47 protein-coding genes, 1 tRNA gene and 1 pseudogene (1 of these 49 cut by a window edge) are annotated in these 56098 nt (G+C 69.6%); 32 read left to right on the forward strand and 17 right to left on the reverse strand.

Going from position 1 to position 56098, the window contains the following annotated elements; all coding sequences use genetic code 11:
- Window positions 1-96: 96 nt before the first annotated feature.
- From AC1U7O_RS03525 to AC1U7O_RS03540, 4 genes are all read right to left on the reverse strand, one after another.
- Window positions 97-555 carry a response regulator gene (locus AC1U7O_RS03525; protein ID WP_479893191.1) on the reverse strand — a complete coding sequence of 153 codons (459 nt, stop codon included), beginning with the start codon at window positions 553-555 and terminating at the stop codon, window positions 97-99.
- Between the two features lie 191 nt (window positions 556-746).
- Entirely contained in the window at window positions 747-1184 is a 438-nt protein-coding gene (locus tag AC1U7O_RS03530; RefSeq protein ID WP_479893192.1) for a hypothetical protein, read from the reverse strand.
- A gap of 31 nt (window positions 1185-1215) precedes the next feature.
- Window positions 1216-3018 carry a sensor histidine kinase gene (locus AC1U7O_RS03535; RefSeq protein WP_479893193.1) on the reverse strand — a complete coding sequence of 601 codons (1803 nt, stop codon included), beginning with the start codon at window positions 3016-3018 and terminating at the stop codon, window positions 1216-1218.
- Window positions 3002-4372, reverse strand: coding sequence for a sigma-54-dependent transcriptional regulator (locus tag AC1U7O_RS03540; RefSeq protein ID WP_479893194.1), 1371 nt, complete (start codon window positions 4370-4372; stop codon window positions 3002-3004). Before AC1U7O_RS03540 ends, AC1U7O_RS03535 begins: the two co-directional genes overlap by 17 nt.
- Before the next feature lie 152 nt (window positions 4373-4524).
- Here AC1U7O_RS03540 and AC1U7O_RS03545 point away from each other — a divergent pair, with 152 nt between their 5' ends.
- From AC1U7O_RS03545 to AC1U7O_RS03555, 3 genes are all read left to right on the forward strand, one after another.
- On the forward strand, window positions 4525-4935 hold the full coding sequence (locus tag AC1U7O_RS03545; RefSeq protein ID WP_479893195.1) for a hypothetical protein: 411 nt from the start codon (window positions 4525-4527) through the stop codon (window positions 4933-4935).
- Window positions 4925-5584 (forward strand): septal ring lytic transglycosylase RlpA family protein, encoded by a 660-nt coding sequence (locus tag AC1U7O_RS03550; RefSeq protein WP_479893196.1) that lies wholly within the window; start codon window positions 4925-4927, stop codon window positions 5582-5584. Before AC1U7O_RS03545 ends, AC1U7O_RS03550 begins: the two co-directional genes overlap by 11 nt.
- 235 nt (window positions 5585-5819) lie before the next feature.
- Window positions 5820-7085 (forward strand): hemolysin family protein, encoded by a 1266-nt coding sequence (locus AC1U7O_RS03555; RefSeq protein ID WP_479893197.1) that lies wholly within the window; start codon window positions 5820-5822, stop codon window positions 7083-7085.
- Between the two features lie 22 nt (window positions 7086-7107).
- Here the strand turns inward: AC1U7O_RS03555 and ligA are convergent, their stop codons facing one another.
- From ligA to AC1U7O_RS03570, 3 genes are all read right to left on the reverse strand, one after another.
- Window positions 7108-9135 (reverse strand): NAD-dependent DNA ligase LigA, encoded by a 2028-nt coding sequence (gene ligA / locus AC1U7O_RS03560; protein ID WP_479893198.1) that lies wholly within the window; start codon window positions 9133-9135, stop codon window positions 7108-7110.
- Window positions 9136-9231: 96 nt separating this feature from the next.
- The gene (locus AC1U7O_RS03565; RefSeq protein WP_479893199.1) at window positions 9232-11142 is read right to left on the reverse strand and encodes a hypothetical protein; all 1911 of its coding nucleotides are present in this window, start codon (window positions 11140-11142) and stop codon (window positions 9232-9234) included.
- Window positions 11143-11223: 81 nt separating this feature from the next.
- The gene (locus AC1U7O_RS03570; RefSeq protein WP_479893200.1) at window positions 11224-12177 is read right to left on the reverse strand and encodes an AAA family ATPase; all 954 of its coding nucleotides are present in this window, start codon (window positions 12175-12177) and stop codon (window positions 11224-11226) included.
- Window positions 12178-12430: 253 nt separating this feature from the next.
- Between AC1U7O_RS03570 and AC1U7O_RS03575 the strand changes: the two genes are divergently transcribed.
- The 11 genes from AC1U7O_RS03575 (at window position 12431) to AC1U7O_RS03625 (ending at window position 24234) form a co-directional block, all read left to right on the forward strand.
- The gene (locus AC1U7O_RS03575; RefSeq protein ID WP_479893201.1) at window positions 12431-13054 is read left to right on the forward strand and encodes a LysM peptidoglycan-binding domain-containing protein; all 624 of its coding nucleotides are present in this window, start codon (window positions 12431-12433) and stop codon (window positions 13052-13054) included.
- Window positions 13055-13085: 31 nt separating this feature from the next.
- Window positions 13086-14594 carry an anthranilate synthase component I gene (trpE, locus tag AC1U7O_RS03580; RefSeq protein WP_479893202.1) on the forward strand — a complete coding sequence of 503 codons (1509 nt, stop codon included), beginning with the start codon at window positions 13086-13088 and terminating at the stop codon, window positions 14592-14594.
- Window positions 14595-14692: 98 nt separating this feature from the next.
- On the forward strand, window positions 14693-15256 hold the full coding sequence (gene pabA, locus AC1U7O_RS03585) for an aminodeoxychorismate/anthranilate synthase component II (protein ID WP_479893203.1): 564 nt from the start codon (window positions 14693-14695) through the stop codon (window positions 15254-15256).
- An 82-nt stretch (window positions 15257-15338) separates the two neighbouring features.
- Window positions 15339-16349 carry an anthranilate phosphoribosyltransferase gene (gene trpD / locus AC1U7O_RS03590; protein WP_479893204.1) on the forward strand — a complete coding sequence of 337 codons (1011 nt, stop codon included), beginning with the start codon at window positions 15339-15341 and terminating at the stop codon, window positions 16347-16349.
- Window positions 16350-16412: 63 nt separating this feature from the next.
- Window positions 16413-17237 carry an indole-3-glycerol phosphate synthase TrpC gene (trpC, locus tag AC1U7O_RS03595; protein WP_479893205.1) on the forward strand — a complete coding sequence of 275 codons (825 nt, stop codon included), beginning with the start codon at window positions 16413-16415 and terminating at the stop codon, window positions 17235-17237.
- On the forward strand, window positions 17234-18025 hold the full coding sequence (locus AC1U7O_RS03600) for a VOC family protein (protein ID WP_479893206.1): 792 nt from the start codon (window positions 17234-17236) through the stop codon (window positions 18023-18025). The genes trpC and AC1U7O_RS03600 overlap by 4 nt, the downstream gene beginning before the upstream one ends.
- A gap of 14 nt (window positions 18026-18039) precedes the next feature.
- Window positions 18040-18831, forward strand: coding sequence for a class I SAM-dependent methyltransferase (locus tag AC1U7O_RS03605; protein WP_479893207.1), 792 nt, complete (start codon window positions 18040-18042; stop codon window positions 18829-18831).
- Window positions 18828-19469: a phosphoribosylanthranilate isomerase gene (locus tag AC1U7O_RS03610; protein WP_479893208.1), complete on the forward strand. Its 642-nt coding sequence runs from the start codon at window positions 18828-18830 to the stop codon at window positions 19467-19469. Before AC1U7O_RS03605 ends, AC1U7O_RS03610 begins: the two co-directional genes overlap by 4 nt.
- A gap of 43 nt (window positions 19470-19512) precedes the next feature.
- A complete protein-coding gene (gene trpB / locus AC1U7O_RS03615) occupies window positions 19513-20706 on the forward strand; it encodes a tryptophan synthase subunit beta (RefSeq protein WP_479893209.1) in 1194 nt (397 codons plus the stop codon).
- Window positions 20707-20752: 46 nt separating this feature from the next.
- A complete protein-coding gene (gene trpA / locus AC1U7O_RS03620; RefSeq protein ID WP_479893210.1) occupies window positions 20753-21643 on the forward strand; it encodes a tryptophan synthase subunit alpha in 891 nt (296 codons plus the stop codon).
- A gap of 29 nt (window positions 21644-21672) precedes the next feature.
- Window positions 21673-24234: a GAF domain-containing protein gene (locus AC1U7O_RS03625; protein WP_479893211.1), complete on the forward strand. Its 2562-nt coding sequence runs from the start codon at window positions 21673-21675 to the stop codon at window positions 24232-24234.
- Between the two features lie 15 nt (window positions 24235-24249).
- On the opposite strand, the gene AC1U7O_RS03630 is transcribed toward AC1U7O_RS03625, so the two are convergent.
- The 5 genes from AC1U7O_RS03630 to lnt form a co-directional block, all read right to left on the reverse strand.
- Window positions 24250-24933: an ABC transporter ATP-binding protein gene (locus AC1U7O_RS03630; RefSeq protein WP_479893212.1), complete on the reverse strand. Its 684-nt coding sequence runs from the start codon at window positions 24931-24933 to the stop codon at window positions 24250-24252.
- A 15-nt stretch (window positions 24934-24948) separates the two neighbouring features.
- Window positions 24949-26232: a lipoprotein-releasing ABC transporter permease subunit gene (locus AC1U7O_RS03635; RefSeq protein WP_479893213.1), complete on the reverse strand. Its 1284-nt coding sequence runs from the start codon at window positions 26230-26232 to the stop codon at window positions 24949-24951.
- A gap of 1 nt (window position 26233) precedes the next feature.
- The gene (gene lysS, locus AC1U7O_RS03640; protein WP_479893214.1) at window positions 26234-27715 is read right to left on the reverse strand and encodes a lysine--tRNA ligase; all 1482 of its coding nucleotides are present in this window, start codon (window positions 27713-27715) and stop codon (window positions 26234-26236) included.
- A 49-nt stretch (window positions 27716-27764) separates the two neighbouring features.
- Window positions 27765-28902, reverse strand: a protein-coding gene (gene prfB / locus AC1U7O_RS03645; RefSeq protein WP_479893215.1) for a peptide chain release factor 2 whose coding sequence is annotated in 2 segments (ribosomal slippage) — window positions 27765-28835 and window positions 28837-28902 — 1137 coding nt in all. Because the reading frame shifts where the segments join, the coding sequence is not laid out codon by codon here.
- An 18-nt stretch (window positions 28903-28920) separates the two neighbouring features.
- Window positions 28921-30498 (reverse strand): apolipoprotein N-acyltransferase, encoded by a 1578-nt coding sequence (gene lnt, locus AC1U7O_RS03650; RefSeq protein ID WP_479893216.1) that lies wholly within the window; start codon window positions 30496-30498, stop codon window positions 28921-28923.
- 108 nt (window positions 30499-30606) lie between these two features.
- Between lnt and AC1U7O_RS03655 the strand changes: the two genes are divergently transcribed.
- The 6 genes and pseudogenes from AC1U7O_RS03655 (at window position 30607) to AC1U7O_RS03680 (ending at window position 40433) form a co-directional block, all read left to right on the forward strand.
- Window positions 30607-31026: an exosortase system-associated protein, TIGR04073 family gene (locus AC1U7O_RS03655; RefSeq protein ID WP_479893217.1), complete on the forward strand. Its 420-nt coding sequence runs from the start codon at window positions 30607-30609 to the stop codon at window positions 31024-31026.
- A gap of 485 nt (window positions 31027-31511) precedes the next feature.
- Window positions 31512-32351: an ATP-binding protein gene (locus tag AC1U7O_RS03660; protein WP_479893218.1), complete on the forward strand. Its 840-nt coding sequence runs from the start codon at window positions 31512-31514 to the stop codon at window positions 32349-32351.
- Window positions 32352-32356: 5 nt separating this feature from the next.
- Window positions 32357-35665 carry a site-specific DNA-methyltransferase gene (locus AC1U7O_RS03665; protein WP_479893219.1) on the forward strand — a complete coding sequence of 1103 codons (3309 nt, stop codon included), beginning with the start codon at window positions 32357-32359 and terminating at the stop codon, window positions 35663-35665.
- Window positions 35665-36819 (forward strand): annotated as a pseudogene (locus tag AC1U7O_RS03670) (PDDEXK nuclease domain-containing protein). Before AC1U7O_RS03665 ends, AC1U7O_RS03670 begins: the two are co-directional and overlap by 1 nt.
- A complete protein-coding gene (locus tag AC1U7O_RS03675) occupies window positions 36819-40112 on the forward strand; it encodes a DEAD/DEAH box helicase family protein (protein ID WP_479893220.1) in 3294 nt (1097 codons plus the stop codon). Before AC1U7O_RS03670 ends, AC1U7O_RS03675 begins: the two are co-directional and overlap by 1 nt.
- 138 nt (window positions 40113-40250) lie before the next feature.
- Window positions 40251-40433, forward strand: a complete 183-nt coding sequence (locus tag AC1U7O_RS03680; RefSeq protein ID WP_479893221.1) for a GIY-YIG nuclease family protein — start codon at window positions 40251-40253, stop codon at window positions 40431-40433.
- 263 nt (window positions 40434-40696) lie between these two features.
- On the opposite strand, the gene def is transcribed toward AC1U7O_RS03680, so the two are convergent.
- The 3 genes from def to AC1U7O_RS03695 are packed head-to-tail and all read right to left on the reverse strand — an operon-like array spanning window position 40697 to window position 42930.
- Window positions 40697-41200, reverse strand: coding sequence for a peptide deformylase (def, locus tag AC1U7O_RS03685; protein ID WP_479893222.1), 504 nt, complete (start codon window positions 41198-41200; stop codon window positions 40697-40699).
- Between the two features lie 12 nt (window positions 41201-41212).
- Window positions 41213-41794, reverse strand: a complete 582-nt coding sequence (locus tag AC1U7O_RS03690; protein ID WP_479893223.1) for a glycine cleavage system transcriptional repressor — start codon at window positions 41792-41794, stop codon at window positions 41213-41215.
- Window positions 41791-42930 carry a DGQHR domain-containing protein gene (locus AC1U7O_RS03695; protein WP_479893224.1) on the reverse strand — a complete coding sequence of 380 codons (1140 nt, stop codon included), beginning with the start codon at window positions 42928-42930 and terminating at the stop codon, window positions 41791-41793. Before AC1U7O_RS03695 ends, AC1U7O_RS03690 begins: the two co-directional genes overlap by 4 nt.
- A gap of 164 nt (window positions 42931-43094) precedes the next feature.
- Here AC1U7O_RS03695 and AC1U7O_RS03700 point away from each other — a divergent pair, with 164 nt between their 5' ends.
- Genes AC1U7O_RS03700 through AC1U7O_RS03725 form a run of 6 tightly spaced genes read left to right on the forward strand, consistent with a single transcriptional unit; the run spans window position 43095 to window position 51010 of the window.
- A complete protein-coding gene (locus AC1U7O_RS03700) occupies window positions 43095-43361 on the forward strand; it encodes a glutaredoxin family protein (protein ID WP_479893225.1) in 267 nt (88 codons plus the stop codon).
- 29 nt (window positions 43362-43390) lie between these two features.
- Window positions 43391-43558, forward strand: a complete 168-nt coding sequence (locus tag AC1U7O_RS03705; RefSeq protein WP_479893226.1) for a hypothetical protein — start codon at window positions 43391-43393, stop codon at window positions 43556-43558.
- A 13-nt stretch (window positions 43559-43571) separates the two neighbouring features.
- Window positions 43572-46766, forward strand: a complete 3195-nt coding sequence (locus AC1U7O_RS03710; RefSeq protein WP_479893227.1) for a PD-(D/E)XK nuclease family protein — start codon at window positions 43572-43574, stop codon at window positions 46764-46766.
- Window positions 46759-50163, forward strand: a complete 3405-nt coding sequence (locus AC1U7O_RS03715; RefSeq protein WP_479893228.1) for a UvrD-helicase domain-containing protein — start codon at window positions 46759-46761, stop codon at window positions 50161-50163. The genes AC1U7O_RS03710 and AC1U7O_RS03715 overlap by 8 nt, the downstream gene beginning before the upstream one ends.
- Window positions 50160-50579 carry a tetratricopeptide repeat protein gene (locus AC1U7O_RS03720; protein ID WP_479893229.1) on the forward strand — a complete coding sequence of 140 codons (420 nt, stop codon included), beginning with the start codon at window positions 50160-50162 and terminating at the stop codon, window positions 50577-50579. The genes AC1U7O_RS03715 and AC1U7O_RS03720 overlap by 4 nt, the downstream gene beginning before the upstream one ends.
- 38 nt (window positions 50580-50617) lie before the next feature.
- Window positions 50618-51010, forward strand: coding sequence for a metallopeptidase family protein (locus AC1U7O_RS03725; RefSeq protein WP_479893230.1), 393 nt, complete (start codon window positions 50618-50620; stop codon window positions 51008-51010).
- Between the two features lie 102 nt (window positions 51011-51112).
- Here AC1U7O_RS03725 and lgt read toward each other — a convergent pair whose 3' ends face one another.
- Entirely contained in the window at window positions 51113-51886 is a 774-nt protein-coding gene (lgt, locus tag AC1U7O_RS03730; RefSeq protein WP_479893277.1) for a prolipoprotein diacylglyceryl transferase, read from the reverse strand.
- Between the two features lie 125 nt (window positions 51887-52011).
- Here lgt and AC1U7O_RS03735 point away from each other — a divergent pair, with 125 nt between their 5' ends.
- From AC1U7O_RS03735 to AC1U7O_RS03760, 6 genes are all read left to right on the forward strand, one after another.
- Window positions 52012-53049, forward strand: coding sequence for a tetratricopeptide repeat protein (locus AC1U7O_RS03735; RefSeq protein ID WP_479893231.1), 1038 nt, complete (start codon window positions 52012-52014; stop codon window positions 53047-53049).
- Between the two features lie 235 nt (window positions 53050-53284).
- On the forward strand, window positions 53285-53545 hold the full coding sequence (locus AC1U7O_RS03740) for a YtxH domain-containing protein (RefSeq protein ID WP_479893232.1): 261 nt from the start codon (window positions 53285-53287) through the stop codon (window positions 53543-53545).
- A 111-nt stretch (window positions 53546-53656) separates the two neighbouring features.
- A complete protein-coding gene (locus AC1U7O_RS03745; protein WP_479893233.1) occupies window positions 53657-53839 on the forward strand; it encodes a hypothetical protein in 183 nt (60 codons plus the stop codon).
- Window positions 53840-53888: 49 nt separating this feature from the next.
- Window positions 53889-53977, forward strand: a tRNA-Leu gene (locus AC1U7O_RS03750).
- A 212-nt stretch (window positions 53978-54189) separates the two neighbouring features.
- Complete coding sequence (locus tag AC1U7O_RS03755; RefSeq protein WP_479893234.1) at window positions 54190-54879, forward strand: hypothetical protein; 690 nt, start codon at window positions 54190-54192, stop codon at window positions 54877-54879.
- 39 nt (window positions 54880-54918) lie between these two features.
- Window positions 54919-55305, forward strand: a complete 387-nt coding sequence (locus AC1U7O_RS03760) for a DUF423 domain-containing protein (protein WP_479893235.1) — start codon at window positions 54919-54921, stop codon at window positions 55303-55305.
- Here AC1U7O_RS03760 and AC1U7O_RS03765 read toward each other — a convergent pair.
- A protein-coding gene (locus AC1U7O_RS03765; RefSeq protein WP_479893236.1) for a hypothetical protein crosses the window boundary here: on the reverse strand, window positions 55302-56098 show its 3' portion. It continues 190 nt past the right edge of the window; 797 of the gene's 987 nt are visible here — the last part of the coding sequence; its start codon lies beyond the right edge, outside the window; it ends in the stop codon at window positions 55302-55304. The two genes, AC1U7O_RS03760 and AC1U7O_RS03765, sit on opposite strands and share 4 nt — an antisense overlap.

Raw genomic sequence — 56098 nt, forward strand, 5'->3', positions numbered from 1 at the left:
GGCCCCAAGCATAGCGCAAGAGGGATCAGTTACCCACACAAATTCCTGAAGAGCCAATTTTACAGAGCGGTTGGGAAGGGCGTGGAGGCCGGATGGTCAGGCGATCAGGGCATGGACGATGCGTTTCAGGTGGGAGAGGCTGATGGGCTTCTCAAGCAGCTCGACGACGCGCAGACGGCTGGCCTCGGCCCGCAGGGCGGCGTCGTTGTCGGAGCTGACGAGGATGATGGACACGGAGGGGCTGTAGGCCCGCAGGATGCGGACGAGGTCCCAGCCGGTCACCTCCAGCCCGTGCACGGGGGGAAGGTTCAGGTCGAGGATCGCCACGTCGAACCGCCGATCCTTGACCTTGCGCAACGCCTCCCAGGCATCGGCCGCCGCCTCGACGTCCGACCCCGCCGCGAGCAGCGCCGACCGGACCCCCTCGCGGCTGTGCAGGTCGTCGTCGACGACGAGGATCCGCTTCCGCACGACAGGGGTGTCCCCGCCGGCTTGAAGCGTCGGGCTACGGATTTCTTTCAAGGAGCGGGCGAGCCGCTGCAGTGTCTCTTTCATGGCTCAGGAGAGACAAGCAGGGTCCGTGCCACTGAAGCGGGTTCGAGCCGGCGCGCGGATGTGTCGGCGCTGCCTTGGGTTTTGACGGGGTGTTCTCCGGTGCCTACAGAGGCCGAGGTTCAACCGGGGCTGGCGTTCCTCCAACGTTTACAGGGTCGGCGAGCAGGCAGCGGCTCTGGCCCGTGCCTCCTTCAAGGGGCGCCGCCGGGCAGCTCGCCGGCCAGGACGCCCGCCTTCTCGGCCAGATTGAGCGCACGGGGAAAGTCCTTCTCGGAGAGGGCCACCCTGGCTCGGGAGAGGAAGGTGCGGATCGTCCCCAGCAGCTCGCGGTCCGACGGGGCCAGGCTCGCCGCGTCGAGGCCGGCGATGCGCTCTTCCACCCGGGCGATGCGCGTGTGCGCCTCCCGCATCAGCCGCTGCGCTTCGTCCCCCCTGACCTGGGGGGTGAGCGCTGGCGGGGGGATGCGCTTCTTCGCCGGCCGGTCCTTCGCCGCCGGCGCCTGCGGCGCGGATGCCGGAGCGGGCTGGGCCGCGGGTCCGGCAGCAGGCGGTCGCGGGGCGACGGGCTTGTCCTCGGCGCAACCGCCGGCCAACAGGGTGAGGGCGAGGAGCCGGGCAAGGGGGCGCATCGGGACCTTTCTTCCTCGCGTCGCGGCGGGGCTATCGGAGGGGGAGCCGGATGGTCATCGTGGTCCCCCGTCCGACCTCGGAACGGACGTCGATCGTACCATCGTGCAACTGGATGATGCGATAGACCATGGACAGGCCGATCCCGCTTCCCCCCGGCTTCGTCGAATAGTAGAGGGTGAAGATCTTTTCCAGGTCCGCCTCGGGAATGCCGACGCCCTGGTCGGTGACGGTGATCCTCACGGCGTCCGCCCCGTCCCGGTCGGCCTCGATCGTGACCGTGCCCCCCTCGGGCATGGCCTGACAGGCGTTCTGGAGGATGTTCAGCAGGGCCTGCTGCAGCAGCTCCTCGTCCCCGGGCACGGGCGGCAGATCCGGGGCCACGCGCACGGAGAACGTGATGCCTGCCTTCTCCCATTCGGCGTGCAGCAGCGCGACCAGGCGGCGGAGCAGGGGGTCCGCCGCCAGCGGCTTGATCGTCAATTCCTGCGGGCGAACGAACTTGAGGAACCCCTGGACGACCCGGTCCAGCCGGCGGATCTCGCTCGCCAGGACGTCCAGGCTCTGGCGGACCGGGTCCGGCGCGGCTTGGAGCTGCTCGCGGAGGAGCTCAAGGTGGATCATCATCGCGTTCAGCGGGTTCTTGACCTCGTGGGCGACGCCGGAGGTGAGGCGGCCCAGGGCCGTCAGCTTGGCGGAATAGCTGATCAACGACTGGACGGTCTTGATGGATTCGAGGTCCTTGAAGAGCGCCATCACGCCCATCCCGCGCTGGGCGTCGGCGATGACGAAGACCGAGACGAGGAACTCCTTGGGGCCGTCCGCCGCCGTCACCGAGAGCGTGGCGTTGCGCATGCCGGTCTTGAGCGCGAAGGCCCGGTCCAGCATCGGCAGAAGCTGGTGGTCTTCCGGGAGCACGGCCGCCAGCGGCTGGCCGAGCGCCCGCTCCAACGGCCGTCCCAGGATCGGCTCCGCGGCCCTGTTATAGAAGAGGATGAGGCGCTGCTGGTTGCACAGGAGCAGCCCGTCCTCCAACTGGTCCACCACCTGCTGCAGGGGGGCCTGTGCGCCCATCTGCGTCAGTCGGTCGGAGTGCAGCTCCTGGCCGAGGAGCTGGAGCTGCGCGGCCAACTCGCCGACCTCGTCGCCCCGCACCAGGTCTTCGCTGAGCGCGAACTCGCCGCGGCGCAAGCGGCCCATCTCCTGCGTCAACCGGCGGATCGGCTTCAAGGCGAGGTGCGCCAGCCCCATGGCGACGAGCCAGGCCAGCGGCAGGGTCAGGCCGGCGATCGCCAGGCTGCGCGTCAGCGACGCGTTCAGCTCGCGCCGCAGGAGGCCCGTGGCGAGCCCCAGGCGGACGGAGCCGAAGGGCGCCCCGTTCAGGCTCAGGGGCAGGGCGGTCTCGTAGAGCCGGCCGGGCTCGTAGAGGGCGCGCACGCGCTGCCAGGGGGTGAGGTCGAGGAGACCGTCGAGCCTCGGCCGCTCCGGCGCGACCGAGCCCTCCTTCTCGCGCTCGCTGTGGAGCAGCACCGTGCCCGCGCGGTCCGCGACCAGCGCATAGACGAGGTGGGGAGAGTAACCGATGCTGGCCTCGAGAAGGTTCCGGAGCTCCGCGTCCTTGCGCAGGGCGTGGCCGGGGTCGGCTGACCCGCCGCGGGCGAGGACGTGGCCGGTCTGGGCGTAGAGCTGCTTGGCGACCAGCTCCGCCTGCTGGAGCGCGTCCTGCACGACGACGCGGGTGAGGTGGAAGACGTGCAGGATCGAGGTCGCGGCCACCAGCATCACGGTCAGGAGCGTGATGGCCAGGGTTTCTCTGGCTCTAAGACCGAGGCGCATCCCCGCCGCCGTAGCGATGGAGTTTGTTGTGGAGGGTCTTGAGGCTGATGCCGAGGATCTCGGCGGCTCTGGTCTTGTTGTGGCGGGTGGAGGCGAGCGTCCGGAGGATGAGTTGCTTCTCCGCCTCCTCGACCGTCGTGCCCACCGGCAGGGCGAGGACGTCGCCGGAGGGCCGCTCGGGCTCCCGCGCCGCCGGCAGCGTCAGGTGCCGCGCGGCGAGCGCCCCGTCCTCGCAGGCGATGGCGCCCCGCTCGATGACGTTGCGCAGCTCGCGGACGTTGCCCGGCCAGCCGTGGTCCCTGAGCAGGGCGAGCGCCTCCTCCTCGGCCCCCGCGATCCGCTTGCCGTACTTCACGTTGAGCTCCTCCAGAAAGGCCCGGACGAGGAGCGGGATGTCCTCCTTCCGCTCGCGCAGGGGCGGCAGGGTCAGGGTGAAGACGTTGAGCCGGTAGAACAGGTCCTCCCGGAAGGCGCCCTCGCGCAGCGCCTTCTCCGGGTCCTTGTTCGTGGCCGCGACCACCCGCGCGTCCACCTTGAACTCCGTCTTCCCGCCCAGGCGGCGAACCGTGCCGTCCTGGATGATCCGCAGGAACTTGGCCTGGGTGCCCGGGCTCATCTCGGCGATCTCGTCCAGGAAGATCGTGCCGGTGTGGGCCAGCTCGAAGCAGCCGGCGCGCCGGTCCAGCGCGCCGGTGAAGGCGCCCCGTTCGTGGCCGAAGATCTCGCTCTCCAGGAGCGTCTCGGGGATCGCCGAGCAGTTGATCGCGACGAAGGGCCCCTGGGCCCGGGGAGACAGGTCATGCAGCGTCCGGGCGACGAGCTCCTTGCCGGTGCCGCTCTCGCCGAGGATCAGGACGGGGGCCGGCGTCGGGGCGGCCAGCTCGATGAGCCGGTAGAGCTCCTTCATGGGCCGGCTCGTGCCGACCAGCCGGCCCAGGCCCCACAGCTCCTTCACCCGCCGGCGCAGGAGGGCGACCTCGCGGAGCGCCTCGCCCTTCTCCACCGCCTTCTCGACGAGCACCTTGAGGCGGGCCGTGTCGAGCGGCTTCGTCAGGTAGTCGTAGGCGCCCTGCTTCATGGCCGCGACGGCCGTATCGATCGTGCCCTGGCCGGTGAGGATGATGACGCTGGAGAAGGCGAGCTCCTCCTGCAGGGCGGCGAGCAGGCCCAGCCCGTCCAGCCGGGGCATCACCAAGTCGGTGATCACGACCGACGGACGGACCGCGAGCGCCCGCTCCAGCGCCTCCTGCCCGTCCGCCGCCTCCTCGACCTCGTAGCCCCAGCCGGCCAGGAGGGTCGCTAGCCCCTTGCGCGAGGCGGCCTGGTCCTCCGCCACCAGGATGCGATGTGCCATAGATGAGCCTGCGCTCCGCGGGGAATCGTAAGGCCGAAGCCTACTCCTCCCGCCTCGCAAAAGGCAATCCGCGGCGCGCGCGCGTCTTGACGGGATCGGGCGAGTATGCTCTCCTGTGCCACGTGGAGGGGGAACAGGGAGGCAGCCGAACGATGCCGACGACGACGCAACTGGTGATCAGGGAAGTCAGCAAGCCCGGCGTGCTCGCGCAGGTCGCCGCGATCCTGGCCGAGGCCGGGGTCAACATCAAGGCCTTTTCGGCGCCGGAGGTGTCCGGGCACGGCAACCTCCGGATCATCGTGGCCGACCTGGAGCGGGCCAGGACCGCGCTCAAGTCCGCCAGGGTGCGATTTCGGGAGGAGCCGGCGCTGATCCTGAGCCTGCACAACCGGCCCGGGGCCCTGAGTGAGGTCGTGGACCACCTCAAGCGGGCCAGGATCAACATCAAGTGCGGCTACTGCACACCCTCCCGGGAGGGGAAGCGGGCCATCGTCGTGCTGACCGTCTCGAACACCCAACGGGCGTTGGATCTGCTGCGGGGCGAATCCCTGGATGAATTTTGAGCGCCGCCTCGGGCTCTGCGCGGCCCTCGCCCTCTGGGCCGCCGCCGCCCTGCTGACCGCCTGCTCCGGCTCGCCCCGGCGCGGCGAGTATCCCCTCGGCTACATGGAGCGGGGCACGGCTTCCTGGTACGGCCCCGGGTTTCACGGCAAGCGGACCGCCAACGGCGAGCGCTTCGACATGCATGGGCTCACCGCCGCCCATCGCACCCTCCCCATGGGGTCCGTCGTCCAGGTGCGATCCTTGAGCACGGGCCGGGCGGTGACCGTCCGGATCAACGACCGGGGCCCCTTCGCCCGGGGACGGATCCTTGACCTTTCTCACGAGGCGGCGAAGAGCCTCGGCATGACCGGGCCGGGGACCGACCAGGTCGAGTTGCGGGTGGTGGGCTATGAAGGCCGACCCGGGGCGCTGGGCTACCTGCGGGTCCAGGTCGCCTCCTTCGCGGACGAGGAAAACGCCAGGACGCTCGCCGGCCGGTTGCGCGGGCAGTACCCCGACGTGCGAATCCAGACCGTGGAGCTGCCCTCCGGCCGGCGCTATCGGGTCCTGGTCGGGCAGTTCGCCGCCGAGAGCCGGGCCCAGGCCGTGGCGGACCGGATCGGAGCTCAATTCGACGTAGAGCCACTGGTTCTCCGAGACGACACGTGAGATGATTTATCGCAAGTGGTTGATAGCGTTGAGAAATTATGCCGGCCTGTTGCCCGGTGACTTCCCCCTGTGGTAAAGAAAGAGCCTCATGGATGACGGTGGCCCGATAGGTTTCTATCTGCCAGCCGCGCTGCACCGCTTCCGTCCGCTTCGGCCGTCCGGGATCGCCGGAGGCCCGGGGGGCCCGGCGAGCCGACCGTTCCCTGCCCCTTCCACCCACTGCTGATTCACGCCCATGGACCTCCTGGTACTGGCGTTCCTGATCTTTTTGTCGGCCGTCATCTCGGCCGGGGAGATCGGGTTTTTCTCCGTGAACGAAACGAGGCTCCGGGCCCTGGCCGACGCGGGGAGCCGGCGCGCCGCCCTGGCGCTCCACCTGCGCGGCAACCCGCAGCGGCTCCTGTCCACGATCATGATCGCGGACAACCTGGTCAACATCGGGGCCGCCTCCTTCGCGACGATCCTGACCATCCGGGTCTTCGGGTCGGAAGCCGTCGCGATCGCGACCGGCGTGCTCACCTTCATGATGCTCGTGTTCAGCGACATCGTGCCGAAGACGCTGGCTGCCCAGCACTCGGTCTCGGTCGTGCTCGCCATGGCCTACCCCCTCTACTGGATCGAGATCCTGCTCAAGCCGGTGCTGCTGATCCTCGAGCCGGCGATCGACAAGATCACCGGGGGCAAGGGCCTGACCGTGCCCTTCGTGACGGAGGAGGAGCTCAAGATCATGCTCGACGTCGGGGGCAAGGCCGGGGTGATCGAGACCGAAGAGGTCAAGATGATCAAAAACGTCTTCCAGCTCAACGACATCACGGCGGAAGACGCGATGACGCCCAGGATCTACATGTTCACGCTCGACGGCAACCTGCGGCTCAAGGAGGCCCAGGAAGCGCTCTTCACGTCCAAGTATTCGCGCATCCCCGTCTACGAGGGCACCCAGGACAACGTCACGGGGATCCTCTACAAGACCAGGGCGCTCATGGAGCTGGCCCAGGGGCGTTGCGACCAGCGGCTCAAGGAGATCGCTAACCCGCCGCTCTTCGTCCCGCGCAGCAAGCCGGCCGACGACCTGATGAAGCAGTTTCAACTCGAGAAGCGCCACATGGCGGTCGTGGTGAACGAGTTCGGGGGGATCATGGGGCTCGTCACCCTGGAGGACCTGCTGGAGGAGGTCGTCGGGGAAATCATGGACGAGACCGACATCACCGAGGAGCTGATCAAGCGCATCGGCAAAAATCAGATCCTCGTTCACGGCCGGACCGAGGTGCGGAAGATCAACGAGTTCCTCAAGGTCAACCTGGGCGACGATGCGAACACGATCAGCGGGCTGATCCAGGAGGAGCTGGGCCGGATCCCTGTCGTCGGGGAGGAAGTCCGCATCGGGGTCTGCCGGCTCATCGTCCACGAGGCCGACCCCAAGTCCATCAAGAGCGTGCAGATCGTCAAGGAGGAGAAAGCCGGGACGCCGGCCGATTCCATCGCCGTCGGCTCGTCCCGCTGACCCCGCCGCAGGTTCCCCCGCGTCACGCCCGTCCGATCAGCTCCGCGAAGGCGGCCTCGTCGAGGACCGTCACGCCGAGGCGCTGCGCCTCCTTGAGCTTCGAGCCGGGGTCCGCGCCGGCGACCACGTAGTGGGTCTTCTTGCTCACGCTGGAGGCGACCCGGCCGCCGCGTTCCTCGACCAGCCGCGCGGCCTCGTCCCTGGTGAGGCGGGCGAGGCCGCCGGTGAAGACGAAGATCTTCCCCTCCAACGGACGGGGGCCCCCGCCCGTTCCCGGCCCCGTGACCGTCAGGCCCAGCTCCAAGAGCCGGGCGATGACCCGCCGGTTCCGTTCCTCGCGGAAGTAGGACTCGAGGCTGCCGGCGATCTCCGGGCCGATCTCGTGGACCGCCTCCAGCGCCGCCCGATCGGCCGCCATGATCGCCTCCAGCGTCCCGAACCGCCGCGCCAGCACCTTGGCGATGTGCTCGCCGACCTGCCGGATCCCCAGGCCCACCAGGAACCGCTCCAAGGTCGTCTTCTTGCTGCGCTCGATCGCCGCCATCAGAAGGCTCGCCGACTTCTCGGCGAAGCCGTCGAGGCCCAGGACCTGCTCCTTCGTCAGGGCGTAGAGGTCCGAGAGGTCCTTCACGAGGCCGCGGTCCACGAGCTGGGCGACGGTCTTGCGCCCCAATCCGTCGATGTTCAGCGCGTGCTTGGAGGCCAGGTGCTCCAGCGCGCCCTTGATCTGCGCCGGGCAGACGGCTTGGCCCGTGCAGTAGAAGTAGGCTCCCTCGCGCGCGACGGCCGAGCCGCAGACGGGGCAACGCTCTGGGACCCGGACCGGCTCCGCCCGCCGCTCGCCGGGGACGGGCACGCGCTCGGCGATGGCCGGGATCACGTCGCCGGCCCGCTCGACCTTGACCCGGTCGCCGACGCGGATATCCTTGCGCGCCACCTCGTCCGCGTTGTGCAGCGTGGCCCGGCTGATCGTGACCCCGCCGACCTCGACGGGCGTGAGCAGGGCCAGCGGCGTCAGGGTGCCGGTGCGGCCGACGGAGAACACGATGTCCTGGACCTGCGTGATCTCCTTGCGCGGGGTGAACTTGAAGGCGACGGCCCAGCGCGGGCTGCGGGATTTGGTGCCGAGTGCGGCCTGCCAGTCGGCCCGGTCCACCTTGACGACGACCCCGTCGATCTCGAAGGGCAGCGCGTCACGGCGGGCTTCCATGTCCGCGTGGAAGGCGAGGACCTCCTCGATCGAGGCACAGCGGGCCCGCTGCGTCGGCGCGGGCAGTCCCCACCGGGCCAGGGCCTCCAGCTCCTCCCAGTGCGTGGGCGGCGGCGGGCCGGACAGCCCCATGATCTCGTAGCAGGTCAGGACCAGGGGGCGCTCGGCCGTGATCCGCGAATCGAGCTGGCGGAGCGAGCCCGCCGCGGCGTTGCGGGGGTTGGCGAAGGCCTCGTCGCCGCGCTCGGTCATCCGTCGGTTCAAGGCCTGGAAGTCCGCCAGGCGCATGTAGACCTCCCCGCGCACGACCAGGCGGTCCGGCGGCCGCTCGTTCCCGCGGAGCGTCAGCGGCAGCGCCTTGATCGTCCGCAGGTTGACCGTGACGTCCTCGCCGGTGACGCCGTCGCCGCGGGTGGCGCCCCGGACGAACCGCCCCCGCTCGTAGAGGAGCTCCACGGACAGGCCGTCGTACTTGGGCTCGGCGGTGTAGGCGACCGCCGCGACGCCGAGCTCGCGCTTCATCCGCCGGTCGAAGGCGCGGACCTCCTCCGGGTCGAGGATCGAGTCGAGGCTGAGCATGGGCCGCTCGTGCGGCACCTTGGCGAGCTCGTCGAGCGGCGGCGCGCCGACCCGCTGCGTCGGCGAGTCCGGCGTGACCAGGTCGGGGTGCGCGGCCTCCAGGTCCGACAGCTCCCGGAAGAGCCTGTCGTACTCCGAGTCGGCGATCTCCGGCCGGTCCTTCACGTAGTAGAGGTAGTCGTGCCGGCGGATCTCGGTCCGCAGGGCCTCGATCCGCTCCCGGGCCTCCTCGCGGGATCGATGTGGGCTTGGCGTGGACATGGGGTGTACGGCGTCGTCGGCGATCAGCGGTCGGTGATCGGGTTCCGGAAGAGGACGGTTCCTCGCGTCACCCTGACGACCGACGACGAGCGGTCCTCATTCCCGGAGATAGCGTGCCGCATAGCTTCGGATTTCGCGGCCGTTCAGCACATGGAACCGGCGCAGCCGGTCCACGGTCTGGCCGGAGAAGCGGCCGAGGGGGATCGGCACGAGGCGTCGGCCGAACCGGCGCGCGATCCGACGCCACTCGGCGCGCGGCGGCACGGGGGTGACCAGGACGATGTGTCGGTCCTGCGAATGGAGCGCCGCGCCGGCGATCAGGCGCGCTTCGAGCGTGCGCGCGAAGTCGAGGCTCGGGTCCCGCCAGATGTCGGGGATGAGGCGGGGGGGAAAGAGAAAGAGCGCCCCGCCGTACGAGGATTGCGCGATGCCCGGCCCGACGAGCTGGTCGAGAAAGGGGGTGGCGTAGAAGCAGAGCGTGGACTCCTCGTCATGCTCCGCGTACCAGGTGGCCTGCCAAGTGTACCGTTGCGGGTCCGCCGGCGTGTCGAAAAGAAAGACGACGGCCTCCACCCGGCCCCTCGCCGGAGGCAGCTCCTTCACGTGGAGCTCCAGCCGACTTCGGGGGTCTGCGCGGTCGTCCGCAGACGGCTTGGGTCTCGAAGATGCGAGAGAGCGTCTCAGCGTTTCACGCAGATCAATGCCATCCTTCAAGGATGAAATGAACTTTTCCGTCCGGGCGAGGTCTGCGCCGAGGAGTGCCTGGGCCTGCTCGCGGACGTGTCGGGTGAAGCTCTCGATGCGTCGGTCCTCCGGGGGCCAGGAGCACTGCTGGAAGGGATTCCATTGGAGCCCCCAGCGGCGGCTCCTGGTCCTGGGGGGAGTCGGCACGAGGGGCAGCGAGCGCCACGTGAGCGGTGGGCCCTGGAGCCGGTTCTTGGCCTCGACGACCTCGCCGCCGGGCAGCTCGATCCTCCCGATGCCCGCCGACAGGGTCAGCTCCGGCCGGTCGTCCGGCTGGAAGGCATAGCGTTTGGCGGTCTCCAGGAGCGTGACGGCGAATTCATCGCCCGCCATCTGCTTGGCGGCGAGGACGAGGCTGTAGAGGTCCGGCGTGAGCCGGCGGTTCAGCAGGGCGAGGTTCCTCACGTACTGCAGGTATCGCTGGAGCAGGGGCGGGGTCACCCAATTCGGGGCCGATCGCGCCTCCGCCTCTCTCCGGCTCAGCCAGAGGGCCCTGGCCTCCAGCAGCAACTCCTTGATGCCGTCCACCGAGAGGTGCCGGTCGGAGCGGACCTCGGCCCGGCGGCGCTCGTAGAGCTCCGTGATGAAGGGCAGCTCGCCGAGGACGAAATAGAGCGTGCCGGGGGAGACGGGGTGGACCGACGGCCGGCCGACCGGCCGCTCGGGCGGCTCGTAGGCCCGGCGCTCGCGATAGGCCTCGCGAAGCCAGGGCCAGTCCGCGAGCGGGCAGAGGTAGAGGATGGATTCGTACTCCAGCTCCAGCTCATGGAGCCGGAAAGCCGTCCAGGCGATGCGCGCCGCCTGCTGACCGTCCGGGGCCGGGGGGGGCAGGGCGGGGACCATGGCGGCGGCAAAGGCGGCGGGCGATACGCGCTTGAGCGCGTAGGGGTCCGGCGCGGCGAGGGGGGCCGGCTCGAAGACCCGCACCTCGCGGTCCACGTAGGCGCGCGCGATCCCCTCTCCCATGGCCACGCGGATTCCCATGATGACGGCCTGGCAGGGGTCCACGGGCGCGAAGCTCACGACCGGCGCGCCGTCCCGGTCCGGCTCGGGAATCGTGACCAGGCTGATCGCCGGCAGGCGCGCCACCGCCGCCTCCAGCTCCTGCTCGAGGGAGGGGGGCAACGGCAGGGCCAGGCAGTCGCAGGGTCGGCCGATCAGGGCCTCGCGGACTTCCTGCGCCACGTCGCCGCTGCCGTGCAGGATCGGGAGGACCCGAATGCGGGGCGAGAGGGTGAAGACGGCGTCGGCGGCGGATGTCATGGGGTGTGAGTCGGTCGGTCCTCAGTACGCTCGCGCGGTCGGTCGGCCCGACCGCCGCGACCCGCGTGCCTTGCGCGCGGGTCACCGGTCCGGGTGCAGCGGGTCGTCGCCCTCGAAGAAAAAGTCGCCCAGGCCCCGCGGCAGGGGCTGGGCGCCGAGCGCCCGCTTGCGCCGGCGGGCCAGCCCCTCCAGGTCGAGCGCCTCCTCGCCGAGCACCTTGATCAGCGCCTCCCGCCAGGCCTCGTCCTTGGCCAGGGGATGGGCCGGGTCCTGGGCGAGCCGCTTGAGCGCGTACTGCAGGAGGTGGATGCCGTCGCGCACGGAGAACTCCAGGGCGAGCTGATGGGCCTCCTGCAGGAAGTCCACCGTCAAGGCCAGCAGGTCCGCCGGCGCGAAGGGCAGGTGGTAGCGGAGGATCGCCAGCTCGTCGGCCCGGTTCGGGAAGCCGAGCGACAGCGTCGGCTGGAGCCGGGACAGGATGTAGTCGGGCACCTCGTAGGTCGAGGCGTCCTCGTTCATCGTGACGGCGCACCGGAAGTCCGGGTGGGCCTTGACCTGGACCCCGGCGACGACGGACTCGACGAAGCGCCGGTGGTCCAGGAGCGGGGCGAGCGACGCCCAGCTCTTCTCGTTCATCCGGTTCCCCTCGTCGAGGAGGCAGATGCCGCCGGCCAGCATCGCCGACACGAGGGGGGAGGCGTGGTAGGTGATCGCCCCGGACTCGGCCAGCACCGGGGTGATCAGCAGGTCCTCGGGCCTCGTGTCCGCGGTGCACTGGTAGATGTAGAGCGGCTGCTTGCGCTCGCGGGCCGCGGCCATCGCCAGGGTGGTCTTGCCGATGCCGGGGGGGCCCGTGACCCGGGGGGAGAGGGGCAGGTCCCGCTCGTCCACCACCAGCCAGCAGGCGAGGAGCTGCGTGAGGGACTCCCGCGCCCCGATCCACTCCTGGTCGGACTCGACCGGGTGGGACAGGTGCAGGGTGACGCCGTCGACCTTGACGTTGCGGTTGGAGCGGGAAATCGGTCGCTCTCCCAATCTGTGCCGGGGACGCCGCCGGCCGCATCCGCAGCGGGCCGTCGACGCAGAAACCCTAACACAGCCGGGGGGAGGGGGTCAAACCGACGGGAGGGCCGTTCGGCGCGCCCCCGGCCCTCTTTCGCTTTGACTTTCGTCCGGTCGGGCTCTATCCTGAGGACGACTCGCTGGCGCGACCGCTCGCGGCGTCCCGTCCTGTCGGACGCGAGGGTCCGTCGGGCCGGTGTCCACCGACACAGAGGAGGCGAGACCGATGATCCGAAGCGTCAACAGGCTCCATCTCGTGGCGGCCTGCCTGGCCGGAGCCGTCTTGTCCGGCTGCGTGATGCAGGAGAAATACGAGGCGGAAAAGACGCGGGCCCTCAATTTCCAGCGGCTCCTGGCCCAGGAGGAGAAGCGGACGGGCGAGATGGAGGTGGAGCTCAAGCGCCTCAAGAAGGAGACGGCCGATCTGGAGTCGAAGAACAAGGAGCTATCCGCGCAGCTCCAGGCGGTGCGCGAACAGTTGGCCCGCGTCCAGGAGGAAGCGGCGCTGTTGCGCGAGGCCGCGGCCCAGCGCGAGCGGGAGCGCGAGGAGGCCCCCGCCCCCGTCGCTCGGAAGCAGCCCAAGAAGTCCGTGAAGCCGGATCGTACCCTGATCCCCGCCCCCGAGATGCCGGGCCTGACCGACCAACCGGAGCCGCTGCTGGCCCCGCCACCGACGGAGGCGGCGAGGACGGAGCGCGGCGCGCCCGTGTACCATGAGGTGCGGCCGGGCGAGACCCTCTTTCGGATCGGCCGGCTCTACGGGGTCGGGGTGGACAAGATCAAGCAGTGGAACCACCTCTCGGACGACCTGATCGAGGTGGGGCAGCGGCTGGTGGTGGGCTATCAATAAGGACGGTCTCGCGTGACCGGTCGCAGGACGGATGGGCAAGGCGACCTATTCACTGAGCTTCGAGGAGTTCCGCGCGCTCGCGTCGCAGGGCAACCTGATCCCGCTCTATCGCGAGATCATGGCCGACCTCGAGACGCCGGTCTCGGCGTTCCGCAAGATCGACCATGGGCCCTCCGCCTACCTGCTGGAAAGCGTCGAGGGCGGGGAGAGCTGGGCGCGGTACTCGTTCCTCGGCAGCGGCGCGCCGCTGACGATCCACGAGGAGGGGGGCGCGCTCATCGTCACGTCCGGCGGCCGGAAGCGGCGGACGGTCTTGAAGGCCGGGCCCGGCGACGACCCCCTGACGCAGATCGAGCGCCTGATGGCCGCCTACCGGCCCGTGGCGGTGCCCGGACTGCCGCGGTTCGTCGGGGGCGCGGTCGGCTACCTCGCCTACGACGTCGTCCGGCACTTTGAAGACCTGCCCGCGCGCCGCAAGGACGGCCTGGGCCTTCCCGAGCTCGCCTTCCTGCTCACCGAAACCCTCCTGATCTTCGACACCGTCGCGCAGAAGATCAAGGTCGTGGCCAACGCCCACCTGCGGTCCGACCGGAAGGCGGACGTGGCCGAAGCCTATGCCGAAGCGACCGGCCGGATCGAGCGCATGATCGCCCGCCTGCGCCGCCCGCTGCGCCCGCACCGGGCCCGGGGGCGGCGGACGACGCCGGCCTTCGCCTCCAACATGAGCCGGTCCGACTTCGAGAAGATGGTGATGCGGACGAAGGAGTACATCCGTGCGGGCGACATCGTCCAGGCGGTGGTCTCCCAGCGGTGGGAGGCGCGCATCCAGGCCCCGCCCTTCGAGATCTACCGGGCCCTGCGGGTGATCAACCCCTCGCCCTACATGTATTATCTCAGGGTGGCGGGCGTGGAGCTGGTCGGATCCTCGCCCGAGACGCTGGTCCGGTGCGAGGACGGCCGCGTGTCCGTCCGGCCGATCGCCGGCACGAGGCGGCGCGGGGCGACGGAAGACCAGGACCGCGCGCTGGAGCGGGAGCTGCTGGCCGACGAGAAGGAACGGGCCGAGCACGTGATGCTCGTGGACCTCGGCCGCAACGACGTCGGGCGCATCGCCAAGACCGGCACGGTCCGGGTGGACCGCCTGATGGAAGTCGAGCGCTACTCCCACGTCATGCACATCGTGTCCCAGGTGCACGGCGACCTCGCCCCCGGCCGGTCGGCCTACGACGTCATGCGGGCCTGCTTCCCCGCGGGCACGGTGTCCGGCGCGCCCAAGATCCGGGCGATGGAGATCATCGAGGAGCTGGAGCCCACGCGGCGGGGCCCCTACGCCGGGGCGGTCGGCTACTTCAGCTTCTCGGGCAACCTGGACACCTGCATCAATATCCGGACCATCGTCATCAAGGGCCGGCAGGCCTACATCCAGGCGGGGGCGGGGATCGTCGCCGACTCCGAGCCGGAACGCGAGTACGAGGAAACCTGCAACAAGGCACGGGCCATGATGCGGGCCATCGAGCTCGCGGAGCGTGGCCTGGAGTGAGACCGGGCGGTCGGCCCTCGGCCGTCGGCATTCCGCACACGGCCGAATGCCGGGGGGCCGAGGGTGGCAGCCGAACGCTGACGGCCGAGGGCGTCTTTATGCTGTTGATGATCGACAACTACGACTCCTTCACCTACAACCTCGTCCAGTATCTGGGCGAGCTGGGGGAGGAGGTCCGGGTCTACCGGAACGACCGGATCACGGTCGAGCAGATCGAGGAGCTCGGGCCGCGCCGGCTCGTGATCTCCCCGGGCCCCTGCACCCCGCGGGAAGCGGGCGTCTCGGTCGAGGCCATCCGGCGCTTCGCCGGCCGGATTCCGCTGCTCGGCGTCTGCCTGGGCCATCAGTCGCTCGCCGTCGCTTTCGGCGGCGAGGTCGTCCGGGCGGACCGGCTGATGCACGGCAAGACCTCCATGATCCACCATGACGGCAAGACCCTCTTCCACGGGCTGCCGAACCCCTTCGAGGCCACCCGCTACCATTCGCTCCTGGTGCGCCGCGACAACCTGCCGGACTGTCTGGAGGTGACGGCCGAGACGGCGGAGGGCGAGATCATGGGCCTGCGCCACCGCAGCCTGGGCGTGGAGGGCGTCCAGTTCCACCCGGAGTCCATCCTCACCCGCGTCGGCATGGACCTGCTCAGGAATTTCCTGAAACTGTAATTGTCGGAGCGGTCCGCGGTCGGTTTCCGTGGGGACCCTCCTGGAACGGAAGGCCGACCGCCGAGACCGAGGACTTTCTTCCATGATCAAGGACGCCATCGCCAAGCTGGCCGACCGCACGGACCTCTCGGAGAAGGAGGCCGAGGAGGTCATGGCCGAGATCATGGAGGGCGCGGCCACGCCGGCCCAGATCGCGGCCTACCTGATGGGGCTGCGGATCAAGGGCGAGACGGTGGACGAGATCGCGGGCTCGGCCCTGGCCATGCGGGCGAAGGCGGTCCGGATCAGGGCGGCCGATCCCTTGATCGTGGACACCTGCGGCACCGGGGGTGACCGGGCCAACACCTTCAACATCTCGACGACCGCGGCCTTCGTGGTGGCGGGGAGCGGGCTCACGGTCGCCAAGCACGGGAACCGATCCGTCTCGTCCCGATCGGGCAGCGCCGACGTGCTCGCCGCGCTGGGGGTCCGGATCGAGCTGCCGCCGGAGCGCGTCGCCGACTGTCTGAACGAGGTGGGCATCGGCTTTCTCTTCGCCCCGCGGTTCCACGGCGCCATGCGCCATTGCGCCGCGCCGCGGCAGGAGATGGGCATCCGCACGCTGCTGAACCTCCTCGGCCCCCTGACCAACCCGGCCGGCGCGACGATCCAGGTGCTCGGCGTCTTCGCGCCGGACCTGACCGAGCTGATGGCCAAGGTCCTGGTCCGGCTCGGCGCGCGGCGCGGCTTCGTCGTGCACGGCCTGGACGGGCTGGACGAGATCACGCTGACCGACCGGACCCGCGTCTCCGAGGCCAAGGGTGGGGTCGTGTCCACCTACTACGTCGAGCCGGCGGATTTCGGGCTGGAGCGGGTCCGGCTGCGCGAGCTCACCGGAGGAGACGTGGAGGAGAACGCCCGCATCACGACGGACATCCTGCGGGGGCACCGGGGACCGAAACGCGACGTGGTGTGCATGAACGCGGCGCCGGCCCTGGTGGCGGGGGGACGGGCCGGGACCCTGCGCGAGGGGTTCGAGCTGGCGGGGCGGATCATTGACGGTGGGGCCGCGATGGAGAAGTTGGAGCGGCTCGTGGCGTTCACGAACCGGTAGCGAGGCGTACAAGGGACCCGTGATGCGTGAGAGGGCGCAAGCGGGGGAATGCAGGGCCGGCGCATGATCCTGGACCGGATCGTCGAACATAAAAAGGCCGAGGTCCGGCATAAGCGGAGCCGCGGCTACCTGGCCGAGCTCAAGGCCATGGCCTGCGACCGCCCGCCGCCGCTGCCCTTCGCGCTGGCCCTGGAGGCTTCCCGGACCGCGTCCGCCCCCGCCTTGATCGCGGAGGTCAAGAAGGCCTCGCCCAGCGTCGGGCTCATGAGGCCGGAGTTCGCCGAGCGCTTCGATCCGGTCGCGATCGCGGAGACCTACAGAGACCACGGCGCCACCGCCCTCTCGGTGCTCACCGACACGGACTTCTTCCGGGGGAGCCTGGACTACCTGCGGGCCGTGAAGGAGAAGGTCGGCCTGCCGACCCTGAACAAAGAGTTCATGGTCCACGAGGTGCAATTCCACGAGGCGCTGGCCTACGGGGCCGACGCGGTGTTGCTCATCGTCGCGGCGCTTGCACGGCGGCAGCTCACGGACTTTTTCGCGCTCGCCCGCGAGCTGGCGCTGGACGCGCTCGTCGAGGTGCACGACGAGCGGGAGCTGGACACCGTGCTGGAGTGGCTGCCCGAGGCCCGGCTGATCGGCATCAACAACCGCGACCTCAAGACCTTCTCGACGGACCTGGGCGTGACCTTCCGGCTGGCCAAGCGGATTCCGTCCGGCAAGGTCCTCGTGAGCGAGAGCGGCATCCACGAGCGGGACGACGTGCGGCGGCTGAGCGAAGCCGGCATCCACGCGATGCTCGTCGGCGAGGCCCTGGTGAAGGCTCCCGACATCGGCGCCAAGGTGCGGGAGCTGCTGGGGACGGACCGGCGGGGGGGCGCGGCGTGATCGTCGGCGTCGACCATATCCTCGTCGCGGTGGAGGACCTCGACCGCGCGAGGGAGGGCTATCGTCGGCTGGGGTTCGCGGTGGTGCCGGGCGGCGAGCATCCGGACGTCGGCACGCACAACGCGCTCGTGCCCCTCGCGGACGGGGCGTACCTGGAGCTCATCGCGGTCCGGAAACCGGAGCTGGCGCGGGAATTTCCCTTCGGCCGGCAGGTGCTGGAGGCGCTGGACGGGCCGAACCGCCTGGCGGGGTTCGCCCTCGAGAGCGACGACATGGCCGCCGACGTGGGGGCGGGCCGCGCGCGCGGGCTCGCGATCGCCAAGGCGCCCCCGGGCGGGCGCGTCCGGCCGGACGGCCGGCGGGTGTCCTGGCGGACGGCGCACCCGGAGCACCCGCGCATCCCCTTCCTCATCCAGGACGAGACGCCGCGCGAGCTGCGCGTGCCGCCGCCGACCGACGGACTCGGCCGCGCGGCCCGCGTCGCCTGGCTGGAGGTGGGCGCGGCGGACCTGCAGCCGACCATCACGGCCTACATGCAGTTGCTGGGCGAGCGGCCGGTGGACGGGAAGTTCGCGCTCACGCGCGGCGGGGTCCGCCTCTCCCAGAGCCTCGCCCAGGACGGGGTGCAGATGGTCGCGTTCTTCGCCGACGACCTGCCGGGGCTGGCCGACGCCTGGAAGGCGGCCGCCGTGCCCTTCTACGACGAGACGATCCGTGGCATCGGCCGCGTGCTGGTCCCGAGGGAGACGGGCGGCGCGCGGTTCAGTTTCTGCCAGCGGCCGGAGTAGCCGGCGCCGCGACGATGGAATCCTACACGCCCGGCCACAGCGAGGTCGCGATCCGCTACATGCGGCGGCGCCATGCGGCCCGCGACGCCGCCTTCCTCCTCCCGCGGCTCCGGCCCGGCATGAGTCTGCTGGACTGCGGCTGCGGGCCGGGCACGATCACCGTCGGCTTGGCGCGGGCCGTCGCCCCCGGCGCGGTGGTCGCCGTCGATCTCGAAGCAAGCCAGGTCGAGCTGGCGGCGAAAGCCGCCGCGGAGCTGGGGCTCGCCGGCATGACGGCCAGGACGGCCAGCGTGTACCGGCTGCCCTTCCCCGACGGCTCCTTCGACGTCGTGTTCTCGCACGCCCTCTTCGAGCACCTGAGCGAGCCGGCGGCCGCGCTCGAAGAGATCCGGCGCGTCCTGAAGCCGGGCGGGATCGCGGCCCTCGCGAGCCCCGACTGGTCGGGCAACCTCATGGCCCCGCGCGACCCCGACGCCGAGCGCGCGGTCGAGCTGTACAAGGCGGTCCAGGAGCGGAACGGCGGCAACCCCTATGTCGGCCGGGAGCTCCGGAGCCTGCTGGCGGACGCCGGGTTCACGGGGATTGCGCTGACCGCCCTCTACGACTGTTACGAGGACGTGCCGCTGGCCGCCGAGCTCCTGGCCGAGCGCATCGAGCAGGAGGTGGGCCGGCAGACGGTCGCCGGCCCCGGGTTCGGCCGGGCCGAGGTCGGCGACCTCTGTCGCGCGCTGAGACGGTGGGCCCGGCAGCCGGCCGTCCTCTTCGCCCAGGCCTTCGTCGAGGCGATCGGGTACAAGGCGCCGTGAACGCGACCAGGGTCAAGATCTGCGGGATCACGAACGAGGAGGACGCCCGGGCCGCGGTGGAGGCCGGGGCCGACGCGTTGGGGTTCGTCTTCTACCGGGAAAGCCTGCGCCGCGTGGAGCCGGCGGTGGTCGAACGCATCGTCGCCGGCCTGCCCCCCTTCGTCCTGCCGGTCGGGGTCTTCGTCAACGAGGAGGTGCAGCGGGTGCGCCGGGTGATGGACGACTGCGGGCTCGTCCTGGCGCAGCTCCACGGCGACGAGACCGCCGCCTACTGCGAGGCGCTCGGCCGGCCGGTCCTCCTGGCCGTCCGCCTGCGGAGCCGGGGCGACTTCCTGGCCCTGGCGGAATATCGGGGCCGCGCCCGGGTGCGGGGGTTCGTGGTGGATGCGCACGCCGACGGCGCCTACGGCGGGACGGGCCGGACGGCGGATTGGGACCTGGCGGCGGAGGCGGCCAAGGCGGCGCAGGTCCTCCTGGCCGGCGGACTCACCCCCGAGAACGTCGGCGAGGCGATCGCGCGCGTCGGGCCCTACGGAGTTGACGTGAGCAGCGGCGTCGAGAGCCGTCCCGGAAAAAAGGACCACGACAAGATTCGTGCGTTCATGACCGCCGTCCGGCTTGCCAGGCACGCGCCCTAGGGCTATACTGCCACGGTCAACGCTGCGTCCCTCCGGAGAGTCCATGTCGTCCTTGCCCGATGCCACCGGCCGGTTCGGCGCCTACGGGGGCCGCTACGTCCCCGAGACGCTCATGCCCGCGATCCTGGAGCTGGAGCAGGCCTACCGGGACGCCCGCCGGGACCGCCGCTTCCAGACCGAATTCAACGCCTACCTGGCCCGCTACGTCGGCCGGCCGACGCCGCTGTACTTCGCGGAGCGGCTCACCCGCCGTCTGGGCGGGGCGCGGATCTACCTCAAGCGCGAGGACCTCTGCCACACCGGCGCGCACAAGATCAACAACTCGATCGGCCAGGCGCTCCTGGCCCGCCGCATGCGCAAGACGCGCGTGATCGCCGAGACCGGCGCGGGCCAGCACGGCGTGGCCACGGCGACCGCCGCCGCCATGTTCGGCCTGGCCTGCGAGATCTACATGGGGACGGAGGACATGCAGCGCCAGGCGCTGAACGTCTTCCGTATGCGCCTGCTCGGCGCGACGGTCACGGGCGTGGACGCGGGGAGCCGGACGCTCAAGGACGCGATCAACGAGGCGATGCGCGACTGGACGACCAACGTCCGCACGACGAACTACATCCTCGGCTCCGTGCTCGGGCCCCATCCCTACCCGATGATGATCCGCGACTTCCAGTCTGTGATCGGGCGGGAGGCGCGCCGCCAGTGTCTCTCGGCCGAGGGCCGCCTGCCGGACTACCTCGTCGCCTGCGTCGGTGGCGGGAGCAACTCGATCGGGCTCTTCCACGCCTTCCTCGAGGACCGCCGCGTGCAGATGGTCGGCGTGGAGGCCGGGGGGCTCGGCGTCGCGAGCGGCAAGCACGCGGCCCGGTTCGCGGGCGGCCGGCCCGGCGTGCTGCACGGCACGATGACCTATCTCCTGCAGGACGGGGCCGGGCAGGTGAGCCTGACGCACTCCGTCTCGGCGGGCCTGGACTACGCGGCGGTCGGGCCGGAGCACAGTTACTACCACGACGAGGCGCGGATCCGGTACACCCACGCGACCGACGAGGAGGCGCTGGCCGCCTTCGACCTGCTCGCGCGCGAGGAGGGGATCATGCCCGCGCTGGAGAGCGCCCACGCCGTCGCCGAGGTCGTCAAGCTCGCGCCGAGGCTGAAAAAGACCCAGGTCGTCCTCGTGAACCTCTCCGGGCGCGGCGACAAGGACGTGCAGCAGGTGGCGCGGATCAAGGGTGTGACCCTCTGAGGGGAGCGGTGTTGCGTCGCGAGCGGTCGGTGGTGAGCGTGCGCGCATGAAGAGAGTGTCGCCCCGGCGTTCAACGCGACAAACTCAAAAGCCTCGGCCGGCGCCCGCGTCCTGCGCGCCGGGCCGGATTGACGCGACGTTCGACCGGCTGAGGGCGAGGGGCGAGAAGGCGCTCATCACCTACGTCATGGCCGGCGATCCCTCGCTCCAGGAGACGGAGACGCTGGTCCTCGAGCTGGAGAAGGCCGGGGCGGACCTGATCGAGCTCGGCGTGCCCTTCTCCGACCCCATCGCCGACGGGCCGGTGATCCAGCAGGCCGCGGACCGGGCCCTGCGCAGCGGCACGACATTGCGCCGGGTTCTCGACCTGGTCGAGCGGCTCCGCCGCCGGACGCAGATTCCCCTGGTCCTGATGGCCTACTACAACACGGTCCACGCGATGGGGCCGGAGGCCTTCTGCCGGCGGGCCGTCGAGGCCGGGGTGGACGGCCTGATCGTGCCGGACATGCCGCCGGAGGAGGCGGGGCCGCTGGCGGCCGCGAGCGAGGCCCACGGGGGCCCGGCGCTCATCTATCTGCTGGCCCCTACCAGCACGGCGGCGCGGCGGTCGGCCGTCGCCACGCGCTCGCGCGGGTTCCTCTACTATGTCTCGCTGACCGGCATCACCGGCGCCAAGCTGAACGACCTCGACGATGTGAAACGCAACGTGGACCGGATCAGGCGCGTCGCGGACCTGCCCGTCGCCGTCGGGTTCGGCATCGCCACCCCGGAGGAGGCGGCCCGGGTGTCGCGGCTCGCGGACGGGGTCATCGTCGGCAGCGCCATCGTCAAGCAGGTGGCGGAGCATCAGCAGGGGCCGGAGCTGGCCGCGCGGGTCGGCCGGTTCGTCGGCTCGTTGAAGCGGGCCATGACCGCCGCCGCGGCGCCGGCCTCCTGAGCCGGGCGCGGCGCTCGCACGGGAGCGCGATGTCCAGATCGCGGCCGGCGCGGAACTGCAGCGCCCCCCATCCGGCGCGACTCAAGGGGCCGGTCGCCGGCAACGGGACGCCGAAGCCGGCGGCGGGACCGTCGCGCCGACCGGCCGGATCCTCCTTCCTCTCGATCTCCGAGCGGTTCCAGCAGGGCCTCCAGGACCTCATCACCCACGCCGTGAGCGCCGGCCGTTCCCCCGAGGGTCTGGCCAGGGGCTTCCTGCGCCTCCTGCTGGAGGCGACCGGCGTGCGGGGCGCGGCGGTCTATCTTCAGGACGAGCAGACGAAGGCGATGCCGTGCGCGGCGGCGAGGGGGCGCGCGGACGGCCGCGCCTCGACGGAAGGGGTGGGCCTCCTGGCGCGGGCGGTGCGGCAGGGGCGCATCCAGTCCTCCGGCGACCTGCTGGCCTGTCCGATCAAACGAGCCAAGCGGCTCGAGGGGGCCCTGGTGCTGGAGGGGCTGCCGCGGGACAAGCGGGCGCAGGCGGCCGTCGCCGGGCTGGTCGGGTTCGCCGCCCCGCGGTTCGCCGTGGCCGTCGCCCATGTCCGCCTCGCTGCCAAGTACGCGCAGAAGGTCGAGCGGATCGGCCGGTTGGAGCAGGTCAGCCGCCTCCTGAACTCCTCCCTCGACGCGGGGGAAGTCCTCCGGCAGGCGGTGGAAACCGCGGTCGGTCTGGTGGGCGCCGAGGCCGGGCTGCTCTCCCTCGTGCAGGAGGGCAGCGGGGACCTGCTGATCGAGGTGGCGGTGGGGCTGATCGGCGAGCCGCCGGGCGAGCCCAAGCCGCGGCCGCGCGACTGCCACGCGGCGATCGCGGCGAGGACCGGCGAGCCGATCATGGTCCAGGATGCGACCGAGGATCCCCGGCTCGACCGCGAGGTGGAGCGGTTACGGGGTGTGCCGACGCGCGCCCTGCTCGTGGTGCCGGTCCGCTCGAAGGACCGGACGCTCGGGGTGATGGAGGCGTTGAACCGGCGGGACGGCCGCCCCTTCAGCCGGTGGGACCTCACTGAGTTCGCCAGCCTCGCCGACCAGGTGGCGATCGCCCTGGACAACGCCCGCCTCTTCAAGGGCCACCAGCAGAAGATCGAGCGCCTCACGAAGCTGCAGGAGATCAGCGCCGTCCTGAACTCCAGCCTCAACCAGGCCGAGATCAGGACCCGCGCCATCGAGGGCGCGACCCTGCTGATGGACGCGGAGGTCGGCTCCCTGCTGCTGCTGGACGAGGCCACCCAGGAGCTCTACTTCGACGTCGCGCTCGGCAAGAAGGGCGAGGTGGTCAAGCAGATCCGCCTGAAGGTCGGCCAGGGCATTGCCGGCTACGTGGCCATGACCGGCGAGCCGGTCATCATCAACGACTGCTGGAGCGACCCGCGGTTCAACCGGGAGGCCGACATCAAGACCGGCTTCCGGACCCGCAATATGGTCTGCGTGCCGGTCAAGGCGAAGGACAAGCTGGTCGGCGTGCTCCAGGCCATCAACAAGCGCGGCGCCGGTCAGTTCGGCGAGGAGGACCTCCAGGATTTCGTCAGCCTCGGCCACCAGGTCGGCATCGCGATCGAGAACGCCAACCTCTACCAGGAGATCAACCACCTCTTCGAGGGGTTCATCTCGGCCAGCGTGCTCGCGATCGAAAGCCGGGACCCCACCACGAGCGGTCACAGCGGCCGCGTGGCGACGCTCTGCTGCGGGCTCGCGGAGCAGGTCGACCGCCTCGACGCGGGGCCGTTCAAGGACGTCACCTTCACCTTCGACCAGATGAAGGAGATCCGCTACGCGGCGGTCCTGCACGATTTCGGGAAGGTCGGCGTGCGGGAGCACGTCCTCGTCAAGGCCGACAAGCTGCTGCCGGGGGAGCAGGCCCTGCTGCGGGCGCGGTTCGACTTCATCAAGCGGACGATGGAGGCCCAGGCGCTCCGGCGGAAGGTCGAGATCCTGCTGTCGGGCGACCGTGGCGCGACGGCGGCGCTCCTGGCGGAGGTGGACGAGGACCTCGCCCGGAAGGTCGCCGAGACGGACGGGCTGCTGGAGTTCATCCTGGCGTGCAACAAGCCCACCGTCCTGCCGCAGGGCGGGTTCGACCGGCTGCACGAGATCGCCCGGCGGCGCTACGAGCACTTCGACGGCGAGCGCCCCTTCCTGAGCCCGGAGGAGGTGACGACGCTGTCCATTCCCAAGGGCAGCCTCACCGAGGCCGAGCGCAAGGAGATCGAGAGCCACGTCACCCACACCTACCGGTTCCTCTCCGAGATCCCCTGGACGAAGTCGCTCAAGAACATCCCGGACATCGCCTACGGCCACCACGAGAAGCTCGACGGCACCGGCTACCCGCGCCGGGTGGGCGCGCAGGTCATCCCCATCCAGACCCGCATCATGACCGTCAGCGACATCTTCGACGCGCTGACGGCCAAGGACCGCCCCTACAAGGCGGCCGTCCCCATCCCTCAGGCGCTGGACATTCTCAGGGACGAGGCCGGGCGCGGCAAGGTGGACGCCGGGCTGCTCGAGGTGTTCATCGAGGCGGGCGTCTATCGCCTGACCCACCCCGGCACGCCCTGATCCGGCGCTCCCCGGTCAGGGCTTCACGATCATCCCGTCCTGCATGTGGACGACCCGGTCCGCCTGCGCGGAGAGCTTCTCATTGTGGGTGACGATGACGAAGGTGGTGCCGCGGTCGCGGTTGAGCTGGTGGAGGAGGTCGAAGAGGGCCTCGCCGGTGTGGGTGTCGAGGTTGCCGGTGGGCTCGTCGGCTAGCACGAGGTCCGGCCGCTGGACCAGGGCCCGGGCGACGGCGACGCGCTGCTGCTCGCCGCCGGACAGCTCGCCGGGCTTGTGGTGCAGGCGGTGGCCGAGCCCCACGGCCTCCAGGAGCGCCGACGCCTCCGCGCGCGTCTCGGCGGGCGGGCGCTTGCGGATCCGGGCGGGCAGCCAGACGTTCTCCAGGGCCGTGAACTCCGGGAGCAGGTGGTGGAACTGGAAGACGAACCCGATCCGGCGGTTGCGGAACTCGGCGAGCTGGGGCTCGGGGAGGCGGAAGAGGTCCTGGCCCTCGAAGAGCAGCGTTCCGGAGGTCGGCCGGTCGAGCGTGCCGAGGATGTGCAGCAGCGTGCTCTTGCCCGCACCGGAGGCGCCGACGATCGCCACCATCTCGCCGCGCGCGATGTCCAGCCGGATCCCCTTCAGGATCTGCAGGTCCTGCCCGCCCAGGGGGAAGGACTTGGTCAGGTCCACCGTCTGGATCAGCGGCCGGTCAGCCATGGCGCAGGAGGCCGGTCATTCGTAGCGCAGTGCGGCGGCCGGGTCCAGCTTGGCGGCCTGCCAGGACGGGTAGAGCGTGGCCGCGAAGCTGATCAGGACGGCCGAGAACGAGACGAGCAGCACGTCGGTCGCCAGGATGTGCACCGGCACGTGGGAGATGTAATAGACCGTCGGGTCGAAGGTCCAGTACTTCTCGATCAGCCACAGGAACGCGTAGCCGAGCGGCACACCGATCGCCGTGCCGACCAGCCCGATCACCAGCCCGTTCAGCATGAAGATCCGCATGATCCCCCGGCTGGTGGCGCCCATGGCCTTCAGGATCGCGATCTCCCGCTGCTTCTCCGTGACCATCATCGTCAGCGTGCTCACGATGTTGAAGGAGGCGACGATGGTGATGAGCACCAGCAGCAGGAACATCATCGTCTTCTCCAGCTTGAGGGCGGAGAAGAGGTTGCGGTTCATCTGCATCCAGTCGCGGGCCCAGTAGGGGAAGCCCAGCTCGACCTCGATGGCCTGGGCGATCTCGGCCGCCTTGAAGATGTCGTCCACCTTCACTTCGATGCCCGTGATCGTGTCGCCCATGTTGAAGAACTTCTGGGCCTCGCCGAGCGCGATGTAGGCGAGCGAGGAGTCGTACTCGAACATCCCGGACTCGAAGATCGCGACGACCTTGAAGACGCGGATCTTCGGCACCATGCCGATCGCGCTGACCGCGCCGACCGGCGAGACCACGTTCACCTCGTCGCCCTCGAAGGCGCCGAGCCGCAGGGCCAGCTCCTTGCCGAGGACGATGCCGGGCCGGACGGCCGGCGCGGGCTCCTCGCCGCCCCCCTGCGGCGGCGCCGTCGGCGTCGCGGAGGGGACGGGCGTTTCCAACCCGGCGAGGTCGCCGGTCCTGATGTTCTTCCCCAACTCGGTGACCATCACCTCGCGCTTCGGGTCGATCCCGCGCAGCACGATGCCCTGGACGCCGGACCGCGTCGTGAGCAAGACCTGCCGGTAGATGAAGGGGGTGGAGGCCAGGACGTGGGGTACCCGGGTTACCCGCTCGACGACGGGCTCGTAGTCCTGCATGTTCTCCCGCGAGCGGTCGTGGACCACGATGTGCGAGGTCGTGCCCAGGATCTTGGCCTGCAGGTCCTCCTTGAAGCCCGTCATGATCCCGAGCGTGCCGATGAGCGCGGCAACGCCCAGCGTGATGCCGGCCACCGAGACGAAGGTGTTCAGCGAGATGGTCCGCTGGCGCCGCTTGGCGCGCAGGTAGCGCAGGCCGACGTACAGCTCGTAGGGGAGGGGCACGTCACTTCTCCGGGCGAAGCTGCGGGAACAGGATCACGTCGCGGATGGAGGCCTGGTTCGTGAGCAGCATCACGAGCCGGTCGATGCCGATGCCCTCGCCCGCCGTCGGCGGGAGCCCGTACTCCAGGGCCAGCAGGAAGTCCTCGTCCAGGTGCTGTGCCTCCTCGTCGCCGGCCTCCCGGCGCGCGACCTGGGCCTCGAACCGCTGCCGCTGGTCGAGCGGGTCGTTCAGCTCCGAGAAGCCGTTGGCGATCTCGCGGCCGGCGATGTACAGCTCGAAGCGGTCCGTCAGCGCCGGGTCGTCGTCCTTCCGGCGGGCGAGCGGGGAGAGCTCGATGGGATAGTCGGTGATGAAGGTCGGCTGGATGAGTTGCGGCTCGACCGTCTCCTCGAAGATCTCGTTCAGGAGGTCCACCAGCCCGGCCTTGGGGGCGACCTCGATGCCCAGCCGGGCGGCCGTCCGCCGCGCCGCCGCCTCATCGGCCAGCACGGAGGGGTCCAGGCCGTTCACCTCCAGGATCGCCTCCCGCCAGGACCAGCGGCGCCAGGGTGGATCCAGCGTCAGGCTCCGCCCCTGGTACTCGATCGCGGTCGTCCCGAGGACCTCCCGGGCCAGCCGCGGGATCAATTCCTCGGTGAGCGCCATCAGGTCCCGGTAGTCCGCGAAGGCCATGTAGAACTCGAGCATCGTGAACTCGGGGTTGTGGACCGTCGAGATCCCCTCGTTCCGGAAGTTCCGGTTGATCTCGAAGACGCGCGGGAAGCCCCCGACGACGAGCCGCTTGAGGTACAACTCCGGCGCGACGCGCAGGTAGAGGTCCACGCCCAGCGCGTTGTGGTGGGTGACGAAGGGCCGGGCCGTGGCGCCCCCGGGGATCGGGTGCATCATCGGTGTCTCCACCTCCAGGAAACCCTTCTCGATCAGGAAGGTCCGGATGGCGGCGACGATCCGGCTGCGCGCGACGAAAATCTCCTGGACGGCGGGGTTCGCGATGAGGTCCACGTACCGCCGGCGGTAGCGGGTCTCCACGTCGGTCAGCCCGTGCCACTTCTCGGGCAGCGGCCGGAGCGCCTTGCTCAGGAAGGTCAGCGTGCGCGCCTCGACCGTGAACTCGTCGGTCTTGGTCCGGAAGAGGACGCCGCTCACGCCGATCCAGTCGCCGAGGTCCAGCTCCTGCGCGATCGCGTGGGCCTGCTCCCCGAGCAGGTCCTTCTTGAGGTAGACCTGGAGGCGGTCCGCCCCGTCCTGGAGCAGCGCGAAGGCCGCCTTGCCGAAGCGGCGCAGGGCGACGATCCGGCCCGCGATCGTGCAGGCGATCGCCTCCCGCTCCAGCGCCTCCTTGGGCTTGTTCCCGTGGAGCCGGATCACGTCGCCGGCCCGGTCCCGTACCTCGAAGCGGGTGCCGTAGGGACGGGCCCCCAGGGCCCGGAGTCGGTCCAGCTTCCTGATCCGCTGCAACCGTTGGTCGTTCAGCTCGTCCATGGCGTCGGCTCTCAGCCCTCGGCGGTCACGGCGGGCCCGTCGGCAAGCTTCAGGGCTTGGGGCCGACGGCGGATTCCCGATGGCTTGCCTTGTTCATCCGCTGCTTGAGGTACGCCTCGATGAAGCCGTCGATCTCGCCGTCCATGACCGCGGCGACGTTGCCGACCTCGTGGTCGGTGCGGTGATCCTTGACCATCTGGTAGGGCTGGAAGACGTAGGAGCGGATCTGGCTGCCGAACCCGATCTCCTTCTTCTCGCCCACGAAGGCCTGGAACTGGGCTTCCTTCTTCTGCTGCTCCAGCTCGAACAGGCGCGCCTTGAGGACCTTCATCGCGCCCGAGCGGTTCTTGAGCTGGGACCGCTCGTTTTGGCACTGGACGACGATGCCCGTGGGGATGTGGGTGATGCGCACCGCCGTCTCGACCTTGTTGACGTTCTGGCCGCCGGCGCCGCCGGAGCGGAAGGTGTCGATGCGCAGGTCCTTCTCGTCAATGACCACCTCGACGTCGTCCTCGATCTCCGGGTAGACGAAGACGGAGGCGAAGGACGTATGCCGGCGCTTGTTCGCGTCGAAGGGCGAGATGCGGACCAGCCGGTGGACACCCGCCTCGGCCTTGAGGTAGCCGTAGGCGTAGGGGCCGTTGACGGCCACCGTCACGCTCTTGATCCCCGCCTCGTCGCCCGGCTGCAGGTCGAGCTGCTCGACCGTGAAGCCGCGGCGCTCGGCCCAGCGGACGTACATGCGCAGGAGCATCTGGGCCCAGTCCTGGGACTCGGTGCCGCCGGCGCCCGGGTGGATGGCCAGGATCGCGTTGCTCGCGTCCCGCTCGCCGGAGAGCAGCAGCTCCAGCCGGAGCTGCGCGACCGCCTGCTCGAAGCGGCCGAGGTCTTCCGTCAGCTCGCGCTCCAAGTCGGTGTCGCCGCTCTCCGTCGCCAGCTCGATCAAGGCCTTGAGGTCGCTCTGCCGGCGCTCGATGTCCGTCCAGCGGCGGATCTCCCGCTCCAGCGCGGCCTTCTTGCGGCTCACGCGGGCGGCGGCCCGGGGGTCCTTCCAGAAGTCGGGGGAGGCGGTGTCCCGCTCCAACTCACGGAGCTCGGCGGTCAGGCGGGCGAGGTCAAAGATGCCCCCGCAACTCGGCCACCTGCTCGGCGACGGCTCTGAAGCGGGCGCGCGATTCGTCCAGCATGGACAGGTCTCCAGTCGGCTAGGTGGTGCTCCTGCGCCCGGCGGCCAGGAGAAAAATTCCGGCGATTATAGCACACCCGTAGGCGAAGAGGTCCCCATGCGCGGTGTAGAAGCTCCGGCCCGTCGCGAGGGGAAGGCGGCCCTTGACCGTCCGCTCCTGGAAGATCGGCGTGGCCTCGACGATCCGCCCGGTCGGCTCGATGAAGCCGGAGATGCCCGTGTTCGCGGCCCGCGCGAAGGCCACGCGGTTCTCCACCGCGCGGAGGACGACCATCCCGAAGTGCTGGTAGGGCGCGGCGGAGGCGCCGAACCAGGCATCGTTCGTGATCGTCACCATGAAGTCCGCGCCGGCGGCGACGGCCTCGCGGACCAAGTCGGGAAAGATGACCTCGTAGCAGATCGCCACGCCGAAACGGGCCGGTCCGGACGGGGCGGTGCCGTCGCCGTTCGGCGGCATGGCCAGGAGCGTCGGTCCGGGGCCCGGCTCGAAGTCGCCGATGCCCTCGACCAGCTTGTCGAGAAAGAACAGGACCGAGGACTTGAGCGGGATGTATTCGCCGAAGGGGACCAGGTGGCGCTTGTCGTACCGGCCGCGGATCTCCCCCTCCCGCGAGAGCAGATAGGCGCTGTTCAGCAAGTAGGGCCGGCCGTCGGGAAAATGCCGGAGCGCCGGGCTGCCGAACAGGAGCGGGACGCCGAGCTGCTGGACGAGCGTCGTCACCTCGAGCCGGTAGGGCCACTCCTGCTCGAAGAGAAAGGGCGTGGCCGCCTCCGGCCAGATGAGCAGGTCCGTGTCGCCGGCCGCTTCGCCCGTCAGCCGGATGTACCGATCCAGGGTGGCTTGCCGGTAGGCCTTGTCCCACTTCTGGGCCTGGTCAATGTTGGCCTGCACGAGGCCGACGCGCAGGGCCCGTCCGCCGTCGGGCGGCTCATACCGGCCGATCACCGTGAACCCATAGCCGAGGGTCGCGGCCAACGCGCCCAAGGCGAGCGCCGGCGCCGATCGAGGCACCGGCGCCGGCCGCCCGCCGGCCTTGTCGAGCCCCCATTGCACGAGATCGGCCAGGGCGACGTTGACCAGCACGATCAGGAAGGACAGGCCGTACACGCCGGTCACGTCGGCGATCTGGATGACCGGGAGCCAGCGGTACTGGGAGTAGCCGAGCAGGTCCCAGGGCAGGCCGGAAAGAAGATAGGTCCTGAGCAACTCCAGCGCCACCCAGATAAAGGGCGCGGCGAGCGAGGCGAGGGAGGGGAGCGCCGCCCGCAGCTTGGCGAGGCTCAGGGCGTAGAGGGCGACGAAGGCGCCGAGGTAGACGGCGAGCAGCCCCATGACCGGGTAGCTGGCGACCAGCGGCATCTTCCCGTACTGGTGCATCGCCGTGACCACCCAGCCCATCATCCCGGCCGAGGCGATCGTCCCCGCCAGCCAGCCGAGCCAGAAGGCGCGGCGCGGCGCGGCGCCCTGCAGGGCCAGATGGAGGGGCAGGAGGACGACCCAGGCGAGCAGGCCGAGGTCGTAGTCGGGAAAGCCGAGCGGATAGAGGAGGCCGGTGAGGGCGGCGAGCGCGAAGGGACCGAGCCGGGCCAGCGTCATCCGGCGTACAGTATCGAAACGGCCGGCGCGGCGCAAGCCTCGCCATTTGCCGCGCGCTGCGCTATGATGCGCCGGTCGCGTCGGGTCAACCCCGTCCAAAGGTCTGCGATGCCACGGACCAGGCACACGATCGCATCGGCCGCCCTGGCCCTCTGCCTTCTTTCGGGGGCGGCGGCCGCGCGGGCCGAGGAGCCGGGGCTCGCCGAGCGGATCGGTCTCAAGCTCGCGCGGGGCGCCGCCAACTTCTGCACGGGCTGGGCCGAGCTGCCCAAGCAGATGTATCTGGTGACGCACGAGCGGGGCTGGCTCATCGGGCTGACCCGCGGGACCTTCGAGGGGCTCGGCATGCTCGGGGCCCGCACCGTCGCCGGCGCCTACGAGGTCCTGACCTTCCCCCTCCCGATCCCGCCGCACTACCAGCCGCTCATGCAGCCCGACTATGTCTGGCAGCCGGAGCCGCCCGCCGCGCCCGCTCCGGACGCCGTGCCCGCCGAGCCGGATCAGCCGGCCCCCGAGCCCAAGCCGTAACCGTCGCCCCGGGCCGACCTGCGAACCCGGTTGACATACGTACGCGACACGGCGCATTGAGGCCGGTGTCCCTTGGAGGGACAATCGCGTCAGGTCGCCGGTCGCTCCGGTCGGGAGGACCCTGCCGGTCAGCATGGTCAATAGTTAGGCGTCCGGCCGCGCGTACATGAGGCGGCAACACTCAGGACTGAGCAGACTCATTACGAGCGGTCGTTCAACGAGCCATCACAGGCGGTCGTCATGAGCCTCGCACGCCACCACGCGAAGTACTTCGTTCGCGACCTCACGCGCCGCGCGGCTGGCGGGCTCGACCGCCTGTCCCTGTCGCTCTTCGACGCCGCCGTCGTCCTGGATGCCAAGGTGCACCGCGAGGCCGGGCGCGGCAGGCGGCGACGCTCGATCAGCAGCGCCGCCAGCGGCTCGCCCAGCGCACGACCACCGAGACCCTGTTCACCATCCGTTGGGCGGTCATATGAATCGCCTTGATGTTACTCATCACGTCGAGTAAAATTGCTCACGATCATGAGTGTCTCGACCAGCCAACCCACGTTCCGCATTGGTCGCTCGCCGAGATGGGCCGGGCCTTCGGCTTCACCCTGGAGCAGTACCTCTACTTCGGCGGCTATCCCGGCGCCGCGCCGCTGGCGGACGATCCGCCGCGCTGGCGCCGCTACCTCCTCGATGCCCTGATCGAGACGACCATCGCGCGCGACGTGCTGCTCCTCACCCGCGTGGACAAGCCCGCCCTCCTGCGCCGCCTGTTCGAGCTGGGCTGCCGCTACTCGGGTCAGGTGCTCTCCTACACCAAGATGCTCGGCCAGCTTCACGACGCCGGCAACACCACGACGCTGGCGCATTACCTGGAGCTCTTGTCCGCCGCCGGCATGGTGACGGGCCTGCCGAAGTATTCCGGCAAGGCAGTGCGCAGCCGCGGATCGAGCCCCAAGCTGCAGGTGTTCGACACGGCGCTGCTCAGCGCGCAGTCCGGACTCACGCCCGCCGAGGCCCGTGCCGACGGGGAGTTCTGGGGACGGCTCAGCGAGTCGGCGGTCGGCGCACATCTGGTCAATGCCGCCGCCGCGGAACTGTGCGAGCTCTACTACTGGCGTGAGGGCAACCGCGAGGTGGATTTCGTGCTAAAGAAGGGGCGCACGGTGGTCGCGCTCGAGGTCAAAAGCGGCCGCGCCCCACTGGCCCATTCTGGTCTGGCCGCATTCAGCGCGGCGTTCAAGCCCGCGCGCACGCTGCGCGTCGGCGGCGACGGCATCCCGTTGGACGAGTTTCTGTCGCGGCCCGTGACGGACTGGCTGCACCCCCTGAGGTGAATGCGATGAGCCAGAAGTACGAGAAGTTGAAGACCCTGCTCAAGGAGCTCTTCCAGCTCGACCAGCCCGACCTGGACTTCGGCTTCTACCGGGTCATGCACGCCCGAGCGGCCGAGGTCACGCAGTTCCTGGAGAAGGACCTGCTGCCGCAGGTCAAGGCCGCCTTCCTCCAGTACCAGCCGGCGGACAAGGCGGCGCTCGAGAAGGAGCTGGCCAAGGCCATCGAGCAGGCGCGCTCGCTCGGTGCCGACCCGGAGACGCTGCCGAAGGTCAGGGAACTGCGCGCGCGCCTTGCCGACGATGCGGTGGACCTGGACGCGCTCGAAGCCGAGGTCTATGACCATCTCTACAGCTTCTTCCGCCGCTACTACTCCGAGGGCGATTTCTTAAGCAAGCGCGTCTACAAGCCGGGCGTCTACGCCATCCCCTACGAGGGCGAGGAGGTCAAGCTCCACTGGGCGAACGCGGACCAGTACTACATCAAGACCAGCGAGTACCTGCGCGACTACGCCTTCCGCCTGCGGCCGGAGGACGACAAGAACCCCATGCGCGTGCACTTCCGCCTGGTGGACGCGGCCGAGGGCGAGCACGGCAACGTCAAGGAGCAGGCGGGCAAGGAACGGCGCTTCAAGCTGGCGGCGGAGAACTTCGTGGCGGTGGAAGACCTGTCTGCCGGACAGGCAGGCGGCGAGCTGGTCATCCGCTTCACCTACGTGCCCGACCCGGCCAAGCAGAAGGAGCTGAACGCCGCCGCCGAAGCGGCGATCCTGGGCCTCGGCGATCCGTCACTGACCGACTGGTTGCGGCTGCTCTCCGCCAAGCACGTCCGCGCCGACGGCACCACCGCGGAGGTCACGCGCCTGCGCGTGCACCTGGACCGCTACACCGCGCGCAACACCTTCGACTACTTCATCCACAAGGACCTCGGCGGCTTTCTGCGGCGGGAGCTCGACTTCTACATCAAGAACGAAGTCATGCACCTCGACGACGTGGAGAACGAAAGCGCACCGCGCGTCGAGCAGTACCTCTCCAAGATCAAGGTCATCCGCAAGATCGCCGGCAAGATCATCGCCTTCCTGGCGCAGCTCGAGGACTTTCAGAAGAAGCTCTGGCTCAAAAAGAAGTTCGTGGTGGAGACGAGCTGGTGCATCCGGCTGGGCGTCATCCCGGAGGCGTTCTATCCGGAGATCGCGGCGAATGATGCGCAGCGGGAAGAGTGGGTGCGGCTGTGCGCCATCGACCAGCTCAAGCCCAAAGGAGGGAGTCTGTTCGAAGCGGGCATGCCGGGCTATAGCGTGCCGCTTACGCCGGAGTTCCTTAAGGCCAACCCGACATTGATGGTGGACACGCGGCACTTCCGTGCCGACTTCACCGCGCGGTTGCTGGAAGCCATCGGCGACCTGGACGAGGAGACCGACGGAGTGCTGCTCCACAGCGAGAACTTCCAGGCGCTGTCGCTGATGCAGGCGCGGTACAGGGAGCGGGTGAAGTGCATCTACATCGATCCGCCGTACAACACGGGAAAGGATGGATTCGCGTACCGCGACGGCTACAAATCCGCGTCGTGGCTGGCAATGATGAATGCCGGCGTGGAATTGGCGTGCCGCCTTCTTTCTCGCGATGGCGCGTTCTTTGCTTCGTCGGATGAAAACCAAGTTCGTGAGCTCGGCCTCCTCTTGGATGAGTGCTTCGGTGCGGACAACAATGTGGGCACGATCATCTGGCGGAATGCAAGAGACAACAATCCAACGAGGATTGCAGTCGAGCACGAGTATATTCGTTCGTACGTGGCCGACGTCAATGAGGCAGCACCTGCATGGAAGAACGAGTTCGCTGACGCCAAGGAGACTCTGCTTGCAGAATACCAACGTCTCAAGTCTCGTGGATTAGCAGCTGCAGCGATCCAGATCGAACTACGACGCTTCATCAGAGACAATAAGGCCGTGCTCGGTGAGGTCGATCGGTACAAGTATGTAGACGAAGGCGGCGTGTACACGGGCTCGCAAAGCGTTCACAACCCACATCCCGGCGGCTATGAGTACGAGATCACGCATCCAGTGACCGGGAGGCCCATGCGCATGCCAGCCAATGGTTATCGCTTTCCGCTGGAGACAATGTGGCGGCAGTTCATTGAGCAGAACCGGCTTATCTACGGGCCGGACGAAAACCGCATCGTTCAAATCAAACTGTACTTGCAAGACTATCAAGACTCATTCCGAAGCGTAATTGAACTCGATGGGCGGTTAGGGGCGTATGCTCTACAACGGCAGTTCGGGCAGCTTGGCGAGATGGTGTTTGGGAATCCGAAGCCACCACAACTCATCGAGCGCCTGCTGGCATTCTCGTCTACCACCGGTGCGAACGTCCTCGATTACTTCGCAGGCTCCGGGACAACCGGGGAAGCTGCCATTGCCATTGCGCGGCAAGTTGGCACCCAGCAGAGATTCATCCTCGTCGAGCAGGCCGACTACTTCGACACGGTGCTGCTGCCGCGCCTAAAGAAGGTCACCTACACCCCCGAGTGGAAGGACGGCAAACCCAAACGCCTCGCCACGCCAGAGGAAGCCCAGCGCAGCCCGCGCATCATGAAGGTCGTGCGCCTCGAATCCTATGAGGACACGCTCAACAACCTGGAACTCCGGCGCACGAAGCCGCAGCAAGACCTGCTCGACCTCCCGCAGGCGCAGGGCGCGGACAAGCTCAAGGAGCAGTACATGCTCCGCTATCTGCTCGACGTCGAGACGCGCGGCAGTCAGTCGCTGCTCAACGTCGCGGCCTTCGCCGACCCCACCGCCTACACGCTCAAGGTCAAGCGCCCCGGCTCGGACGAGTCGCGCGAGGTGAACGTCGACCTGCTTGAGACCTTCAACTGGCTGATCGGCCTCACGGTGCAGCACCTCGCCGCGCCACAGACCTTCAGCGCCGAGACGGAGCGCGACGGCGAAGGGCGGCTGCGTCTCAAGGGCCGGCTCAAGCAGGAAGCCGGCGGCCGCTGGTGGTTCCGCACCGTCACCGGCACCACGCCCGACCTGCCCGCCGCGCCGGGCGCGGCGCAGGCAGGCGGGCGCAAGACGCTGGTCATCTGGCGCAATCGCCCCGGCGGCGAGTCGGCCGAGGGCATCGAGCAGGACAACCTGGTGCTCGATGAGTGGTTCACCAGGCAGGGCTATTCCAGCAAGGACAGCGAGTTCGACCTGATCTACGTCAACGGCGACAACAACCTCGAGAACCTCAAGGCCCCCGACGACACCTGGAAGGTGCGGCTCATCGAGGAGGACTTCTTCCGCCTGATGTTCGAGACGGAGGGGGCGTGATGGCCAAGCGCCAGGCGACCCGCGCTCTGCCGGCTCGCGCCGCGGAGCCGCTGTACCGGGAGATCCGGGCCGTGCTCGAACAGGCGCGCGCCGGGGCCTACCGCGCCGTCAACGCGGCGATGGTGCGGGCGTACTGGCACGTCGGCCGGCTGATCGTGGAGCACGAACAAGGCGGGGCGAAGCGCGCTGCGTAGGGGGAGGCCGTGCTGGAGGACCTCTCGCGCCGGCTGACGGCGGACTTCGGACGCGGCTTCGACCCTTCCAATCTCCGCTATATGCGGCTGTTCTTTCAGAAATTCCCGAATCGTGACGCGGAGCGTCACACATGGCCTTCGGCGGGAATTCGTGACGCACTGCGTCACGAATTAAAGCCCGCGAACAAGCGGACCCCGACACATTCTGGGCCGCCGAGCTTGCGGACGGAATTGTCGTGGACTCACTACCGGCTGCTACTCGGGGTAGAAGACGATCGAGCCCGGGAGTGGTACATGCAGGAAGCGGCCGACCAGCATTGGTCCTCGCGCCAGTTGGAACGCCAGATTTCGGTGCTCTACTACGAACGCCTGCTGGCGAGCCGCAAGAAGGCGCCCGTACGCAAAGAGGCCCAGGACAAGATCGCCGCCATGGAGCCGGAGCAGTTCATCCGCGACCCGTACGTCCTGGAGTTCCTCGACCTGAAGGATTACCCGGCGCTGCGCGAGTCGAAGGTGGAGCAGGCGATCATCGACAACCTGCAGGCATTCCTGCTGGAGCTCGGCAAGGGGTTCTCGTTCGTGGCGCGGCAAAAGCGGCTGCGCTTCGAGGACGAGGACTTCCACGTGGACCTCGTGTTTTACAACTACCTGCTGAAGTGCTTCGTGCTGATCGACCTCAAGGTCGGCAAGCTGACTCATCAGGACCTCGGCCAGATGGATTCCTACGTGCGCATGTTCGACGCCCATGTGCGGCCCGAGGGCGACAACCCGACCATCGGCCTGATCCTCTGTTCCCGCAAGAACGAAGCGATCGCGAAGTACTCGGTGCTGAGCGAAGCGCGCCAGATCTTCGCCGCCAAGTACGTGAAGGTGCTCCCCACCGAACGCGAGCTCACGCGTGAACTCGAGCGCGAACGACGACGGATCGAGGCGGGTCACCTTGGTCAGGAGAAGCCCTGATGCCGCGCGGACGCCCTCGTGCGAGCACGGGAGCGGCTCCGGCCGGACGCGGCCGCCGCGGCGCCGCCGCGCGCCCCACACTGCCGTTCAACCGCAAACTGGCCCTGCACCAGTGGCTGCTGGGCCTGTTCGGCGTCGAGCGCTTCGATCAGATTGCCGAGCACCTGCGCGACGAGGCGCTGGAGGGGTTGGACGAGAACAACGTCCACCGCTTCCATCACGCGCTCTGCCTGCACCTCCCCGTGGAGAAGCGACCCGAGCTGCCGGATGAGCTGCTGCTGGAGCACGACCAGGCGATCGTCTCCGTGACCCAGCGCCTGAACGAGCGGCGCGTGACGCGGGGCGAGCCGCCGATCGTCTGGAAGTATTTCCAGTATCTCGCGCTGCTCTTCACGGAGATCTACCTCGACCGCTATTTCCGCGACCCCCGCGCCCTGCTCGTGGCGCTCAACCAACGGATTGCCGCGCTGAATGACGGCCTCGACGAGGCAGACCGTATTGGCCTGCTCGATGAATCCGCCGACGCCTGGCCGCAGCTCAACAAGATCGCCTTCTGGATGGCGACCGGCAGCGGCAAGACGCTCTTGATGCACGCCCACATCCTGCAGTACCGGCGCTTTCTCGAGACGCACGGCCGCGCCCGCGAGCTGAACCGGATCATCCTGCTCACGCCCAACGAAGGGCTCTCGCAACAGCACCTGCGCGAGTTCGAGAAGGCCGGCATGGAGGCCGAGAGTTTCAACAAGGACGGCCGCGGGGTCTTTGCCGGACAGGCGGTGGAGATCCTCGAGGTCACCAAGCTCAAGGAGGAGACGGGCGAGAAGACCGTCGCGGTGGACGCCTTCGAAGGCAACAACCTGGTGCTGGTGGACGAGGGCCACCGCGGCGCCTCGGCCGGCGGCGAGGGGGCGTGGATGAAGTTCCGCAATGCGCTGTGCGAGAAGGGCTTCTCGTTCGAATACTCGGCCACGTTCGGTCAGGCGGTACAAGGCAGCAAGGAACTCACCGACCTCTACGCGCGCAGCACGCTGTTCGACTACTCGTACCGCTGGTTCTATGGCGACGGCTTCGGCAAGGACTACCAGATCCTGAATCTCGAGGACGACAGCAACGCGGAATGGATGGAGCGCTATCTCACCGCGTGCCTGCTCGCCTTCTTCCAGCAGCAGCGGTTGCACCGCGAGCGAGAGGCGGCGTTCCGCCCGTTCAATATCGAGCGGCCGCTGTGGATCTTCGTGGGCGGCAGCGTGACGGCGACCCTGGCCACCCGCGACGCCTCGGACATCGTCGAGATCCTGCGTTTTCTCGCCCGGTACGTCGCCCATCGCGCCGACAGCATCGAGCACATCCGTCGTGCCTTGCACGAAGGGCTCGTCACCGCCGACGGAAAGAACCTCTTCGCGGGCCGATTCGGCTACCTGAACACGTGCGGGCTCACGCCGGCGCAGATCTTCGACGAGACCCTCGCGACGCTCTTCAACGCGCCGGCGGGCGGCGCGCTGCACGTCGAGAACCTGAAGGGCGCGGCCGGCGAGGTGGCCCTGCGGGTGGGCGACAACGACCCCTTCGGCGTCATCAACGTCGGCGACGACGCCAAGCTGGTGAGGCTCTGCAAAGAGGAGGGCATTGACGTCGGCGAGCGCGAGTTCGCGGGTTCGCTCTTCCAGGAGCTGGGGCAGCCGCACTCGACCATCCACGTGCTCATCGGCTCGAAGAAGTTCACGGAAGGCTGGAGCAGTTGGCGCGTGAGCACGATGGGGCTGATGAACGTGGGGCGGGGCGAGGGCGCGCAGATCATCCAGCTCTTCGGGCGCGGCGTCCGGCTCAAGGGTGTGGGCATGAGCCTCAAGCGCAGTGCGCGCGCCACGCTGCCCGAAGGGCTGGAGCGACCGCCGCACATCGAGATGCTGGAGACGCTGAACATCTTCGGCATCCGCGCCGACTACATGGCCCAGTTCCGCGATTTTCTCGAGGAAGAGGGCCTGCCCACCAACGATGAGCGCATCGAGATCGTCCTGCCGATCATCAAGAACCTCGGCACGCGCCCGCTCAAGACGATCCGCCTCAAGAAGGAAATCAACGGCGTCAGCACCGAGTTCGGCGACGCCTTCCGCAAGCTCGGGCCGGTGCCGACCGTCAGCCCGCCGGACCCCACGCGGGAGCCGGCCACCGCCTACCTGCAGAAGAACCAGGTCATCCTCAACTGGTATCCAAAGATTCAGGCGATGAAGTCCGTTGGGGTCGCGGGCGGGGACGATGACGGCGCGACGAATGAGGCATGGCTGACGCCACGCCACGTCGCGTTCCTCGATCTCGACCGCCTGTACTTCGACCTCGAGCGGTTCAAGGCCGAGCGCGGGTGGCACAACCTGAACCTGACGCGGGCGGGCATCGCCGACCTGCTCGCGGACACGACCTGGTACCGACTGCTGATCCCGGATTCGGAGCTGGCGTTCGATTCGTTCGAGAAGGTGCGCGTCTGGCAGGACGTGGCGGTGGCGCTGCTGCGCAAGTACGTTGTGCACTACTACACGTTTCGGAAGCGTGAGTGGGAGCTGCCGCACCTGGAGTACCGGGACATCGCCGAGGACGATCCCAATTTCCCCTGCGTCGCTCGCGAGACCGGCCCCGAGTACGGCTATCGCGTCCTGATCGAAGAGTCCCAGCGGGAGATCGTCGAGAAGCTGAACGAGCTGAAGGCGGCGATCGAGGCAGGTAAACTTACAGCCTGGGAGTTCCGCGGCATCAAGGCCCTCTGGTTCGGCCGGCACCTCTACCAGCCGTTGCTCTTCCTCGATGGCGGCGTGGTCGAGATCTCTCCTGCGTCCCTCAACAAGGGCGAGCGACGCTTCGTCGAAGACCTGAAGGCATTCCATGATGCCAACCCCGAGTTCTTCGCCGAGCGCGAGCTGTACCTCTTGCGAAACATGAGTAGGGGCCGTGGGGTCGGGTTCTTCGAGGCCGGCAACTTTCACCCCGACTTCATCGTCTGGCAGCTCAATGCCGATCGCCAGCGGGTGGCCTTCGTGGATCCCAAGGGGATCCGTAACGTCGGCCTGCGGGACCCCAAGATCGGCTTCTTCGAGACCGTCAAGGAGATCGAGAAGCGGCTCGGCGACCCGAGCGTCGTACTGGAGTCCTTCATCGTCTCGAACACGCCGTCACACGTCATGCGGAAGCAGTGGGGCATAGAGAAGCCCGAGATGCTCAAGCGGCATATCGTGTTCCCAGAGGAGGACCAGGACACCTACATCGGCGTCCTCCTCGAGGGTGTCTCTGGAATCGCAGGCTGAAAATTGGAGGAGGCAAGTGGGGCGCCTGACAACCCGATGAAGCTGCCGGCCGCCTTCGACGCCCGCAGCTTCTTGCGGCCTGTGCGGTCCTGGATCCGACGGCGTCGACGCCTGAACGCCTGATGGCGGAATGAGTCGATGCGTTTCTGGGTCTATATCCTCCGCCGTGCCGACGGGTCGTCTTACACCGGCCATACGGATGACCTCGACAAACGGGTGGCGGAGCATCGTGCCGGCCAGGTTGAGGGCTACACCGCTACCAGGCGCTGGCCCGCGAACGCCGGATCGAGGGGTGGAGCCGGCAAAAGAAGGAAGCCATGATACGGGGAGATTGGGCCGAGGTTTCTCGATTGGCGAGGAGGCGCCCTTCGACGGGCCTGTGCTGAGAATGTCAGCCGCCCCCTTCGAGCGCCCGTGCTGAGTGCCCGTCCATCCTTCGACCGGCTCAGGATGAACGGGGCATCGAAGCACTCAGGACCAACGGCTGACATATCGAAGCCTGCGGTGCGCACGTCCAACCAGGATCAGGACGAACGGGGAACCGACGGGCTCGGGCCCAACGGATTGACGCCGGGTCTGCCAAACTACAGCGCCGAACCGCGCTTCCTCCTGAACAGATCCGTGCTCAGCGACTGGATGCGGTCGAGGAAGAGGGTGCCGCTCAGGTGGTCCACTTCGTGCTGGAAGGCCAGGGCCTCGAAGCCCGTCGTCGCGAGCGTCAGTGTCCGGCCGTCCGGCGTCATGCCCTCCACCAGCGTCTGCTCGTAGCGCAGGACGTTGCCGGTGTAGTCCGGTACGCTCAGGCAGCCCTCGCGGACGACCTTCCGGCCCTCCCGGTGCAGGATGCGCGGGTTGAGGAGCACGACCAGCCCGTGCCCCCGCTCGCCCTTCTTGCGTGCCACGTCCACGACGATGAGCTGCAGCAAGAAGCCGATCTGCGGCGCCGCGAGCGCGACGCCGGGCGAGGCGACGAGCGTGTCCACCAGGTCCTGGACCATGGCGGGCAGGGCGGGGTCGTCGGGAGCGACGGGGGCGGCGGGAGTCTTGAGCGCGGGGTCGGGGTAGAGCAGGATGGGGCGGACCGGCATGATCCGCGCCGGCTAGAGCCGGACCTGTTCCAAGGGGCGGAAGGTGATGTCCACGCCGAGCGCCGGCTTCAGGCGGTCCAGGGCCTCCTGTAGCGGCTCGGGCCGGCGGTGCGATGGAAGACCGACCTCCAGGATCATCACGTACACGGGCCGCTCCGCCGCGCCGATCACCCTGGTGTTCATGTCGGTGATGTTGCCCCCGTGGTCGGCCACGCAGCGCGCGACCTGGGCGACGATGCCCGGCTGGTCGGCACCGTAGACCGACAGGATGAACTGGGGCGCCTCGGCCTCGCCGTCGTCCATGCGCCCGGCGGCCGCGGGCGGCACCTCGCGGCAGAGCAGCGTGAGGGCGAGCGCGGCGGTGTGCGGGGCCAGGCGCTCGGCGAGGTACTCGGGGGGCAGGTCCGGCGGCAGGCGCAGCATGAGCATCATGGCGAACTCGCCGCGTAGCCGCGTCATGCAGGTGTCCTCGATGTTGCAGCCGAGGTGGAAGAGCCCCTCGGCGAGCGAGGCGACCATGCCGGGCCGGTCCTGCCCGAAGGCGGTGAGCATCGCGTAGCGGGCCGCGGCCTTGTCTCGACCCGCGGGGCTCACTCCTCGTCTCCGCCCGTGGCGCCGCGCGGCGGCTCCAGCCCGATCGCCCTGGCCAGCTCCCGGTGGATGCGCGCGACCCGCTCGATCTGGCCCTTGGCGGGGAAGCGCTCGTAGAAGCCCTCGAGGCGGAAGTCGCGCACCCGCTCCTTCCAGGGGGCCAGGCGCGCCGCCCAGCGGGCGACGCGCTCCTTCTCCGCGCCCCGGTCCTGCGCGCAGAGGTCCGCGCAGACGCGCACCATGGCCTTGAGCGTGACGGGCTTGGTGACCATCGAGCCGGGATGGCCCCAAGCCTCGCCCCAGGCGTTGGCGGCCGCCTTGAAGAAGTCGCGGACGAGGCCGTAGAACCGCAGCGCCTCGCGCGCGCCCGCGCCCTCCTTCTCGATCTTTCGCCAGTCCCGCGTCACCCACCGGTGCAGCTCGTTGAACAGCTCGGCCTGGAGAATCCACTTCTCCTGCCGGCTGCGGCCGCCGAGGCGGTTGATCCGGTAGCGGAGCGGGCTGTCGGACTCGCTGTAGAGATGTTCCACGATGCGGGCGGCGAACTTCTTGTCGGGCGCGGCCCAGGAGACCCGCTCATAGAGGTCCACGAGGTGGCTCTTGTTGATGCGGGTCGGCGTGGAGTTGATGATGACGAACATCTCCGTCGCGAAATCCTCGCTGCGCCCGTCGAAAATCACGCAGGGGACGTGGATCGTCCGCGCATCGTCGGGCCGGTCTTTCCGGAAGAAGTGCAACGCCGCGAGCCGGTGCTGGCCGTCGATGATCAGGTAATGCCCGCCCGGCTCCTCCAGGTTGCCGACGTGGTCGAAGGTGCCGATCCGCTCGAACCGGAGCCGCTCCGGCGTGAACAGGAGCACGGTGCCGGGGATGGGCGGCTGGCTGGAGGCCGTCTCGTAGAAGTTGGTGATGGCCTTGACCTTCGCGCGGGAGAGCTGGCGCTGGAAGGCCTTGTCGCTGCGCTCGATCCGGGCGATGAACCGCCCGATCTCGTCGTCCTCGGCCACCTCGGCGGGCGCGATCTGCTCGCCCTCGCCGTAGAACCGGCTCACGAACCGGACCTTCCGGAGCAGGTCCTCGGCCGGGTAGGCGACGAAGTAGAAAACGCCGTCCTTCTGCCGGACTCGGGTGGCGAGCATGGGCTCCTCCCTCGTGGCTTTGGCCGCTGCCTGGAAGGGGCGGCCGCGGCCGGCCCCTCATGCCGCGCCATTATATACCAGCCCCGGGGGCTCGGCGAGGCCGCCGGCGGCCTTGCGGGGCCTGCCGGGGCGGTGTAAGATGCGCCATCCTAAGAAGATGGAGGATGGGAATGGCGAACGTCGTGCTGCTCTACTCGCCCTCCTGCTCGGCCTGCCCCTCGGCGAAGAGCCTCTGGAAGCAGCTCCGCGTGAAGTACAGCTTCGGCTACCGCGAGGTGGACATCACGACCCCGGACGGGCAGGACTTGGCGAACCGCCATGCGGTCCGCGCCGTGCCGGCCACGATCATCGACGGCCGGCTGACCTTCGTCGGCGTGCCGCCGCGCGAGAGCGCGGAGAAGGCGTTGGCGCTCCGGATGAAACCCCGGTAGCCGGACCGGCCGCCCCGAACGGAAACCCGATGGCCCAGGACGACGACGATCTGGTCATTGACCTGCCGCCGCTGCCGAGGGTGGAAAGCGGCCCGCCGCCCGACTGCCCCATGTGCGGCGATCCCATGGCCTTCATCGACGGCGACTGGGGCTGCCCGGACTGCAACGGCGAGATCATGGGCCCGGAGACGGGCTAGGTCCCCGGCCCGGATGCTGCGGCTCGTCACCGGATCCTTCCTGCACAGCCTCGAGCCGGCCCTGGTCGCGGAGGTCCGCCGGCTGAAGGCGGATGACCCGCTCGCGCCCCTGGCCGTCGTCGTGCCGTCCCGTCCCCTCCGGGACCGGCTGCAGGAGTTGCTGGTCGTCGAATCCGGCTGCGCCCTCCTCAACGTCCACTTCCTCACCTTCCACCAACTGGCCCTGCGCCTCGACGAGGAGCGGCGGAGGCTCGCGCCGAGCGGCGCGGCACCGCTGTCCGTCGGGCGGGACCTCTTCTTCGAGCAGCTTCTACGACACCTGGGCCGGCGGCGGCTGAGCGGGACGGAGGCGCTCGGGCTGGAGCAGCTCCCCGCGGGCGGCTGGGCGGCGCTCTGGGCGACCCTGCGCGACCTCAAGGACGCGGCCGTGGACCCGGCTAGGGCCAGGGATGCGGTGGACGAGGGCCAGTTCGGCGCGGAGGACGGGCCGAAGCTCCGGGCCCTGTTCACCCTCCAGGCCGCGCTGCGCGAGGCGGCGTCGCTCCTGGGCGCCGGCACGGCGGACGACCTCGCCGCCGCCGTGACGCCCTTCGTGCCCGCCTCGCCGTTCCTCGCCGGGCTCCGGGCGATCCTCTACTACGGCTTCTACGACCTCACGCAGGTCCAGCTCTCGTTCCTGGAGGCGGTCGTCGAGACCGGGCCGGCGACGATCTTCTTCCCGTTGGAGGAGGGGCAGAACTTCGAGTTCGCCCGGCGCTTCTTCGACCAGTACGTTCGCGCGCTCGGCCCGGCCGAGGTCGTGTCCCCCGCGGCGCCTCGCCCGGCCGACGGTCCGGACCTGCGGGTCATGAACGCGGTGGGACCGGACGACGAGGTGGCGCTCGTCTGCAAGGAGATCCTCTCGCTGGTCGAGGACCGGGGCTATGCCTTCGAGGAGATCGGCGTCGTCGCGCGCGGGCTCGGGCCGTACCAGGAGGCGCTCCCGCGCCTGTTCGGCGCGCACCGGATTCCCTTCGAGACCTCGGCGGGCCGGCCGCTGATCGCCGAGCCGGCGGCCAAGGTCCTCGCCCAGCTCGCGCGCCTGCCGCTCACCGGCTTCTATCGGGGGCCGATGCTCGAGGTCCTCGGCTCCTCCTACGCGCGGGGGGAACGGGGAGGCCAGAGGGTCGAGCCCAGGCCGGACCTCTGGCGCGCGGCCCTGTCCGCGCTGGGGATCGTCAGGGGCGAGGCGGAATGGCAGCGACTGGCTGCGGCGGGCCAGCTCGCGGTCGCGGCGGGGCGGGAACCGGAGGAGGAAGAGGCCGGCTCGACGGAGGTCCCGGCCGCGCAGCTCGCGCTGCTCTGGCGCCTCGTCTCCGGGCTCATGGCCGACTGCCGCGCGCTGCCGGCCGAGGGCCTGGTGGGGGAACTGACCGAGGCGTTTCTCGCGCTCGCGAACCGCCATCTCCTCATGCCCGGCCTGTCGGACGAGCCGGGGGATGAGGCCTGTGACGACGACGAGGCTGCGCGCCTGGCCGCCGCGATCCGGGAGGTCTTCGCGCAGCTCCGGGAACTCGACCGCATCCCGGAGCCGGTGACCTGGGAGGAGTGGACGGGGCTGTTCACGAGGGCGATGGAGCGGGCGGTCGTGCCGCTCTCCGCGCATGAGCACCGGGGTGTCCTGGTGCTGGACGCGATGGCGGCGCGCGGCCTGCCGTTCCGCGCGTTGTTCCTCCTCGGGCTGAACGACGGGGTGTTTCCCCGCAATATCCACGAGGATGCCTTCCTCCGCGACCGGCACCGCCGGGTGCTCGCCGCCACCCTGGGGTACAAGCTCGACGAGAAGCTGGCGGCCCACGACGAGGAGCGGCTGCTGTTCACGCTGCTCCGAGGGGCGGCCCGCGACCGGCTCTACCTCTCGTACCAGCGGGCCGATGTCGCGGGGCGTTCCCTGGCCCCCTCGCCCTACCTGGCCGCCGTGCGGCCGGCCGGCTTCGCGACGCCGCCAAAGCCGGAGCTGGCGCTCCCGCGGCGGCTGTCCGACCGGTTCGCGCTGCCGCAATGGGCGCCGCGGTTCCTGACCGGCGATGAGGTGGGGCTCTGGCTGGTGCTGACCGGGAGGGACCCTGGGCCCTGGCTGGAGGCGACGAACCGCGAGCCGGCCTTGTTCCGCAACGGGCGGGAGGCCCTCGTCGAGCTGGAGGGCGGGGCCTCGACGCCGGGACCCTACGACGGGCGCACCGGTCCGCTGGAGACGTTCTGGGCCGGGCTGGCCGAGGAGGGCCTGGCGCCGACCTCGCTCGAGCAGTACGCGCGATGCCCCTTTCAGTATTTCGCCGGCCGTGTGCTGCGGCTGGAGCCGCTGCGGCCGCCCGCCGTCGGGGACCTACCGGCCCAGACCCTCGGGCATCTGTGTCACGAGGCCCTGCGTCTCGGCTATGAGCGGCTGGTCGCGGCCGGCTGGCCGGACCGCCGGGTTGAAGGTGGAGAACGGGAGGCCCTCCTGTCCGACGCGGTGGAGCGGGCCTTCGCCGAATACGAGGCCGGGCACGGCGCCGGGCCCGCGCTGCTCTGGGGGATGGCGCGCGAGGCCGTGGCGGGGCTGGTGCGGGAGGCGGCGGAGGCGGACGAGGCGGAGTTCCTCGCGAGCGGCTTCCGGCCGGTGGGCTTCGAGGTGGAGGCGCGGGGGCGGCTGGACGGCGATCCGCCCGTGGCCCTCCGCGGGCGGTGGGATCGCCTGGACCGGCGTCGGGAGCCGCCCGGTCTCCGGGTCGTGGACTACAAGTTTCGGCAAGGCTCGGCGATGAAGAGCGAGGACCGGAATCTCGCCAGGGGAGCCGTGCGCGGCTATCGCCTCCAGCCGCCGCTCTATTCGCTCATGGTGCGGAAGGGTGAGCCGGCCGGAGGGGCCGGCCTCCCGCAGAGGGTGACCTTCGTCTTCCTCGCGCCCCGGTGGGAGCACCGGGTCCAGCGCGCCACGTTCGAGGCGGCGGCCTGGACGGGCGAGACCGGCGCGATGCTCAAGGCCACGCTCCGGACGCTGCTCGAGGGCATCCGCGCGGGGGAATTCCTCATCTTGCCGGACGGCTACTGCGACCATTGCGACTTCGCCTCGATCTGTCGGCGCTTCCATGAGGCGACGTGGTGGCGCGCGCGTCGCGCCGAGATGGTCAGGCGCCTCCGCGACCTGCGGAAGAAGACTCCGCCGGAGGACGGTGCGGATGAGTGAGCGCAGAGCCCTTCCCGACGAGCAGGCTCGGATCGCGGCGGAGACGACCTTCGACCGGAACGTCGTCGTCGTGGCGGGGGCCGGAACGGGCAAGACCACGCTCCTGGTCAACCGGCTCGTCCACCTGTTGATGAAGGAGCCGCACCCCCTGGCCCTGGCGCGCATCGTGGCGCTGACGTTCACGAACAAGGCCGCGACCGAGATGAAGGTCCGGCTGCGGGACCGGCTGCTCGCGTTGATCGAGCCGGGCGGCGGCGCGCAGGAGAGCGGCGCGGTCGGCCTCGAGGACCTCCGGGCCCGCTACGGGCTCTCGGCCGATGCGGTGGCCGACCGGGCCCGCGCTGCGCTGCGTGACTTGGAGCGCGCGCAGATCGGCACGCTGCACAGCTTCGCCGCCCACCTGCTGCGGCTCTATCCGATCGAGAGCGGGGTGGACCCGGGTTTCCGGGAGGACGACGGCTCGCGCTTCGAGGAGCACTTCGCCGCCCAGTGGGACTGGTGGCTGGATGCGGAGCTGGGGCCGGCGGGCCCCAACCACGAGGCCTGGCGGCGCGCGCTCGCCGAGCTGCCGCTGGAGGAGGTCCGCGCGCTCGCCTCGGCCCTCTGCGGAGAGCTGGTGCCGCTCGACGCGCTCCGCCGCCAACTGGCCCGGGCCGAGCTGCCTCCCGCGCTCCGGGACTGGTTCGCGGCGCGGCGCGCGCGTGCCGCGGAGCTGCTGGCCGCCCATGACGGCGGCAGGCGCCGCAAGGCGGAGGCGATGCTGGCCGCCGCCGTCGAGTTGTTCGCCCGGCTGGAGGAGGAAGGGCTCCGGGGCCTGGAGGGACTGGACCAGGGGACCAGGGATCAGCTCGCCCGCGACCCCGGCTCGGCGACCAAGGGCTGGAGCGAAGAGGCGTTCGCCGAGGCGACCGACCTCATCCGCGCCGCGCAAAGCATCCTGGCCGTGGACGTAAAGTGGACGGCCGGGCTGGTCGGCCTTCTGCTGCCCTTCGTCGAACGGGTGCGTGCCGCCTTCCTGGAGCAGGGCTGGGTGTCCTTCGACGGGCTTCTGGCGCGGGCGCGCGCCCTGCTGCGCGACCATCCGTCCGTCCGGGAGCGGCTCAAGGAGGAATACCAGGCCATCCTCGTGGATGAGTTCCAGGACACGGACCCGGCCCAGTACGAGATCGTCCTCTTCCTGGCGGAGCGGGCCGGCCGTTGCGCGCCGACCTGGCGGGAGGTCGAGCCGGCGCCGGGCAAGCTGTGCATCGTCGGCGACCCCAAGCAGTCCATCTACGCCTTCCGCCGGGCGGACATCGAGGCCTTCGACCGGGTCGTCGAGCGGCTCCGCGCCGCCGGCGCGCAGATGTACGAGCTGGTCACGAACTTCCGCAGCCACGCCGCCGTGCTCGACGCGGTGAACGGCGTCTTCGACCGGCTGTTCCGCGAGGAGCCGCACGTGCAGCCGGCGAACGTCCCCCTCGCGGCGTTGCCGGGGCGGCGGGCGGGGTTCGAGACGCCGGGGGTGGAGCTGCGGCTCGTCACCAGCGGAGAGGAGGAGACGGACTCGGGCGGCCTGGCGAAGCTGGAAGCGGAGGCTCTCGCGCGGTGGCTCAAGGAGGAGGTGCTCGGGCGCGAGCTGCTGAGGGACGCGGCGGGCCGCCGGGTCGCGGTCCAACCCGGCCACGTGGCCCTGTTGTTCAGGAAGCTGACTCAGTCCCAGGACTACCTGGAAGCGCTCCGGCGCCGGGGCGTTCGCTACGTGACGGACGGCGAGAAGCATTTCTACCGACGGCAGGAGGTCGTGGACCTGATCAATCTGCTGCGCGCCGTGGAGAACCCGCACGATCGGCTCGCGCTCGTCGGCCTGCTCCGGTCGCCGGTCGGCGGCGTGACCGATCGGGAGCTGGTCGAGCTGGCCGACCGGGATGCGCTGGACTACCGGCGTCCCGACCGGCTGGCCGGCTGGGGCGGGCCGCGCGCCGCCGCCGTCCGGTTGCTCTACGAACGGCTGGGCGAGCTGCACCGTGAGGCGGGCCGCCGCACGCTGCCGGAGGCCGTGGACCTGCTGTTCGCGCGCCTGCCGGTCCTTGAACTCGCGGCGGCGTCGCTCCACGGCGAGCAGGCCGTCGCCAACCTGTTCAAGCTGCGGCAGATGGCGGTCGAACTGGCCGACCGGCCGACGTTGACGCTCGCGGGGTTCGCGGAGCTGATGGCCGCCAGGCAGGCGGAACAGCCGGACGAGGCGGAGAGCGCGCTGGCGGAGGAATCGCCGGAGGCGGTCCGCGTCCTGACGATCCACAAGGCGAAGGGACTGGAGTTTCCCATCGTGATCCTGCCCGGCCTGCATCAGGGGACGGGCGGGGGCCGGGTCCCGCCGACCGTCGCCGAGGACTGGTCCACCGGCGTCTTGGGCCTCTCGGTCGGGAGCACGTGCAGCCTCGGGGCCGTGCTCGTTGCGGACAAGGCCAGGCGGCGGGAGGAGGCCGAGCGCCGGCGGCTCCTCTACGTGGGGATGACGCGGGCCAGGGAGTTGTTGGTGCTGTCGGGCGGCCGTCAAGAGCGCGCGGGGCGGGGTGCCTTCCTTGCGCTGCTGGAAGAAGCCTGCGGCGGACCGGTCTGGGACGAGGGCGAGGCGGTGACGGTCGGCCGGGCGGCGATTCGCAAGCGGATCAGCCGCGAGCCGGAGCGGCCGCCGACGCCGACACGGCCGCGGCGCGGCGGGCTACGTGCGCCGACCGGGCTGCGGGAGCTGGCGGACCGCTGGGCGGCCCGCGAGGCGGCTTGGCGCGAGGCCCTCGCCGCGCCGCGGCGCCTGACGCCGTCGGCCTTGACCGACGGGAGACGGCCCGAGCGTGCCCGGCGTGCCGGCGCGGTCCGGGGACAGGATCGGGGCGACGATCGTCCGCCGGCCGCCCTGATCGGGACCCTCCTGCACCGCCTGCTGGAGCGATGGGCGTTCGATCGCGGACTCGCCCAGCTCGACGAGCGCCTGGCGGAGATCGGGCGGGGGCTCCCGCCGGAGTGGGCGGAGCGCGCGCCCGCCATCGCCGAGGAACTGGCGGCGATGATGAGGACCTTCGTCGCGTCGCCGCCCTACGCCGAGCTGGCCCGTGCGACGGTGCTGGCGCGGGAATGTCCCTTCGCCATGGCGTGGGGCCGGGAGGCGCGGGGTCCGGTGATGGAGGGCACGATCGACCTCCTCTACCGTCTTGACGGCCGGCTATGGATTGCGGACTATAAGACCGATCAGGTCGGCGAGCGGGACCTGGCGCAACGGGCGGAGCAGTACCGGCCGCAGATGGAGGTCTATCGTGCGGCGGCGGCGCAGGCGCTCGGCGTGGCAGAGGTCGGGGGCCGCCTGATCTTCGTCAGGGCCGGCCGGGCGGTGGACGTGGGAGGAGGGAGGGGCGCATGAGGCAGATCTTGGCGGCGGCGGCAGTGGGGATGGCGCTTTGGGGCTGTGCGTCGGCAGGGCCGGCCCCCGCGAAGGTGGAAACCTTGGTGCCGCCGGCAGGGACCGCGCCGGCGGCGGTCCAGGCCATGGAGGAAGGCAACCGGCTTTACGCGGCCAAACAATGGGCGGAGGCCAAGGCCCGGTACGAAGCGGCCATCGCGGCCTCGCCGAACCTCGCAGAGGCCCACTATAACTTGGGACTGACCTTCGACCGGCTGGGGGACAAGCCGAAGGCCAAGAAGCATTACCTGGAAGCGGCCAACCTCGCCCCGGGCGACAAGGTCATCTGGGACTCCTGGCCCCTGCGCAAGCACGGCGACGTGCAGGTGGCGCCCAAGGGCGACACCTTCTTCACGCCGTCCAAGCATGCGTATTGAGCCGGCCGTGGCGCGGCCGGATGGGGAAGACCGAGACGATGGCACGCCGCAATCGCCGTCACGCGCTCTCCGTCAGCCCGGACGAGTTCGAGACCCTCGTGCGCGAGGCCGTGGACGGCCTGCCGCAGGAGTATCGGCGGCTGCTCAAGAACGTCGCGGTCGTGGTCGAAGAGGAGCCGCCGCGGGAGGTGCTGGACGATCTGGGGTTGGAGAGCGCGGACGACCTGCTGGGCCTGTATTCGGGGACGGCGCTGGATGAGGAATCGTTCTTCTCGCCCGGCGGCCAGCTTCCGGCCCGGGTGTCCATCTACCGCGGTCCGATCCTGCGCCTCTGCCGGACGAGAGATGAGGTGGTGCAGGAAGTAGCGGACACCGTGGTGCACGAGATCGGCCACCACTTCGGCCTGGACGATGAAGAAATGCCGTATTGAGGGAAGGGGGATTGAGGGATTGACGGATGGGGGGTGGATTCCATTGTTCAATAAATCACGGTTTCGATGAATCACTCCTTTAATGAATCCATCGCGCAATCGTCACGTCTTTCTGAATCCCCACGCCAGCATGACGGCGCCGAGGAGGACCATCGGGGCGCTGAGCACCTGTCCCATCGAGAAGGGCCCGAGCACGAACCCCAGGTGCAGGTCCGGCTCGCGGAAAAACTCCACGACCAGTCGGCAGAGTCCGTAGCCGGTGATGAAGCTCCAGAAGACCGTGCCGGGCGGCGTCTGGAGCCGGCTCACCATCCAGAGCAGGATGAACAGCAGCCCACCTTCCAGGCCGGCCTCGTAGAGCTGGGAGGGATGGCGACACTCCGGACCCCCGCCCGGGAACACCATGCACCAGGACACGTCGGTCGGGCGGCCGAAGAGTTCCCCGTTGATGAAGTTCCCGATCCGCCCCAGTCCCAGACCGATGGGCACGGCGGCGGCCACCAGGTCCGCGATCGTATAGACGGGGAACCCCTGCCGGCGGCAGAACAGCCAGAGCGCGAGGATCGTTCCCAACAGTCCGCCGTGGAAGGACATACCGCCTTCCCACACCGCGACGATCTTGGCCGGGTGCTCCAGGTAGTAGGGAAGATTGTAGAAGAGGGTGTAGCCGAGGCGGCCGCCGAGGATGACCCCGACCGCCCCGTAGGCGATGAGGTCGTAGAGTTGATCGGTCGTGATCGCCACGCCGCGCGCCGCGGCCTTGGCCTTGATGACGAAGTAGGCGGCGGTGAAGCCCAACAGGTACATCAGGCCGTACCACCGGAACTGCAGGGGACCGAGGCGCAGGATCACGGGGTCGATGTTGGGGTAGGGCAGCATGACGGTCGTCGGCCTCTCAGGTGGACTGTGACCCGGCGCGGGCGGAACGGGCGACATAGTAAGCGCCGTCTCGGTCTTTTGCAAGGAGCCGGCGGGCGGCAATCCGACGGAGCGGGCGTCTCATGGCGGCCATGACGACGGCTGCGGTCTGCGTGCTGGCCCTCGCCGTCGCGCTGCACGAGGCGTCGGCCGGCTCGCGCGCGCTGGACGGGGGCGAGCTGCTGAAGATCGGCGACCTGCACGAGGTGCAGAACCACCTGGAGGAGGCCCTGCCCTACTACCGGCGGGCGCTGGCCGCCTTCCGCGAGAAGAAGGACCGGGCCGGGGAAGCCGCCGCGCTCGTCCGCATCGCCGACATCGTCGAGCGACAGGGTCAATGGGATGAAGCGAAGCGCTCGTTGGAGCGGGCCGTGGAGTTGTTCGCCGGTCTGGGCGACCGGAAGGCGGCGGCCCGCGCGCTGGTCCGATTGGGCCGCGTGGCCCAGGCACAAGGCCGTCTCTCCGAGAGCGAGGCCCGGTACCGGCAGGCGGAGGCGGTCTTCGACAAGGCCGGGGACCGCGGCGGGCGCGCCGAGAGCCGGACGCGCCTCGGCGAGCTGCTGGTGGCGCAGGGACGATCGGGCGAGGCCGGGCCGCTTTTGGACGCAGCCCTGGCCGACGCCCGCGCGCGCGGCGATGTCCCGCAGCAGATCGCCGCCCTCGTCGCCCTCGGCGGCGCGCGGTGGCAGGAAGAGCAGGAGCAGGCGGCGCGGAGCGCCTACGAGGAGGCGCTCAGGCTGGCGGAGGGCGTCGGCGATGCCCGGGCGGAAGGAACCGTGCGGGGCCGCGTCGCACGCTTCTATGCGGAGACCGGTCGGTACGGGGAAGCGGCGGCGACCGCGCGGCGGGCGCTGACGCTCTATGAAACCCTCAAGGACCGCCGCCAGGAAGCGGACATCCTATCCCTCCTGGGAAATCTTGACCTCATCGAAGGCCGCCCCGAGGCCGCAGCCGCCCGGCACGAGCGGGCGCTTCGGCTCTATCGCGCCCTGCGGGACCGATTGCGCGAAGCGGGCAGCCTCGCCAACCTCGCCGCCGTCTACCAGATGCAGGGCCTCGCGCAGGAGGCCCGCGACACGCAGGGCAAGGTGATTTTCCTTCTCCAGCCGACCGCCGACTGAACCTTCTTGACCATCACCCTCCAGAGTGTTCCCTTTCTTCAACGCCCGCAATCGGCTGTGGCGAAAAGGCAACGCCGACCGTAGTCCTGGGTGAGATGAAGATAGGGATCTGTTTGGATTATTACATGAATTTGGCCAAAGCTGGTCTGGCATGGAAGGTGCTTGGGTCTTGGAGTGAGGACAGGGTCATTACAAGGCAGGAGCGGTGCTGATTCATCACAAGGAGGGACGGACCATGACGGATCGTGGACGAGAGGTGGCGAAGGCGGCGGCGTTGGTGGCGGGTGGCGCGGTGGTGGGGGCGGGGATCGCTCTGCTCTTCGCCCCGCAGCCCGGCGCCGAGACCAGGCGGCAGATCAAGCACTATGCGAAGCGCGCCCAGCACGAGGCGAACAAGTTCGGCCGTCAGGTGAAGGTCAGCGTGGAGCGGACGATCGAGCGCGGCAAGGCGTGGCTTCCGAAGAAGGACGAGAAGCCGGCCATCGCGGCGGCCTGATCGCGACTGGGGGATTCCGGGTCGGGCCGCAGCGACGAGTCATTCCATCGCCCCGACCCGGGACCGGCCCGGGGCCGTCTGAAGGCCTCGGGCCGCTCCCGCGGAGGATGCATGATCGTCCAGTGGCTGCACACGTTCCTCACCGCCCGTTGCCCGATCTGCCGCTGCCGCTATGGCGCCAGGATGCGCCGCCGCGTCACGGAAACCCTGTCGCGATTCGCCCTGTTGCGGCCCTACGAGTGCCGGTCCTGCAATTACCGCTTTTACTCCTACGGATTTCGCCCGCACCGCTGACCATCGCTTCCTTGACCGCCTTCCAGGCCGGTGTTAGAGTCGCGCCCGTGCCGGAGTGGCGGAACTGGCAGACGCCAGGGACTTAAAATCCCTTGGGTCGCGAGACCCGTCCCGGTTCGAGACCGGGCTCCGGCACCAACCCTTCCGGCCGTGTGCTGTCTGCGAGCCGGTGTCGTGCGTCACGGACGAACCTGCGCGTGAGAGGTGAACGGCGGGGCTCGGTGTGCGGTGCATCAAGATGATTGCATGAGCCGGCGGTAAAGCGTACAATGCCTTTACTTAAGTAGGCGGACGCGAGGCGCGATGACCGGCCGACAGACCGCTTGAGCGGGGCAAGCAGGGGAGGCGTGATGATGAGAGCGGGAAGGGCGCTCTGTGGGCTGGTGCTCGTCATGATGGCGACCGGCGGGTGCGTGTCCAAGGCCAGGTATCTGGAGGCGGTGAACGAGGCGGAAGCCACCAAGGCCCAGTTGCAGCGCGTGCAGGAGGAAAACGCCGCCGTCGAGCAGCAGCTCAAGCTCGTGAAGGAGGAGGCGTCCAAGCGCATGGCCGCCGCCGAAAGCGTGCAGAACGAGGCCGAGCGGCTGCGAAATGAACGGGCCAAGGAACGGGCGGCGCTGGACGAGCGGGCGAAGGAGCTGAGCGACGAAGTCGCCGCGATGGAAAGCAAGCTCAGGGCCCTGCGCAAGGACTACGAGGCGGCGGAAAAGGAGCACGCGGCCCTCAAGGCGACCGTGGCGCGGTACCAGAAGGAACTCAAGGAGCTTCAGCAGCCGGTCGGGTTGGCCGCGCCCCTGCCCAAGCCGAAGCAAGAGCTGGGCATGCCGGATCGCAGCGGCCCGGCGGGAGGCCCGACCGTCGCGCAGGCGCCCAAGCCTGGCCCGCTGGGCCCCGGCGCGGCACCGCCGCCGACGGCGAAGCCGCCGGCGCCCGGCCCCGGCGATGCGGCGTCGGATGCCCCGGCCGAACCCGAGAGCCAGGGATTCTTCGCCTCGATCATCAACTGGATCATCAACCTGTTCAAGAGCCTCTTCGGCTGAGGGGCCCCCGTCCTTGATCGCGTCGCTTCGAGTCCGGCTGTGACGTCACGATCGATCGCGGTGCTCGGAGCGGTCTGCGGTTCCCTGGCCGTCGCGGCGGGGGCCTTCGGCGCCCACTCTCTGAAGGCCATCCTCGACGCCGACCGGCTCGTTCTCTTTGAGACGGCGGCCCGCTATCAGATGTACCACGCCTTGGCGCTGGTCTGTTGCGGTCTGGCCGAGCGACAACTCGGCGGGCGCGCCTGTCGGGCCGCGGCGTGGGCCTTTCTCGCGGGCATCCTGCTCTTTTCCGGCAGCCTGTATGCCCTGGCGTTCTCCGGATGGCGCTGGCTGGGCGCCCTGACGCCGCTCGGAGGGGTGGCCTTTCTCGTCGGCTGGGGGCTGTTGGCGTGGGGCTGTTGGGGAGGTCGAGCGGCGGCCGACTAGCGGGCCGCCGGGGGGCTGTCCGAGGCCTTGCCGCAGCCGGCGGTGCGCTTGCCCGTGATGCTGCCCCAGGCGCCGGCTGAATTCACGAAGGTGCCTTCCAGTCGCTGGCCTCCTCCGGCCAGGAGCAGGCTGTCCTCCTGAAAGCCCCCGCGGAATTCCCACCGAAGGTACACGGTGTCCCCGACGATCAGAATCTTCTTGGGGCCGGACCCGGTCGATGGTACGGCGTCGGGCGGCGGGAAGACGATTTGGCTCTTGTGGTCCTGGTGATTCTGATGGTTGTGGACTGTCCACAGCCAGGTCCCGCAGAGGCGTGTGAGCCCCCGGAGGGTCTTGACGCGCTCGCTGGCGCTCCGGAGCCTGATCCAGCTCAGGAGCGTATCGCGCTCCGCCTCCAGTTGCGCCTGGACGGCGGCGAGCTTCGTCGGGGAGGGGGAGGCCCCGTCCCCCCCCGCGTTCGTCGCCGTCGGCTGTTCCTCGATCGCGGCAAGGGCTTGGCGCAGAGCCGGCCGCTCGCCCTTGGCCAGGACCCACGCGCGATGTTGCCCTGCACGCTGGGCGGCGTCGGGGACGACGCCGGGAACGGGGCGGTCGTCCGCCCGCTCGGCGCGTGACGCCAGTTGCCAGGCGGCCAGGTCCGCCACCAGTCTCACCGCGGCCTCGGCGACCTCGCGGGTTTCCGCCGCCGGCCGGCCGGCGGACGGTCGTTCCTCGGGAGGGGTCAGGCTCGGCTCGAGGTCGAGGTTTCTCAGGAGCGTGCCCCGGAAGAGGGCGAGCGCCGCCTCGTCGGAGG

It is taken from the genome of Candidatus Nitrospira neuquenensis, assembly GCF_979578155.1.

What these genes read in the sequence shown, in the direction of transcription:
- ligA (WP_479893198.1), bottom strand. Translation starts at nt 9,135, where the DNA reads ATGTCCACGCCAAGCCCACATCGATCCCGCGAGGAGGCCCGGGAGCGG.
- AC1U7O_RS03535 (WP_479893193.1), bottom strand. Translation starts at nt 3,018, where the DNA reads ATGCGCCTCGGTCTTAGAGCCAGAGAAACCCTGGCCATCACGCTCCTG.
- AC1U7O_RS03625 (WP_479893211.1), top strand. Translation starts at nt 21,673, where the DNA reads ATGTCCAGATCGCGGCCGGCGCGGAACTGCAGCGCCCCCCATCCGGCG.
- trpA (WP_479893210.1), top strand. Translation starts at nt 20,753, where the DNA reads ATGAAGAGAGTGTCGCCCCGGCGTTCAACGCGACAAACTCAAAAGCCT.
- AC1U7O_RS03605 (WP_479893207.1), top strand. Translation starts at nt 18,040, where the DNA reads ATGGAATCCTACACGCCCGGCCACAGCGAGGTCGCGATCCGCTACATG.
- AC1U7O_RS03565 (WP_479893199.1), bottom strand. Translation starts at nt 11,142, where the DNA reads ATGACATCCGCCGCCGACGCCGTCTTCACCCTCTCGCCCCGCATTCGG.
- AC1U7O_RS03675 (WP_479893220.1), top strand. Translation starts at nt 36,819, where the DNA reads ATGCCGCGCGGACGCCCTCGTGCGAGCACGGGAGCGGCTCCGGCCGGA.
- AC1U7O_RS03710 (WP_479893227.1), top strand. Translation starts at nt 43,572, where the DNA reads ATGCTGCGGCTCGTCACCGGATCCTTCCTGCACAGCCTCGAGCCGGCC.
- AC1U7O_RS03540 (WP_479893194.1), bottom strand. Translation starts at nt 4,372, where the DNA reads ATGGCACATCGCATCCTGGTGGCGGAGGACCAGGCCGCCTCGCGCAAG.
- AC1U7O_RS03725 (WP_479893230.1), top strand. Translation starts at nt 50,618, where the DNA reads ATGGCACGCCGCAATCGCCGTCACGCGCTCTCCGTCAGCCCGGACGAG.
- AC1U7O_RS03630 (WP_479893212.1), bottom strand. Translation starts at nt 24,933, where the DNA reads ATGGCTGACCGGCCGCTGATCCAGACGGTGGACCTGACCAAGTCCTTC.
- AC1U7O_RS03705 (WP_479893226.1), top strand. Translation starts at nt 43,391, where the DNA reads ATGGCCCAGGACGACGACGATCTGGTCATTGACCTGCCGCCGCTGCCG.
- AC1U7O_RS03740 (WP_479893232.1), top strand. Translation starts at nt 53,285, where the DNA reads ATGACGGATCGTGGACGAGAGGTGGCGAAGGCGGCGGCGTTGGTGGCG.
- AC1U7O_RS03545 (WP_479893195.1), top strand. Translation starts at nt 4,525, where the DNA reads ATGCCGACGACGACGCAACTGGTGATCAGGGAAGTCAGCAAGCCCGGC.
- AC1U7O_RS03735 (WP_479893231.1), top strand. Translation starts at nt 52,012, where the DNA reads ATGGCGGCCATGACGACGGCTGCGGTCTGCGTGCTGGCCCTCGCCGTC.
- AC1U7O_RS03720 (WP_479893229.1), top strand. Translation starts at nt 50,160, where the DNA reads ATGAGGCAGATCTTGGCGGCGGCGGCAGTGGGGATGGCGCTTTGGGGC.
- AC1U7O_RS03550 (WP_479893196.1), top strand. Translation starts at nt 4,925, where the DNA reads ATGAATTTTGAGCGCCGCCTCGGGCTCTGCGCGGCCCTCGCCCTCTGG.
- AC1U7O_RS03755 (WP_479893234.1), top strand. Translation starts at nt 54,190, where the DNA reads ATGATGAGAGCGGGAAGGGCGCTCTGTGGGCTGGTGCTCGTCATGATG.
- AC1U7O_RS03680 (WP_479893221.1), top strand. Translation starts at nt 40,251, where the DNA reads ATGCGTTTCTGGGTCTATATCCTCCGCCGTGCCGACGGGTCGTCTTAC.
- AC1U7O_RS03655 (WP_479893217.1), top strand. Translation starts at nt 30,607, where the DNA reads ATGCCACGGACCAGGCACACGATCGCATCGGCCGCCCTGGCCCTCTGC.
- AC1U7O_RS03660 (WP_479893218.1), top strand. Translation starts at nt 31,512, where the DNA reads ATGTTACTCATCACGTCGAGTAAAATTGCTCACGATCATGAGTGTCTC.
- lysS (WP_479893214.1), bottom strand. Translation starts at nt 27,715, where the DNA reads ATGGACGAGCTGAACGACCAACGGTTGCAGCGGATCAGGAAGCTGGAC.
- trpC (WP_479893205.1), top strand. Translation starts at nt 16,413, where the DNA reads ATGATCCTGGACCGGATCGTCGAACATAAAAAGGCCGAGGTCCGGCAT.
- AC1U7O_RS03700 (WP_479893225.1), top strand. Translation starts at nt 43,095, where the DNA reads ATGGGAATGGCGAACGTCGTGCTGCTCTACTCGCCCTCCTGCTCGGCC.
- def (WP_479893222.1), bottom strand. Translation starts at nt 41,200, where the DNA reads ATGCCGGTCCGCCCCATCCTGCTCTACCCCGACCCCGCGCTCAAGACT.
- AC1U7O_RS03715 (WP_479893228.1), top strand. Translation starts at nt 46,759, where the DNA reads ATGAGTGAGCGCAGAGCCCTTCCCGACGAGCAGGCTCGGATCGCGGCG.
- AC1U7O_RS03530 (WP_479893192.1), bottom strand. Translation starts at nt 1,184, where the DNA reads ATGCGCCCCCTTGCCCGGCTCCTCGCCCTCACCCTGTTGGCCGGCGGT.
- AC1U7O_RS03695 (WP_479893224.1), bottom strand. Translation starts at nt 42,930, where the DNA reads ATGCTCGCCACCCGAGTCCGGCAGAAGGACGGCGTTTTCTACTTCGTC.
- AC1U7O_RS03555 (WP_479893197.1), top strand. Translation starts at nt 5,820, where the DNA reads ATGGACCTCCTGGTACTGGCGTTCCTGATCTTTTTGTCGGCCGTCATC.
- trpB (WP_479893209.1), top strand. Translation starts at nt 19,513, where the DNA reads ATGTCGTCCTTGCCCGATGCCACCGGCCGGTTCGGCGCCTACGGGGGC.
- AC1U7O_RS03575 (WP_479893201.1), top strand. Translation starts at nt 12,431, where the DNA reads ATGATCCGAAGCGTCAACAGGCTCCATCTCGTGGCGGCCTGCCTGGCC.
- AC1U7O_RS03745 (WP_479893233.1), top strand. Translation starts at nt 53,657, where the DNA reads ATGATCGTCCAGTGGCTGCACACGTTCCTCACCGCCCGTTGCCCGATC.
- lnt (WP_479893216.1), bottom strand. Translation starts at nt 30,498, where the DNA reads ATGACGCTGGCCCGGCTCGGTCCCTTCGCGCTCGCCGCCCTCACCGGC.
- AC1U7O_RS03525 (WP_479893191.1), bottom strand. Translation starts at nt 555, where the DNA reads ATGAAAGAGACACTGCAGCGGCTCGCCCGCTCCTTGAAAGAAATCCGT.
- pabA (WP_479893203.1), top strand. Translation starts at nt 14,693, where the DNA reads ATGCTGTTGATGATCGACAACTACGACTCCTTCACCTACAACCTCGTC.
- trpD (WP_479893204.1), top strand. Translation starts at nt 15,339, where the DNA reads ATGATCAAGGACGCCATCGCCAAGCTGGCCGACCGCACGGACCTCTCG.
- AC1U7O_RS03665 (WP_479893219.1), top strand. Translation starts at nt 32,357, where the DNA reads ATGAGCCAGAAGTACGAGAAGTTGAAGACCCTGCTCAAGGAGCTCTTC.
- trpE (WP_479893202.1), top strand. Translation starts at nt 13,086, where the DNA reads ATGGGCAAGGCGACCTATTCACTGAGCTTCGAGGAGTTCCGCGCGCTC.